This is a genomic window from Lactobacillus psittaci DSM 15354 (assembly GCF_000425905.1).
Classification (GTDB): domain Bacteria; phylum Bacillota; class Bacilli; order Lactobacillales; family Lactobacillaceae; genus Lactobacillus; species Lactobacillus psittaci.
The window spans coordinates 1-57,671 of record NZ_AUEI01000009.1; the positions used below are offsets into that span (position 1 = coordinate 1).

The 57,671-nt window shown below is 35.1% G+C and carries 48 protein-coding genes, 7 tRNA genes and 1 rRNA gene (1 of these 56 running past the window's edge); 47 read left to right on the plus strand and 9 right to left on the minus strand.

The window, feature by feature from the left end; genetic code table 11:
- The first annotated feature begins 91 nt into the window (after positions 1–91).
- From rrf to H628_RS0102870, 8 genes are all read left to right on the plus strand, one after another.
- A 5S ribosomal RNA gene (gene rrf, locus H628_RS0102835) occupies positions 92–208 on the plus strand.
- A 13-nt stretch (positions 209–221) separates the two neighbouring features.
- Positions 222–294: transfer RNA gene (locus H628_RS0102840), tRNA-Asn, on the plus strand.
- Positions 295–424: 130 nt separating this feature from the next.
- Positions 425–1,420: a PTS sugar transporter subunit IIB gene (locus tag H628_RS0102845; protein WP_027825109.1), complete on the plus strand. Its 996-nt coding sequence runs from the start codon at positions 425–427 to the stop codon at positions 1,418–1,420.
- 14 nt (positions 1,421–1,434) lie between these two features.
- Positions 1,435–2,238 (plus strand): PTS mannose/fructose/sorbose transporter subunit IIC, encoded by an 804-nt coding sequence (locus H628_RS0102850; RefSeq protein WP_027825110.1) that lies wholly within the window; start codon positions 1,435–1,437, stop codon positions 2,236–2,238.
- Between the two features lie 21 nt (positions 2,239–2,259).
- Positions 2,260–3,174, plus strand: coding sequence for a PTS system mannose/fructose/sorbose family transporter subunit IID (locus H628_RS0102855; protein ID WP_027825111.1), 915 nt, complete (start codon positions 2,260–2,262; stop codon positions 3,172–3,174).
- Position 3,175: 1 nt separating this feature from the next.
- A complete protein-coding gene (locus H628_RS0102860; RefSeq protein WP_027825112.1) occupies positions 3,176–3,541 on the plus strand; it encodes a DUF956 family protein in 366 nt (121 codons plus the stop codon).
- Positions 3,542–3,661: 120 nt separating this feature from the next.
- Positions 3,662–3,871 carry a hypothetical protein gene (locus tag H628_RS0102865; protein ID WP_027825113.1) on the plus strand — a complete coding sequence of 70 codons (210 nt, stop codon included), beginning with the start codon at positions 3,662–3,664 and terminating at the stop codon, positions 3,869–3,871.
- Between the two features lie 35 nt (positions 3,872–3,906).
- Positions 3,907–5,073, plus strand: coding sequence for a CPBP family intramembrane glutamic endopeptidase (locus H628_RS0102870; protein ID WP_162139503.1), 1,167 nt, complete (start codon positions 3,907–3,909; stop codon positions 5,071–5,073).
- A gap of 42 nt (positions 5,074–5,115) precedes the next feature.
- Here the strand turns inward: H628_RS0102870 and H628_RS0102875 are convergent, their stop codons facing one another.
- The 3 genes from H628_RS0102875 to H628_RS0102885 form a co-directional block, all read right to left on the minus strand.
- Positions 5,116–6,495, minus strand: a complete 1,380-nt coding sequence (locus tag H628_RS0102875; protein ID WP_027825115.1) for an amino acid permease — start codon at positions 6,493–6,495, stop codon at positions 5,116–5,118.
- 131 nt (positions 6,496–6,626) lie between these two features.
- Positions 6,627–6,700 (minus strand) — tRNA-Arg (locus tag H628_RS0102880).
- A 60-nt stretch (positions 6,701–6,760) separates the two neighbouring features.
- A tRNA-Thr gene (locus H628_RS0102885) sits at positions 6,761–6,833 on the minus strand.
- A 70-nt stretch (positions 6,834–6,903) separates the two neighbouring features.
- Between H628_RS0102885 and H628_RS0102890 the strand changes: the two genes are divergently transcribed.
- The 9 genes from H628_RS0102890 to H628_RS0102930 all read left to right on the plus strand — a co-directional run bounded on the left by H628_RS0102890 (position 6,904) and on the right by H628_RS0102930 (position 12,248).
- Positions 6,904–7,227, plus strand: coding sequence for a DMT family transporter (locus tag H628_RS0102890; protein ID WP_027825116.1), 324 nt, complete (start codon positions 6,904–6,906; stop codon positions 7,225–7,227).
- Positions 7,228–7,464: 237 nt separating this feature from the next.
- A complete protein-coding gene (gene apf, locus H628_RS0102895; RefSeq protein WP_027825117.1) occupies positions 7,465–8,193 on the plus strand; it encodes an aggregation-promoting factor in 729 nt (242 codons plus the stop codon).
- Positions 8,194–8,296: 103 nt separating this feature from the next.
- Positions 8,297–8,866, plus strand: a complete 570-nt coding sequence (locus H628_RS0102900; RefSeq protein WP_027825118.1) for a histidine phosphatase family protein — start codon at positions 8,297–8,299, stop codon at positions 8,864–8,866.
- Positions 8,867–8,949: 83 nt separating this feature from the next.
- Positions 8,950–9,021, plus strand: a tRNA-Gln gene (locus tag H628_RS0102905).
- 97 nt (positions 9,022–9,118) lie between these two features.
- Positions 9,119–9,991 carry a lactate/malate family dehydrogenase gene (locus tag H628_RS0102910; RefSeq protein WP_027825119.1) on the plus strand — a complete coding sequence of 291 codons (873 nt, stop codon included), beginning with the start codon at positions 9,119–9,121 and terminating at the stop codon, positions 9,989–9,991.
- An 85-nt stretch (positions 9,992–10,076) separates the two neighbouring features.
- A tRNA-Tyr gene (locus H628_RS0102915) sits at positions 10,077–10,158 on the plus strand.
- 6 nt (positions 10,159–10,164) lie between these two features.
- Positions 10,165–10,236: transfer RNA gene (locus tag H628_RS0102920), tRNA-Gln, on the plus strand.
- 120 nt (positions 10,237–10,356) lie between these two features.
- Positions 10,357–11,469, plus strand: coding sequence for a hypothetical protein (locus H628_RS0102925; RefSeq protein WP_027825120.1), 1,113 nt, complete (start codon positions 10,357–10,359; stop codon positions 11,467–11,469).
- Between the two features lie 77 nt (positions 11,470–11,546).
- On the plus strand, positions 11,547–12,248 hold the full coding sequence (locus tag H628_RS0102930) for a GntR family transcriptional regulator (RefSeq protein ID WP_027825121.1): 702 nt from the start codon (positions 11,547–11,549) through the stop codon (positions 12,246–12,248).
- Positions 12,249–12,278: 30 nt separating this feature from the next.
- Here the strand turns inward: H628_RS0102930 and tagD are convergent, their stop codons facing one another.
- Positions 12,279–12,665, minus strand: coding sequence for a glycerol-3-phosphate cytidylyltransferase (gene tagD, locus H628_RS0102935; RefSeq protein WP_027825122.1), 387 nt, complete (start codon positions 12,663–12,665; stop codon positions 12,279–12,281).
- Positions 12,666–12,794: 129 nt separating this feature from the next.
- On the opposite strand from tagD, the gene H628_RS0102940 reads away from it, so the two are divergent.
- The 21 genes from H628_RS0102940 to H628_RS0103040 all read left to right on the plus strand — a co-directional run bounded on the left by H628_RS0102940 (position 12,795) and on the right by H628_RS0103040 (position 38,423).
- Positions 12,795–13,931: a CDP-glycerol--glycerophosphate glycerophosphotransferase gene (locus H628_RS0102940; protein ID WP_027825123.1), complete on the plus strand. Its 1,137-nt coding sequence runs from the start codon at positions 12,795–12,797 to the stop codon at positions 13,929–13,931.
- 1 nt (position 13,932) lies between these two features.
- Positions 13,933–15,366, plus strand: coding sequence for an oligosaccharide flippase family protein (locus tag H628_RS0102945; RefSeq protein ID WP_027825124.1), 1,434 nt, complete (start codon positions 13,933–13,935; stop codon positions 15,364–15,366).
- Position 15,367: 1 nt separating this feature from the next.
- Positions 15,368–16,111: a WecB/TagA/CpsF family glycosyltransferase gene (locus tag H628_RS0102950; protein ID WP_155825152.1), complete on the plus strand. Its 744-nt coding sequence runs from the start codon at positions 15,368–15,370 to the stop codon at positions 16,109–16,111.
- Positions 16,108–17,208 (plus strand): glycosyltransferase, encoded by a 1,101-nt coding sequence (locus H628_RS0102955; RefSeq protein ID WP_027825126.1) that lies wholly within the window; start codon positions 16,108–16,110, stop codon positions 17,206–17,208. Before H628_RS0102950 ends, H628_RS0102955 begins: the two co-directional genes overlap by 4 nt.
- The gene (locus H628_RS0102960) at positions 17,198–19,150 is read left to right on the plus strand and encodes a glycosyltransferase family 2 protein (protein ID WP_027825127.1); all 1,953 of its coding nucleotides are present in this window, start codon (positions 17,198–17,200) and stop codon (positions 19,148–19,150) included. The genes H628_RS0102955 and H628_RS0102960 overlap by 11 nt, the downstream gene beginning before the upstream one ends.
- Complete coding sequence (locus H628_RS0102965; RefSeq protein WP_027825128.1) at positions 19,150–19,848, plus strand: glycosyltransferase family 32 protein; 699 nt, start codon at positions 19,150–19,152, stop codon at positions 19,846–19,848. Before H628_RS0102960 ends, H628_RS0102965 begins: the two co-directional genes overlap by 1 nt.
- 15 nt (positions 19,849–19,863) lie before the next feature.
- Positions 19,864–21,615 (plus strand): hypothetical protein, encoded by a 1,752-nt coding sequence (locus H628_RS0102970; protein WP_027825129.1) that lies wholly within the window; start codon positions 19,864–19,866, stop codon positions 21,613–21,615.
- A 30-nt stretch (positions 21,616–21,645) separates the two neighbouring features.
- Entirely contained in the window at positions 21,646–23,121 is a 1,476-nt protein-coding gene (locus tag H628_RS0102975; RefSeq protein ID WP_027825130.1) for a nicotinate phosphoribosyltransferase, read from the plus strand.
- Entirely contained in the window at positions 23,121–23,951 is an 831-nt protein-coding gene (gene nadE / locus H628_RS0102980; RefSeq protein WP_027825131.1) for an ammonia-dependent NAD(+) synthetase, read from the plus strand. Before H628_RS0102975 ends, nadE begins: the two co-directional genes overlap by 1 nt.
- 173 nt (positions 23,952–24,124) lie before the next feature.
- Positions 24,125–26,764: a calcium-translocating P-type ATPase, PMCA-type gene (locus H628_RS0102985; RefSeq protein ID WP_027825132.1), complete on the plus strand. Its 2,640-nt coding sequence runs from the start codon at positions 24,125–24,127 to the stop codon at positions 26,762–26,764.
- A 54-nt stretch (positions 26,765–26,818) separates the two neighbouring features.
- Positions 26,819–27,274 (plus strand): SprT family protein, encoded by a 456-nt coding sequence (locus H628_RS0102990; RefSeq protein ID WP_027825133.1) that lies wholly within the window; start codon positions 26,819–26,821, stop codon positions 27,272–27,274.
- A 32-nt stretch (positions 27,275–27,306) separates the two neighbouring features.
- Positions 27,307–27,392 (plus strand) — tRNA-Leu (locus H628_RS0102995).
- A gap of 104 nt (positions 27,393–27,496) precedes the next feature.
- On the plus strand, positions 27,497–28,084 hold the full coding sequence (locus H628_RS0103000) for a membrane protein (RefSeq protein WP_027825134.1): 588 nt from the start codon (positions 27,497–27,499) through the stop codon (positions 28,082–28,084).
- 9 nt (positions 28,085–28,093) lie between these two features.
- Positions 28,094–28,738: a glycoside hydrolase family 73 protein gene (locus H628_RS0103005; protein WP_027825135.1), complete on the plus strand. Its 645-nt coding sequence runs from the start codon at positions 28,094–28,096 to the stop codon at positions 28,736–28,738.
- A gap of 92 nt (positions 28,739–28,830) precedes the next feature.
- Positions 28,831–31,074, plus strand: coding sequence for a DNA helicase PcrA (pcrA, locus tag H628_RS0103010; protein WP_027825136.1), 2,244 nt, complete (start codon positions 28,831–28,833; stop codon positions 31,072–31,074).
- A 37-nt stretch (positions 31,075–31,111) separates the two neighbouring features.
- A complete protein-coding gene (gene ligA, locus H628_RS0103015) occupies positions 31,112–33,121 on the plus strand; it encodes an NAD-dependent DNA ligase LigA (RefSeq protein ID WP_027825137.1) in 2,010 nt (669 codons plus the stop codon).
- Positions 33,122–33,136: 15 nt separating this feature from the next.
- Positions 33,137–34,288, plus strand: coding sequence for a CamS family sex pheromone protein (locus H628_RS0103020; protein WP_027825138.1), 1,152 nt, complete (start codon positions 33,137–33,139; stop codon positions 34,286–34,288).
- A 13-nt stretch (positions 34,289–34,301) separates the two neighbouring features.
- The gene (gene gatC / locus H628_RS0103025; RefSeq protein ID WP_006585669.1) at positions 34,302–34,604 is read left to right on the plus strand and encodes an Asp-tRNA(Asn)/Glu-tRNA(Gln) amidotransferase subunit GatC; all 303 of its coding nucleotides are present in this window, start codon (positions 34,302–34,304) and stop codon (positions 34,602–34,604) included.
- Entirely contained in the window at positions 34,604–36,043 is a 1,440-nt protein-coding gene (gene gatA, locus H628_RS0103030) for an Asp-tRNA(Asn)/Glu-tRNA(Gln) amidotransferase subunit GatA (RefSeq protein WP_027825139.1), read from the plus strand. Before gatC ends, gatA begins: the two co-directional genes overlap by 1 nt.
- A gap of 3 nt (positions 36,044–36,046) precedes the next feature.
- Positions 36,047–37,477, plus strand: a complete 1,431-nt coding sequence (gatB, locus tag H628_RS0103035; RefSeq protein WP_027825140.1) for an Asp-tRNA(Asn)/Glu-tRNA(Gln) amidotransferase subunit GatB — start codon at positions 36,047–36,049, stop codon at positions 37,475–37,477.
- Positions 37,478–37,505: 28 nt separating this feature from the next.
- Positions 37,506–38,423 (plus strand): diacylglycerol kinase family lipid kinase, encoded by a 918-nt coding sequence (locus H628_RS0103040; protein ID WP_027825141.1) that lies wholly within the window; start codon positions 37,506–37,508, stop codon positions 38,421–38,423.
- Positions 38,424–38,480: 57 nt separating this feature from the next.
- On the opposite strand, the gene H628_RS0103045 is transcribed toward H628_RS0103040, so the two are convergent.
- A complete protein-coding gene (locus H628_RS0103045) occupies positions 38,481–39,746 on the minus strand; it encodes a methionine gamma-lyase family protein (RefSeq protein ID WP_027825142.1) in 1,266 nt (421 codons plus the stop codon).
- Positions 39,747–39,756: 10 nt separating this feature from the next.
- The gene (locus tag H628_RS0103050) at positions 39,757–41,847 is read right to left on the minus strand and encodes a putative ornithine decarboxylase (protein WP_027825143.1); all 2,091 of its coding nucleotides are present in this window, start codon (positions 41,845–41,847) and stop codon (positions 39,757–39,759) included.
- Between the two features lie 206 nt (positions 41,848–42,053).
- Between H628_RS0103050 and H628_RS0103055 the strand changes: the two genes are divergently transcribed.
- The 5 genes from H628_RS0103055 (at position 42,054) to H628_RS0103075 (ending at position 47,528) form a co-directional block, all read left to right on the plus strand.
- A complete protein-coding gene (locus tag H628_RS0103055) occupies positions 42,054–43,514 on the plus strand; it encodes an APC family permease (RefSeq protein WP_027825144.1) in 1,461 nt (486 codons plus the stop codon).
- A 147-nt stretch (positions 43,515–43,661) separates the two neighbouring features.
- Positions 43,662–44,633: an alpha/beta hydrolase gene (locus H628_RS0103060; RefSeq protein ID WP_034538178.1), complete on the plus strand. Its 972-nt coding sequence runs from the start codon at positions 43,662–43,664 to the stop codon at positions 44,631–44,633.
- Between the two features lie 15 nt (positions 44,634–44,648).
- Complete coding sequence (locus H628_RS0103065; protein ID WP_027825146.1) at positions 44,649–45,521, plus strand: DUF3737 family protein; 873 nt, start codon at positions 44,649–44,651, stop codon at positions 45,519–45,521.
- Positions 45,521–46,684: a MalY/PatB family protein gene (locus H628_RS0103070; RefSeq protein ID WP_027825147.1), complete on the plus strand. Its 1,164-nt coding sequence runs from the start codon at positions 45,521–45,523 to the stop codon at positions 46,682–46,684. Before H628_RS0103065 ends, H628_RS0103070 begins: the two co-directional genes overlap by 1 nt.
- Positions 46,671–47,528, plus strand: a complete 858-nt coding sequence (locus H628_RS0103075; RefSeq protein ID WP_051237957.1) for an alpha/beta hydrolase — start codon at positions 46,671–46,673, stop codon at positions 47,526–47,528. The genes H628_RS0103070 and H628_RS0103075 overlap by 14 nt, the downstream gene beginning before the upstream one ends.
- Before the next feature lie 65 nt (positions 47,529–47,593).
- Here H628_RS0103075 and H628_RS0103080 read toward each other — a convergent pair whose 3' ends face one another.
- Together H628_RS0103080 and nhaC are read right to left on the minus strand one after the other, a co-directional pair.
- Positions 47,594–48,301, minus strand: coding sequence for a Bax inhibitor-1/YccA family protein (locus H628_RS0103080; RefSeq protein WP_027825149.1), 708 nt, complete (start codon positions 48,299–48,301; stop codon positions 47,594–47,596).
- A gap of 157 nt (positions 48,302–48,458) precedes the next feature.
- Positions 48,459–49,826 carry a Na+/H+ antiporter NhaC gene (gene nhaC / locus H628_RS0103085; RefSeq protein ID WP_027825150.1) on the minus strand — a complete coding sequence of 456 codons (1,368 nt, stop codon included), beginning with the start codon at positions 49,824–49,826 and terminating at the stop codon, positions 48,459–48,461.
- A 351-nt stretch (positions 49,827–50,177) separates the two neighbouring features.
- On the opposite strand from nhaC, the gene rlmD reads away from it, so the two are divergent.
- The 3 genes from rlmD to H628_RS0103105 all read left to right on the plus strand — a co-directional run bounded on the left by rlmD (position 50,178) and on the right by H628_RS0103105 (position 53,535).
- Positions 50,178–51,521, plus strand: coding sequence for a 23S rRNA (uracil(1939)-C(5))-methyltransferase RlmD (rlmD, locus tag H628_RS0103090; protein WP_027825151.1), 1,344 nt, complete (start codon positions 50,178–50,180; stop codon positions 51,519–51,521).
- Positions 51,522–51,983: 462 nt separating this feature from the next.
- Complete coding sequence (locus tag H628_RS0103100; RefSeq protein WP_027825152.1) at positions 51,984–53,015, plus strand: S66 family peptidase; 1,032 nt, start codon at positions 51,984–51,986, stop codon at positions 53,013–53,015.
- Positions 53,016–53,028: 13 nt separating this feature from the next.
- A complete protein-coding gene (locus H628_RS0103105; RefSeq protein WP_027825153.1) occupies positions 53,029–53,535 on the plus strand; it encodes a GNAT family N-acetyltransferase in 507 nt (168 codons plus the stop codon).
- 253 nt (positions 53,536–53,788) lie between these two features.
- Here H628_RS0103105 and H628_RS0103115 read toward each other — a convergent pair whose 3' ends face one another.
- Positions 53,789–55,117: an APC family permease gene (locus tag H628_RS0103115; RefSeq protein WP_027825154.1), complete on the minus strand. Its 1,329-nt coding sequence runs from the start codon at positions 55,115–55,117 to the stop codon at positions 53,789–53,791.
- A 538-nt stretch (positions 55,118–55,655) separates the two neighbouring features.
- Between H628_RS0103115 and H628_RS07190 the strand changes: the two genes are divergently transcribed.
- Positions 55,656–57,671 carry part of the coding region annotated (locus tag H628_RS07190) for a Rib/alpha-like domain-containing protein (RefSeq protein ID WP_081662440.1) on the plus strand (this coding region is incomplete at its 3' end). The annotated region continues 4,732 nt past the right edge of the window, so 2,016 of the 6,748 annotated nt are shown.

A 57,671-nucleotide genomic window follows, 5' to 3' on the forward strand; every position in this document is an offset into this window, starting at 1 on the left:
GGACCAGTACTAATCAGTCGAGAACTTGACCAAAGCGCAAGGTTTTTAGTTGGTTGAAATTCAGTTTTGAGCGTAAAAGCTCAAAAAAGAGTGCGGTGGCGATAGCAAGAAGGATACACCTGTACCCATGCCGAACACAGAAGTTAAGCTTCTTCACGCCGAGAGTAGTTGGTGGGAAACTGCCTGCGAGGGTAGGTAGCTGCCACGCTCTTTTTTAATATTCCGGTTTAGCTCAGTTGGTAGAGCGCTTGACTGTTAATCAAGATGTCGTCAGTTCGAATCTGGCAACCGGAGCAAACGAAAGACAGACCCTACGGCCTGTCTTTTTTTGTTTACTTTTTTTATGTTATCGGTAACAGTTAACTTAAATGTGTAAATAGTGTAAAATGTAAGGGTATTCAATTTTTTGGAAGGAGGAAGCATGATGGTTGGAATAGTTCTAGCTAGTCATGGCGCCTTTGCTGAGGGGATTTCTCAGTCTGCTGAAATGATTTTTGGAAAGCAAACTAATTTCGGCTCAGCAATTCTTAAGCCCGATGAAGGACCTGATGATGTTCGTAAGAAAATGGAAGATGTAATTGCATCTTTTGATAATCAGGATGAAGTTTTGTTTTTAGTAGATTTATGGGGTGGTACGCCATTTAATCAAGCAAACAAGTTGTTAGAAGAACATGGTGGTAATTGGTCTATAGTAACAGGACTTAACTTGCCTATGGTAATTGAAGCTTTGACTCAACGCTTTAGTGTTGAATCTGCCAAGGAAATAGCTACTGCAATTATCAATCCTGCTAAAGAGGGAATTAAAACTAAGCCTGAATCATTAGCTCCTAAATCAACTGTAAAAGAAGAAGCTAAACCTGCAGAAGTTCAAGGTGATATTCCTGAAGGCACTGTTTTAGGTGATGGCCATATTAAGTATGTTTTGGCAAGAATAGATTCACGGCTATTGCATGGACAGGTTGCTACTGGTTGGTCAAAAGCCATGAATCCTGACCGTATTATTGTTGTTAGTGATAATGTAGCTAAAGACGATTTACGTAAGAATATGATTCGAGAAGCTGCGCCTACTGGTATCAAAGCACATATTGTGCCTATCAAGAAAATGGCTGAAGTTGACAAAGATCCTCGTTTTGGAGCAACTAAAGCATTACTTCTTTTTGAAAATCCTGAAGATGCACTTCAAGCAATTGAAGATGGTGTTCAAATTGATACTCTTAACGTTGGTTCAATGTCATATGCAGTTGGTAAAGTAAACGCCAATAGTGTTTTATCAATGAATCAAAAAGATGTTGATACTTTTAAGAAGTTAAAAGAAAAGGGAATTAAATTTGATGTTCGTAAAGTGCCAAGTGATAATCCAGAAAATATGGATGCAATTTTAAGTAAGGCACAGAAATTACTTGACGAACAAAATAAGTAGGAGGAAATAGATTTATGAATGCTATTCAAATGATTCTGGTTGTATTCATTGCTTTCCTAGCTGGTATGGAAGGTATTTTGGATGAGTGGCAATTCCATCAACCAATCGTTTCATGTACGTTGATTGGTTTAGTAACAGGTCATCTTACCTTAGGGATCATGTTAGGTGGTTCTTTACAATTTATTGCAATGGGTTGGGCTAACATTGGTGCCGCAGTTGCACCAGATGCTGCATTAGCTGGTGTTGCTTCAGCAATTATCATGGTTCAAGGCAACTTGGGTGAAAAGCAAATTGGTACCGCTATTGGTATTGCTGTTCCTTTAGCTGTTGCCGGACTAGGGTTAACTATGATTGTTCGTACCCTTGCCGTTGCAATTTCACATATTATGGATAAAGAAGCTGAAAAGGCAAACTTTAGAGCTATTGGTATGTGGCAATTGATTGCTACTGGATTACAAGGTTTAAGAATTGCAATTCCAGCAGCTTTATTGCTTGCAATTCCATCTTCTCTTGTTAAAGCTTGGCTTTCAGCTATGCCAGCATGGTTATCAGACGGTATGACCATTGGTGGTGGTATGGTTGTGGCTGTTGGTTATGCAATGGTTATTAACATGATGGCAAGTAAAGAAGTTTGGCCATTTTTCGCTATCGGTTTTGCCTTAGCAGCAATTAAAGACTTAACCTTAATTGCTCTCGGTGCAATTGGTGCAGCTCTTGCTTTAATGTACTTAGCTCTTGAAAGTAATGGCTCAAGCAAAAACAATTCAGGTTCTAATGGCACAGGTGATCCATTAGGAGATATTCTTGATAATTATTAAGGTCTAAGGAGGAATATTAAAATGGCAGAAAACAAAATCCATTTAACTAAATCGGACCGCTTGAAAGTTATGTGGCGTTCCATGTTGCTTCAAGGATCTTGGAATTATGAAAGAATGCAAAATGGTGGTTGGTGTTACTCATTAATTCCAGCTCTTCGTAAGCTTTATCCAAATAAAGAAGATCAAAAAGCAGCACTACAAAGACACTTGGTATTCTTTAATACCCACCCATATTTAGCTTCACCTATTCTCGGTGTTACATTGGCACTTGAAGAAGAAAAAGCAAATGGTAAGGAAATTGAAGACCAAGCTATTCAAGGTGTTAAGGTTGGTATGATGGGACCTCTAGCTGGTGTTGGTGACCCAGTATTTTGGTACACAGTTCGCCCAATTATTGGTTCTCTTGGTGCCAGCTTGGCTGCTCAAGGCAACATTTTAGGGCCAATCTTATTCTTCATTGTTTGGAACTTAATTAGAATTGCTTTCTTGTGGTATTCACAAGAATTTGGTTATCGCGTTGGTTCAGAAATTACCAAAGACTTATCTGGTGGTTTGATGGGGAAAGTTACCCGTGGAGCCTCAATGATGGGTATGTTTGTGTTAGGTGCCTTGATTGAGCGTTGGGTAACGATTAATTTCAAGCCTATAGTTTCTACTTCTCCACTTCAAAAGGGTGCTTACATTGATTGGAATGCTTTACCAAAGGGTGTAAAGGCAATCCAACAAGCATTGATCCAGCAAAGTCAAGGGTTATCACTAACTAGTAGCAAGGTAACTACTTTACAAGATAACCTTAATAGCTTAATTCCAGGTCTTGCAGCACTTCTACTTACATTCTTATGTATGTACTTATTAAAGAAGAAGGTTTCTCCAATTATTATTATCATCGGTATCTTTATTGTAGGTATTGCTGGTCACGTAATTGGTTTGCTATAAGATGGTACAAGCAATTAATAATCAAGTCGATTTAACGATGTCTGCTACTTGGCAGAGAGGTGTTCCTTGTTATGGTAAAGTAATGATTGGTAATAAAGGATTTGAATTCTATAATGAAAAAAACATTCAAGATTATATTCAAATTCCTTGGGAAGAAGTAACCTACGTTGTGGCTGCTGTTCATTTCAAAGGAAAATATATCCCTAGATTTGAAATTAGAACTAGAAAGAATGGTAATTTCATTTTTTCAGTTAAGGAACCACATCGCTGTTTAAAAGCAATGACAAAATATCTTCCTGCAGATCATTTAAGAAGAGCTTTGAGCTATTGGCAGAAAGTTAAACTTCGACTATTAGGTCATAAATAAAAGAAAGTCCATACCTTAGGGTGTGGACTTTTTTTGCACAAAAATTAAAAATAAATGTTGATAATTAATATTTTTGTATTATCATTAATATAAAATTAATAATTTGGGAGAAGAATAAAAATGAAAAAATTATTTTTAGTATTTACTGTATTTTTGTCATTTGTAGGTTTGGCTACTACTGCAAAACCTGTTCATGCATCTGAATTGAAGGTAAAAGTTAGTCTCTTTGATGACCATCGTTACAATCGGATTATTCCTGCAGGCGAAGGAACGAATGGTAGTGTAGGGTATTTTGACTCTGATAGCAAGTCTTATTGGTGGCGTAATTAATCAGTATTCCTTATTTAAAAAGTGGGTGAATGAAGATGAAAGTGAGAGTAGAGAAGGTATTTCAAGTTGAACTCCTGGTGAGTGCACTTCTAAGTTTAGTTAACTTAGGAATAGAATTTACCTGGTTTAGAGTTGGGATTTCAATTATTGCCTTTTTGAGTATTTTGATTAATTTTAAAAAGTTCATTTTTTATCATATTTGGAATGTTGTAGTGATTAATGTGCTTTTTAGCTTTACTTTTGAAAGCTTTCTTAAACTTATTGCACATTTTTTACCTGACTATCATTGGGAACTTTTTATATTAGATCTTTTACTACTACCCATAATTTTATTACCACTGATTTTTGTATCTTTCACTAAGATGAAAAATATGTGGTGGCGCTTTATCACCCTCGTTTGGTTAAATCCGTGGATACGCTCTGGATATATGGTTAATAATAATGAAGTTTCCATGTTGATTTACTATTTGTTTTTTGCAGGATTGTACACTGGAATAGTTTGGTACTTATTCAAAGAGTGGAGATATTATTTTGGCTTTCACTTCAAAGTGAAGAATTTAAATTTAACTTATTGGTTGGGAGCTTTTCTTCTGTTAGCAACTACTATAACGATTGTAATCTTTGAAGTCAGCATTCATCAGGCAAATTATTGGAATGAAATTTTTAATTTGAATCTAGATTATATTGATTTATCAATGCCAATGGCTAGTTATTCAAGTTATATAAAAGATACTTTTTCGGCTTTTGGCGGTGTTTTAATAGAAGAAGTAGTTCGATATTTGAGTTTGTTTACTTTCCTAATCTTTTTCAAAAACAACAAGCATAAATTACTATTTTCAATTATTGCAAGTATGATAATCTTTTCGCTTGCCCATTATAGCTGGATTTTTGATTCAGAAGTGAGATATCGCATTATTGTGATTGTCCTTAATACCATAGATTTCGGTTGTTATATGGCTTTAATTTATTTATATACTGGTAAGTTATGGCTAGTGTGGTTAATTCATATGGCTTTTGATTGGCTAGTGAGTTCAGGTACACCATTAGCTCAAGGGATGCTTTTAAGTGATAATAGTAATGGTTATATCTATCTGATGATCAAATGGCTAGTAGCATTAATTATTTTGATTATCTTCTTAAAAGTTCCTGCCTTTTCAAGTAGGTTAAACGATACAGCCAATCGAATGGTCAAGAGAAGATAAAAATAAAGACGCAAGTTTTAGAACATGCGTCTTTATTCTGTATTAATTATTATTCTTTTCTCGAACAAACTTTGTAATGCTGTATAAGATTACGAAAGTTACTAATGCAGCTATCATTGGAATCCTAAATTTATCTAAATATAGTAGTAAAGCAATCATTGCAATGAAGAATGCTAAAACTAAGTAATCTAGATATGGGAATAATGGCATTTGGAATGATTTCAAATCTTCATTGGCTGTTTCTTTACGGTAACGAATATGGGTTAAAATCATGATTGCCCAAATAATCAAGAACATACTAGTTGAAGTAGAAGAAATAAAAGTGAATGCCGAATCTCCAATAATCAAAGTAATTAATGGAGCACATGCAATAATCAATGATGAGAAAATCAAAGCGTTGCGTGGCACTTGAGTTTTGGATAGCTTACCAAATGTCTTTGACCATTTAGACTTTCCATCAAAGTTGACTGAGAATAACAATCTACCAGCACTGTATAAGAAACTGTTAGTAGATGAGATTGCAGCACTAATAACAACAAAGTTAATAATTGAACCAGCATTCTTAATCCCAGTTGCGCTTAATGCTTGAACAAATGGACTGCTAGTAGTAGAAATCTTAGGCCAAGGGATAGCAACTAAAATGGCAACGATAGCAATCACATAAAATAGAATAATTCTAATTGGTAATTGGTCAATTGCACGAGCAATGGTGTTCTTGGGATCTTGAGCTTCAGCAGCAGTTAAACCGATTAACTCAACTCCAATAAAACTAAAAATTACCATTTGAAAGCCAAGCAAGAAGCCATGACTTCCTTTAGCAAAGAAACCACCACCGGCATTTAAATTGGTTAATGAAATATCTCCGTATTTCGTTGACTCACCAACTAATAAGAAGTAGCCGATCATTACTACGAATGCTAAAATAGTGAGAATTTTGATAATTGCAAAACTAAACTCTAAATTACCAAAAACTTTAGCAGAAATTAGATTAATGATTAACAATACAACCATTGTTACTAACCCTGGCAGCCAAGTAGGTAAATGCGGGAACCAATATTCAAAATAAATCCCCAGAGCTGTCAACTCAGCCATAGCTAAAGTTAGCCAACTTATCCAATAAAGATAACCACTAATGAAGCCAACATTTTTTCCAAGGTATTTTTCAATAAATTCAATGTACGTATGCTTTTTTAAATCAGATAAAATTAATTCTCCGAGTGCACGCATAAGTAGGAAAAGAAAGAAACCTACTATAATAAAAATCAAGATTACAGAAGGGCCCGCTCGGTGAATGCTATCTCCAACACCCAAGAATAGACCAGTTCCAATTGTCCCTCCTAGAGCAATCAATTGGATATGTGAGTTGCTGAGTGTTCGACGATAACCAGTTTGCGTTGTATTCGTCTTTTCTTCTTTTTTCATCAAGTCTCCCTTTCTTAACAAAATATGGTAATTAAACCATATCTACCATTATACCTGAAACTATCAATGAATTTAATTAAAAAGAATATGAATATAACAAAAAAACCTAGAAAAATCTAGGTCTTGGGATGTGCACCCTGTAGGACTCGAACCTACAACCTTCTGATTCGTAGTCAGACACTCTATCCAGTTGCGCTAAGGGTGCATTTCATATACAGTTATATTATAAAGAATGTAATATTAATAAGTAATGAAGCATTACTTATGCTGATTGCCAGAATCGAACTGGCGACCTTCTCTTTACGAGGGAGATGCTCTACCGACTGAGCTAAATCAGCTTAACAAAAGAAGTATAGCAAAAAAACAATCTACTGGCAATTATATTGAAATAGAAAATGAGGAATAAAGATGGGGTATTTTTATTTAGCGGTTGCAATTATTGGAGAATTAATTGGGACCACTCTTTTAAAATTATCACAAGGTTTTAGTAAACTAGGTATAGGAGTTGCTGCATTAATAGCATATGCTATTTGTTTCTATTTCTTTAGCAAGTGTTTAGAAATGGTGGATTTAGGCGTGGCTTATGCAATTTGGTCTGGCGTAGGAATAATAGTAACGACCTTAATTGGATTGCTAATTTGGAAAGAAGAAGTAAAGCCGTTAACAGTGCTGGCTCTTGTTCTTATAATAGTAGGAATTATTATTTTAAACCTTACTACTAAAGTTAACTAATGTAATTGATTCTAAATTTTGTAATAGTGAAAAATTCAGCTTTTCCTTAGAGCTAGTAATATTACTAGCTTTTTTAGATATTACAAATATTTCAGAATGTAATATAAATGGATTTATTTTTAATATTATATCTACTGGTCCGTAACTTGACTGAAAAAATCTCCTGCTAATATATAACTTGTCAATTGAAAGACAATGATTTATTTAAAGGAGAGATTATTCTTGAAAACCAAGTCTATTAAATTGAATTCATTATTTACGAAATTTATGGCAGTTGCTGCAATTACAACTGCAGGCGTTTTTGCCGCTAACTTTAAGACAACTCATGCACAAGCTGCAACTTTAACTCAAAATGATACAGACGTAGTAACTATTAACTATGTTCCAGGTTACGGAATTGCCCTTTGGGATAACCCTGATAACCCTCAATTAAAGAATGATAAGAAACTTCAACACGCTACTAGTTGGAAAGTAATTCAAACTGCATATGATAAAAATGGTAATAAGTGGTATGACCTTGGTGGTGGTCAATGGATAGAAGCTAAATGGACTAAGCCTGGTTACCACACAGTTAATCCATATGTAGCATACAATGCACAACAAGTAGCTAGTTCACAAGCTGTTTCAGGCGGATACAGCCAAGCAGGCGCTAGTCAACAAACTACTAATAACTACAACTCATACTCAAATCAATCAACATCAACAACTACTTCAACTAGTTCATACACTTCAACTGCAACTGGTTCTGAAGCAGAAGCTAAAGCTTGGATTGCAAACAAGGAATCTGGTGGTTCATACACTGCTCAAAACGGTCAATACTATGGTAAATACCAATTATCACTTAGCTACTTAAATGGTGACTTATCAGCTTCAAACCAAGAAAAAGTTGCCGATAACTATGTTAAGACTCGTTATGGTTCATGGACTGCTGCTAAGGCATTCTGGCAAGCAAATGGTTGGTACTAGAATTAAATAATTTCATTGAAAAAGTTCTCTTCGGAGAACTTTTTTCTTTTAAAAATATGGTAGTATGAATAACTAGAAATATTGTAGTAAATGAGGATTTAGGATGACAAAAACAATTTATTTGGTTAGACATGGCCAAACTTTTTTTAATTATCATCACAAAGTTCAAGGCAGGGTGGATTCACCATTAACTCCATTGGGGCAGACTCAAGCTAAAGCAACAGGTGAATTCTTTAGGGCAAAAAATATTAAATTTGAAAAAGCATTTTGTTCAACCCAAGAACGTGCATCAGATACTTTAGAATTAATTACGCAAAAGCAACTAGAATATACTAGATTGAAGGATTTGCGTGAAAAATGGTATGGGATTTATGAAGGGCAAGATGAAATCACCTTACCTTGGAATCATGGTGCAAATCATGATCCAGTAATGGAAGAAGATTTTTTAGCAATTGATAGAATGAAGCGGGCGATGAATTACATATTATCTCAACTTAATGATGATGCAACTGCTTTAATCGTAGGACATGGTGCTATTTTGGGATTATATGTGAGAGATTTATTTCCAGAAAGTCAATTTCACTTTGAAAATTGTGCGATTGCAAAATTAGTTTTCAATGGAGAAAAGGCTGAATTAGCGGGAAAATATTGGCCTGCTAAAAAAGTTAAATAAAAATCCAATTTTTTCTTGACTTAAATTAAGAGATTGGGTAATATATTATTTGTTGAGCGACAAGTAAAAGCTCAGCAGATGGATGGGTTATAGCCAAGTGGTAAGGCAACGGTTTTTGGTACCGTCATGCACTGGTTCGAATCCAGTTAACCCAATATGTTAGCTCTGAATCTTGTGATTCAGAGCTTTTTTCTTTCTAATAAAATATAACTCAGAGTATAATAAATTATTATTAGCTAAAGGAGCATGACGATGAGAAGAGTTGGGATTATTGGATTAGGTAATGTAGGAGCTACTGCTGCATTTAACTTATTTACTCATGGCTATTGTGATGAAATTGTTTTGTTAGATGTTAATGAAGCAAAGATGCAAGCTGAAGCTATTGATTTACTTGATACCTTGCCAGTTAATGAACATGAAGTAAAGGTTTACTATGGTGATTGGGATAAGCTAGGCGAAGCAGACGTAATTATTGCTGGCTTTGGTGTTAAGGTTACAAGTAGTAGTGAAGAATTAGCAATTAATAGTCGAAATGCCCGTAGTGTTGGTGAAAAGATTAAAGCTAGTGGGTTTAATGGTGTAATTATTAATATTGCTAACCCATGTGATGTAATTACTACCGTTTTACAGCGAACTACAGAACTTCCAAAAAATAGAGTATTTGGTATTGGTACGATGCTAGATAGTGTTCGTTTGCGTCGCGTAATTAGTGAGAAGCTAAAACTTAATAGTAAGCAGATTGGTGGTTTCGTTTTAGGAGAGCACGGTTTGTGTGACTTTATTGCGTGGTCTACTGTCAATCACGACTTTTCAGAAAATGAGCAGGCTGAAATTGCTAAACAAGCAAAGGAAAATGCTGAAAAATTAATTGGTGGAAAAGGTTTTACTAATTGGGCAGTAACTAGTGCAGCTATGGAATTAGTGCGTTCGGTTTTAACTGATGAGCATTTTTATACAGTTTGTTCTGTATATGTTGAAGAATACGGAATTTATTTAGGTTTTCCTGCAGTAATAGGAAAGCATGGTGTTGAAAAGATTGCGCAGTTAAGCCTATCAAGTGATGAAGAATTACGCTTGCAAGAAGCTGTGGCGCTGATTAAAGAGCATTTAACTAAAATCGACTAGTCCACTCTATACAATGTTACAAAAAAATTTGATTTTCCCCTTGCATTTTTGGAGCAAATTAGATATCATAATTAAGTAACATTTCGGAGGAGTAGCGAAGTGGCTAAACGCGGCGGTCTGTAAAACCGCTCTCCCTGAGTTCGGTGGTTCGAATCCACTCTCCTCCACTTGATTGGGTTATAGCCAAGTGGTAAGGCAACGGTTTTTGGTACCGTCATGCACTGGTTCGAATCCAGTTAACCCAATAGTGTTTTATGAACACCCAACCCGAAAAAAATAGCTCGCCATTAGGTGAGCGTTTTTTTTTACTTATTTATGCTAATTTGATAAAGTTGTATGGTATTTGAATAAGGGATGTGAGATTTTTGCCTAGATATGTCAAGGTTGGAGCTGGTGGTGGTGAAATTGACTGGAAAGATGCGCTTAAGAATTTAAGAGCTGATGATATCTTGCTACTTGAGCCAGGATTTTATGAGTTAGGACAAGGACTTGATTTGTGTGATGTGACTATAAAAGGAATGGGTAGTAGTCCTGATGACACAAAGTTGACGGGACATATCAGTGTTTCTAGCGATAGTCGTTATGTTACTTTAGAAAATTTAGCACTTGAATCCAATACTGATCATAATGCCTTATTCATCCCACCTGATGCTGACACTTACTTAACTTTACGAGGTGTAATTGTTAAGACTTCTAACAGTGATACTGCAGCTTTAGCATTAAATGGTCGATGCACAGTTGAACTTTATTCTAGTCAAGTTATCAATGGTAGTATTTCTTTCTTTGAAAATAGCGATTTTCGCCTTGAAATGAATGATTCAATCATTGATTATCCTTCTAAAGAATTTTGTGCTTTAGCAATTGAGGGTAGAGGAACCGCAATTTTAAATAATTCAGAAGTTCGTGGTAGTTTAAATACTTTTTCTAACAGTAATATTGAACTTGTTGTTAATAATACGATCATGACCTACCTTTACTTAAATGGGCAAACTTGGATAAATATGTTAGATAGTGTTGTCACAAGTAAAGATGACAATGCTATGGGAGCTAGTGAGAAGGTCTGGCTTAATATTACTAATAGCAAGGTCTTGGGCGGTATGTATCTTGATCAAGAAGTTAAAGGGATGCTCCAAAATTGCCAGGCTGATCGTTTAATGGCTGTAGGGCAAACAAAAATCACAATGGCTAATTCAATCTTTAATAGTCATGTTGATATCCAAGATGAAGCTTGTATTGATGCTAATAAGTCTATTTTCAATGGTTCAGAAGAGTTTGAATTCTTCTTAGCTGTTAGTGGAAATGGTAACTTTATTGGCCATGATATTGTGATAAATCCTAATTCTGCCGTTCTAGCAGTTAAGGATAATGCAATTATGCGTGCAAATATTTTAGCAAGTAATCAAGTTCAAGTTGATGTGGAATGCAGTAATCGAAATAATGTCAGCATTTTGGGTTTAAGGTGGAATGCAAAGTCCTAATTAGCTTAGATGAAATCTAGACCAATTTGCTATATAATATATTCATGACTGTAAGGGTAACTAGCAGAGGTGTTTATATGCAAGAACCGATTTATATTAAAATCCATAATAAGATAAAACGTGATATCGAAAATCAAGTTTATCACGTTGGTGAAAAGATACCTTCAGAACGTCAATTGGCTGAGAATTTCAACGTTTCAAGAATGACCCTTCGACAAGCAATAAAAACACTAGAAGATGAAGGAATCCTTGAAAGAAGGCTTGGGAGTGGTACTTTTGTTGCTAGTCAAAAGGTCCAAGAAAAAATGTCTGGCGTTATGAGTTTCACTGAAATTATGAGAGCAAATGGCCAGAAACCTTCAAGTAAGTTACTATCTTATCGAGTTACCAAACCATCTCTGTCAGAAAAAGAGCGTTTAGATATTTCAGATCATGATAATGTCTTAAGAATGGAAAGAATTCGCTATGCTGATGATGTACCTATTTGCTTTGAAGTAGTGGCAATTCCAGAAGTATTGGTGAAGGACTTTTCAAAAAGCGATATATCTACTAGCTTATATAAGACCTTGGAAGAAAAAGGTGGATATAAGATTGATAGTGTAATGGAAAAAATTGGCGCTAGTGTTGCTAATGAAAATGATGCGCGCTACTTAAAGATTCATCGCGGAGATGCCTTAGTTACGCGGAGACAAGTAACTACTTTGACAGATGGAAGACCATTTGAATATACTAGAGCTTCTTATGTTGCTGAAAGATTTGAATTTACATTTTCAAGATAAATAAAAAAGCCGGTTTGATAACCGGCTTTTTTATTTGAGATCTTCTTTAATTTTAGTGGTTGAAATACCAGGAGTTCTAGGAAGATATACTACTTCACAATATGGCTTTAAAAAGTCAAATTTTCCCTTCCAATCGTCGCCCATGACGAAAGTATCGATATCATATTTTTGGACATCTTTAATCTTTTGGTCCCAATCTTTTTCTGGAATAACTTCGTCGACATATTTGATAGCTTCAAGGATATATTTACGTTCTTCATAGCTATTATATGCTTCTTTATGCTTTTTAAATTCATTAAATTCGTCAGTTGATAAGCCGACGATTAAGTAGTCACCTAATTGCTTGGCACGCTTTAATAGGCGAACATGGCCATAATGTAATAAATCAAAAGTTCCATATGTAATTACTTTTTTCATATTAATGCTCCTTTTGTACTTTGTTAATAGTATCATATTTAAAAGAAAGGTAAAGTTACTAAGCTACGAAAATTTTGTGAAACAATTTTTGATAAAATCTTAGTAGACTATAATCGCTGCGAGGATGTAATGAAAACACTAATATTTAAACTTTATATTGGAGTAATGAAGCTTTTTGCTAGATTAATTCCCAAAAAGCAAGGTGCTATCGTTATTTTAAATGGTGCAGGACGCTCAGGATCTAATGGCTATTTGTTTTACAAGTATTTAAGACAGCATCATCCTGAAGTGGAAGTTAATTTAATTGAACCATGGCCATCTTCACATTTACCGTTGAGTGCGTGGAAGCAAATTGGTCAGGCGCAGTTTATTATCACTACTCATCAACCTTTTAAGGTTAAAAAAAGTCAGGTAAGTCTGAGCTTTTGGCATGGAATTCCACTAAAGCGAATGGGTTTTATGGCGCATAATACTTCATTAAAACTGAATTTACATAATTTATCAGTTTGGAATAAAAATGCTGATATTGTCGCTTCATCATCTGATACTTATGAAAGTTTGTTAACTGCATGTATTGGGATTAGTGCAAATCGTTATCGAAGAATTGGCTTCCCTAGACTAGACTTTTTAAAAGCAACTTTCGACAAGCAAAAGTTGCTTCAAGATTTATTCAAAGTTGCAGATAAAGAAGCTAAAATTGGCATTTATATGCCTACTTTCCGTTTTGAATTAGAAGATGAATCAGTTATGAAACAAATCAAGAATGGTAACTTCTTTGCCTTTTCTGATTTTGATCTTACTAGTTTAAACCAAGAGTTACAAAAGCATCATCAATACTTAATTATTAAGCTCCATCCCTATGAGATGAACTTAGTTTCGTTAAAGACTAGTCAAGCTTCAAATATTGCTTTTCTAAGTAATGACTATTTGTTTAATAATGGAATTGATTTATATGAGCTTTTGCCGGCAACTGACTTTTTAATTACGGATTTTTCATCAATTTACTTTGACTATTTAGAATTAAACAGACCAATTATTTTTGTAACTAATTTCTTAGCTCAATATGAAAAAACTAGAGGGCTACTACTTACGCCATATGATAAAGTGGTGCCCGGTCCAACAGTGGGTAGTCAGTTAGAATTGCTGAATTTATTGAATGATTTTGATGACACGTATCAAGAACAAAGGCAATATTGGAAAAAGTTGGTCTTACAAACAAAAAATAGTTGCGAAAGTACTTATGAATTAATTCAAAGGATGAAGTAGTGTGAAAAAAACTTTACTAAATATCTTTTATAACGCTGTCTACCAAATATTTTTGGTTCTGGTTCCGTTAATAACTGTTCCTTATTTATCAAGAGTTTTGGGGCCAAAAACTTATGGAATCTATTCCAGTGTTAATAATACTATTCAATTTTTAATGGTATTTTGTTCTTTATCTGTTTCTTATATTGGGATGCGGACTATTTCCCGTATTAGAGCTACAAGTACTAATGAAGAACTAACCGAAGCTTTTTGGGGGTTATGGTATTTCCAAGCAATTGCAGGATTTATAACGACAGTCTTAACAGCTAGTTTCGTTGCAATTTTTAAAGTGCAATATTGGAATTACTTCTTATTAATGTTACCTTTTCTAATTTCAGCAGAATTTGATATAGCATGGTTTTTCCAAGGATTAGCTGACTTCGGTAAGGTGGTTTTAAGAAATACAATTGTTAAGTTAACTAGTGTTGGATTAATTTTATTATTAGTAAAAAGTCCAAATGATCTATATAAATATGTCTTGATAATGTCGTTATCAACTATGCTCGGATCATTTGTTTTCTGGCTAAATATTCGAAGTTATGTTGGGAAACCAGTTAAGGGATTTTATAAATTTAATCAAACTAAAGCTGCGATTATTACTTTATTAATTCCGCAAATAGCAACGCAAATTTATACATCATTAGATAAGCCAATCTTAAATTTCTTTCAAAATTCTACCCAGGTATCTTATTATGATAATTCTCAAAGAATTGCCAATATGATTTTAGGAGTAATTACAAGTATTACCTTGGTTATGATGCCTAAAATGGCCAGTGAAAGTAAGGAAAAACAAGCAGGTATTTTGAAAAAGTCACTTGAAGCTACAGTGATGCTAGGAACCATTTTTAGTGTGGTTGTTATGGCGAATACTAAGGAATTTGTTCCTTTTTTCTTTGGAAATAAATACATTCCGATGACGAATTTGATGTTCTTCTTTACTCTGACAATTATTTTGATTCCGGTTGGTGGGGTATTCGCTAATCAATTTGCACTTGCCAATCGCCGGGATAAAGATTATGCCATTCCAGTTTGTGTCGGTGCGGTTTTAGAAATTGTTTTAAGTGTGATTTTAGATAAGGCCTGGGGAGCTACTGGAGCGTTAATTTCAGTATTAACAACTGAATTTGTAGTATTAATTTTGAGAATTTGGATTGTTCGCGATGGCTATCAATTTAAGTATGTGTTTAAGGATATACCTAAATATTTCTTGATAGCTGCAATCAGCTTGGTAATTGGATTATTTTTACCCCAAATGTTGCCTAGTGCTTTCTTAAATATGACTATTAAATCAATTATTATTATGACAGTATATATTGGCTTAATGTTCATGTTTAAATTTGACTTTAATCAAGATATTATTAATTTAGTAAATAAAATGCTAAAAAGGAATGCATAAAATGACCACAAGAAAGATAGATATTTTAGGTGTTAAATTTGATAATTATGATTTTGATACCTTTTACAATAACTTGCTTACTAGATTAGATGCAGGAAGCTCGACTATGGTAGTTACTGCTAATCCTGAAATAGTTATGGCTGCTAATGAAAACCCATTATTTATGAAATTAATTAATGAGACTGCTGATTTTGTTTCACCAGATGGAATCGGGGTAGTTAAGGCTGCTAAGATTTTAAATACACCATTAAAAGAACGGGTTACTGGTTATGATTTGTTTTGTAATCTTTTAAAGGCTGCCAATCAACGTGCAAGTAAAGTTTACTTTGTTGGAGCTAAAGAAGAAGTTATTCAAGATTTAAGAAAAAAGGTTCAAGCAAAGTATCCTCAAATTCAAATAGTTGGCTGTGAAAATGGCTACTTTAAAGAAGACCTGGAAATAGTAGCAAGACGAATTAAAAAAGTTGAACCAGATATGGTGTTCTCAGCTTTAGGGTATCCACGGCAAGAACAGTTGTTAGCTATTTTGAGAAAACAAGATTTACCTGCCATAATGATGGGAGTAGGTGGCAGTTTCGACGTATTTTCTGGCCATACCAAGAGAGCACCAAAATTTTATCAAAATGCCCATTTAGAGTGGCTATATCGCTTGTTAAAAGAACCAAGCAGATTGGGACGGATGCTGGTTTTACCAAGATTTGTTGGTGAAGTTTATCGTGAAAAGAGAGGGCGCAGAAGGAAATGAAGGTTTTGCATATTAATGCTGGCCTAGAAAAAGGTGGAGGGCTATTTCATATTGTTAATTTGCTGACAGAAGCTAAACTAGAAAAACGTGATTTTGAGTTATTAACTTTAGCGGAAGGACCAGTTAGCTCTGCTGCAGTCTCTAAAGGAATTAAAACTACTGTTTTAAAAACAAAGAGTAGATATGATTTAACCAGTTTGAAAAAACTAATTGATTATATCAATGATAATAATTTTGATATTGTTCATACTCATGGCCCCAGGGCAAATTTGTACTTATCTTTAATTCACAAAAAAATCAAAGCTAAATGGGTTATTACAGTTCATTCAGATCCAACTAAGGATTTTGAAGGACGAGGATTAGTTGGCTTTATTTTTACACAATTAAATGTACATGCTTTGCGAAAGGCGGATGGTATTTTAGCAATTACCAAAAATTTTGCAAATTTGTTAACCCAAAAGCTTAAATTAAATCCTGAGAAAATCCATGTAATTTATAATGGAATTTTTTTCCATACTGGGGCGCAAATTCCGGCAAAGTATGAGCATCCTTATTTCAATATTATTAATGTGGCTCGTTGTGAGAAAATCAAGGGACAAGACTTGTTAATAAAGGCACTTAAAGATTTGCACGATTCACATATTCGATTGCATATTGCTGGAGATGGCAGTGAATTAGAGAATTTAAAACAATTAGCAAGTGATTTAAATGTAGCTAATCAGGTGACTTTTCATGGCTTTGTTTCCCACGATGAATTAGGTTCACTTTATCAAAAAATGGATTTGGCAGTTTTGACTTCATATTCTGAAAGCTTTCCGCTAGTATTACTTGAAGCAGCGGATAATTTAATTCCTTTGCTTTCAACAGATGTTGGTGATATTAAGAAGATGATACCTAGTCCTGATTATGGCTTTGTCTCTCCAATTGGAGATTTGGAAATGATTAAGGAACAAATCTTAAAAGCTAGCCTAATGTCTGCTAGCGAATTGAGAGAAATGGCTAAAAAAGAGAAAAAATATTTAGAACATAATTTTTCAGTTCGTGAACAATTAGCAACTGTCTTAGATGCATATGGGGAAATTGAAAATGCTAAATAAAAAAACTAATTTTATGGCTTTTTATATGGGGATGGGGCCTATATTTTTAACAGGAATGAATTTATTTTTACCCTCATATAATTTGATTTTTTTGTTTCAGTGCCTGATGGCTTTAATTTTGGCGCTCTTATTTGTAAACTTGAATTCTATCAATGAATTAAATCAGTGGTTTATTGAGCGATTAACTGCAATAACCTCTATTAGTTTACTTTTGGTCGTTCCATTTCAAATGATGCCATTTGTTAATGTGACGATACTATTTACACCATTAACTTTGGTTTTTAGCTTATATTTCTTAATGGTCCGGTTTAATGCTAAGAATCTATTAGTCTTAGCGTTAAATATACTGCTATTTTATCTGAATAATTTACCTTTTTCTGGATTGATTTTGATTGCAATTTTAGTCGGAGCAGGATTATTTTATTTATACAAATGCGTCTTTGCTAATGAATGGGAGTTTTACGGAAAGATATTCATCACCTTACTGATAGCTTTATTAGTAGGCATTATCATTTATATTGAACAAATTAGCTTGAACAATTATCAAGTGGTTCCACTAGCATTGTTAATTACGTTATTACCAGTTTTATTGGTAGTTGGTTTAGCTTATTGGGTTACTTATACTGAAATGAAGTTTCATCAGCAAAAGAACCTAATTATCTGGACTGTGCTTTTTGTCTTAGCCAATCAGTCGAGTTTAATTATTGCCCAGGAAATAATTAATCCATTGATGCTGGTGAGTTGGCTCGTAATTCTGTGTGCTATTTTAACTAGCTTTTCTAGTGAAATAACAACTAAGGACAAGATAAGTATTATAATTCCATCTTATAATGGTGGCGATACTATTTGTGAAACGCTTGACTCTTTGGCAAGTCAAACTTATAAGAATTGGGAGGCTATTATTGTTGATGATGGTTCAACTGATGATACTTATGAAGTTGTTGAGAATTATTTGACTTTGCACAAATTGCCAATTAAATATTTACATGAAAATAACCAAGATCAATTGAATGCAATTAAATTTGCTTTGCCTAAAGTAAGTGGCAAGATAGTTTATATTTTGCATTCTGATGATCAACTAGCTTCTATTTATGCCTTACAAAGAGGAGTAGCAGCTCTGGCAAATAATCGAGCTGATGGTGCTTTTATCAACTTGGAAGAAGTTGATAAATCAGGTAGCCATATCAAATTTGTAAACACGCAAACTTACTATCCATCTATGGTTAGTTTGGCCAAAGCAGCTTTACTTTTTGGGCGAAATCCATATGTTGATTTTGCCTTTTGGAAAAAAGACGTTTTCACCGAGAGTGTATATCAAACTTATCTAACTGATAATATGCCAGCTTGGTATAGTGAAAATGATAGAACGACTTTAAAGATGATAAATGGTAATTTTACTGGTATTAAGTATCGAGTCTTTGATGGAAATTATATCCATTCTAGCGATGGTGCAGTTAATGTTTTATCTGGTGAGTTGCGTTTCTTACATCACTTAGTAGCTCATATTAGTCTGATTAAGTTTAATTGGCAGTCAATTTTTTATCGTGCTTGCAAAAAGTTAAAGCTAGCAAGTTTATGTCCGATTTTCTTTAGCAAGAAGAAATATTCATTGAAAGACTTAACACCAGAAGTGATGTCGTTACGATTAAAGAAGTTTGATCATCCTTATATCAAGGCTATTTATGATTTTTCACAGAATTATGACCCTAATAAAAGTGTAAAAGTAGATTTGCAATTCAAAAAAATTTATCATGGCGCAGATATTCGTGTGTTTAACCGTGAGCTTACTAATCAAACCATTGAAGCTAGCTATCTGGAAATTATGAAAGTGATTGCTAGTGGTGCAGGTATTTGGCAGGTACCTATGGGAACAGCAACTATGTATCTTGAAATATTAGAATTTTTCACTATTAGAGATTATGTAAGAATTGAGGAAATATAATGATACCGAAAATTATTCATTACGTTTGGGTTGGTGGTAATCCTAAACCTGATAAAATTAATACCTGTATGAAAACATGGAAGAAACACTTAGGTGACTACAAAATTATTGAATGGAATGAGTCAAATTTTGACATTCATGAAAATAAGTATGTAGAACAAGCTTATAAGCAAAAAAAGTGGGCCTTTGTTTCTGACTATATTAGAGCTAAGGCTATTTATGAATATGGTGGTATTTACCTTGATACTGATGTTTTAGTACTTGATAATTTAGAAGAGTTATTGTCTAACAAGTGTTTTGTGGGATTTGAAAATAAAGATAATCCTTTCACAGCTGTTTTTGGGGCTGAAAAAGGGCATCCTTTAATTAAGGATATGCTTGATTATTACAATGATCGTGACTTTGAATTTGATAAACAGGATCAAATGGCGGGAGTTAATACAGTTTCTGTATCCGATATTTTGAAAGAAAAATATGGTGCCATACCTAATAATCAAGAACAAGTTTTGAAAGATGATATCCATGTTTACCCTGATGGTATCTTATGTAATCCATCTAAAGATTCTAAGACCATTCACGTGTTTACCGGTACTTGGATGGAGGGCGCTAAGCCATTTAAGCGTAAATTAGTGACTTTCTTGAAACTTAGAATTAAAACTAAGCGTCAAGCAGGTCTATATGCTCGGATTTTTAGATAATAGGGATTAGTAAATATGGATGAAATTACAGGGAAAATCAAATCATGGCTAAGTAAATATTATTTACTGGCGACTTTTATTATAATAACTTTAGTGACTGGCATTTCTTTGTTTATACAAATTAAGGCAAGGGCGAATTTTATATATGGAGATACAGCATTTCACTATAATCGTTTTTATGATTTATATCGTCAGATAAAAACTGGGAATTTTAATTATTTTCAAGCAATTTATGGCTTTAATGAGTCAGGGAGAATGATAAATGCAGTTTATGGCCCAGGCTTTGCATTTTTTAATGCCATGTTGTTGTTTATATGCCAGAGTTGGTTTAGTTACCAGATTTTGACTGACTTTTTAATCAATTTAATTGCTGGCTTTGGATTTATTCATTTGAGTCGAAAGTTAAATTTGAACATTTTTGTTTCATATATCATGATGATTATCTTTTTGAGTACTGGTTATATTCCGGTGTGGAATTTGGGTAATCAATTGATGTCTTGGGGAGCAGCTATTACACCCTGGATTTTTGCAGAGGCAATGAACTGGATTCAAAGGACTACTAAGCAAGTGAAAGCAGGAAAATTAGCTATTTTAATGGCAATTGTTGCTCAAATTCATAATTTGACGTTATTAATAGTTGCAGTGGCCTTAGTAATTTTCTTTTTAATAGGACTTTTGCATTCAAAAGAAAAAGTTGTTTTTCTTAGAAATATTGGATTAAGTATTCTAATCTTTCTTTGTCTCTCAGCTAACGTCATTGGTGGCTTATTAGTTTTAAAACAAAGTCAAATTACCATGCCCCAATCTGTTAGCTTATTAGTTAATGTTTTGAGTTTGCATAAGTTTTATTCAATTAGGACTGGATTATCTTTAGTTTTGCTTTTATTAGTCTTTGTCCAAGTTGTAGTTGCGCTTTTGGTTTTACGTAAAAAGTCTAAACTTAATTTGCTTTTTGCCATAATGGGAGCAGCTTTTTTGTTCTTGGGTACTAGACTTTTCCCTTGGCAAATTATGCAAAATATTTTTCCACAATTAAAAGATAGTTTTCAAGCACCGTTTAGATTTATTCTAATTGCATATCCTTTGATTTTTATTGGTTATGGATTAGCGACTTCTATACTTTTAAAAGAAAAGCATATCTTGGGGAAAATTATGTTAAGTCTAGCAACTATTGCTATGATTTTTTTCATGGTTGGTCATGTCAAGACTATTAGAGAAAATGTAGCTAATTATAATAATGATACAACTGTAATTGGGAACTCTTGGCCATATAAAGTGACGAAAAATAGGCCTAAAATCAGAGTGGCAATGCATAGTAAAGACAAAAGTGAATTTCTTAAATTATACGTTAATGCCGAATCTGATTATCTACCTGCAAGTTCAAGTCAAAATGCGGGCTTGCTTTATGGAAAAGAAGTTATTGATCGAGAGAAATTGTTCAAGCATCAAGTCCTCAAAAATGGTGCTATGCAACTTAGTTGGTACAGTAAGAAAAGCCAAAAAACTCAACTTCCTTTTGTAATGTATAGGCAATCGCAATTAATTTTGAATGGAAAAGAGACTAAGTACCAGTTGGGACAACTTCATGTACCAACTGTCACTGCTAAAAAAGGCAAAAATATTGCTGTCTTAAGCTTCAAGACTCCAGTTTGGTTTGTAATTGCCTTTTGGATAACAATTATTAGTTGGATTTTAATAATTGGATATTTGATTTATAAGTCTGTGCACAAGCGCAGGCTTTTTTTGTTAAAATTAACATGGCAATGAATTAGAAGTAGAACATAGGAGAAAATTATAATGTTTAATCGCCAAATTGATGAGGATGATTCTTTAATCCTCCATACGGATTTGTATGAAATCAATATGATGTATACCTATTTTAAGAAGGGAATAAGTGAAAAAAAGGCTGTGTTTGAAGTCTTTTATCGTCAAGAACCTTTTGGAAATGGTTTCGCCGTTTTTGCAGGATTAGAGCATATTGTCCAATATCTTCAGGACTTACGCTTTAGAAATAGTGATTTAGAATTCTTGAGGGAGACTCAAGATTATGATGACGATTTTATTGATTATCTAAAAAATCTTAAGTTGAAGTTAACTGTTCGTTCGATGGAAGAAGGTCAGTTAGTATTTGCTAATGAACCCATTGTTCAAATTGAAGGACCACTTGCTCAATGCCAACTGGTCGAAACTGCTGTTTTAAATATCGTTAACTTTCAGACTTTACTTGCAACTAAGGCGGCAAGAATTAAGTTGGCTGTAGGAAATGATGGCATAATGGAATTTGGTACCCGGCGCGCCCAAGAAACTGATGCAGCACTTTGGGGAACTCGTGCAGCTTATATTGGTGGCTTTGATGCGACAAGTAATGTGCGTGCTTCCAAATTATTCGGTATCCCTGCAAGTGGTACCCACGCTCACGCCTTAGTTCAAGCCTTTGGTAATGAATATGAAGCTTTTAAAGCATATGCAGAAACACATAAAGATTGTGTCTTTTTGGTAGATACATATGATACAGTTCGCTCAGGTGTGCCAACAGCGATTAAAGTAGCTAAAGAAATGGGCGATAAGATTAACTTCTTAGGGGTTAGAATTGATTCAGGAGACATGGCCTATATTTCTAAGCAAGTTCGTAAGCAATTAGATGATGCTGGCTTTAAAGATGCCAAAATCTTTGCTTCTAATGATTTAGATGAAAAAACAATTACCAATTTAAAGATGCAGGGCGCAAAAATTGATGTTTGGGGAATCGGGACAAAATTTATCACAGCTTTTGATCAACCAGCATTAGGTGCAGTATATAAATTAGTTGCAATTGAGAATGAAAATGGTGAATGGCAAGATAGTTTGAAGATTTCTTCTAATGCAATTAAAATCTCTACTCCTGGTAAAAAGCAGGTTTGGCGAATTTGTGCCAATCATGATCGTAAAAATGAAGGCGATTGGATTGCACGTGATACAGAAGATCCAACAAATTTCAAAGCTTTATTTATGTTCCATCAACAATATACTTATATCAACAAAGTCGTAACAGACTTTACGGCCATTCCATTACTAAAGCCAATTTTTGTTGAAGGTAAATATGTTGACCACCCTCGTTCTTTAGCTGAAACTAAGGAATTTTGTGCTAAGAACTTAGATGCTTTGTGGGATGAATATAAACGTAGTTTAAATCCACAAGAATATCCAGTTGATTTGTCACAAGATCTCTATGAAAGTAAAATAGATTTAATTAATGAGATAAGAACAAAAATCAGAAATAGAGGTTTACACTAATGAGAGAACTTCAAAAAGAAATTATTGCTTACGAACATGTTTTACCAGAAATTGATCCAGAAAAAGAAATTAGACGCTCGGTAGACTTTTTAAAAGACTATTTGAAGGCCCATCCATTTTTAAAGAGTTTGGTATTAGGAATTAGTGGTGGTCAAGATTCCACGCTTACTGGAAAACTTTGTCAAATGGCAATTGAAGAATTGCGTCAAGAAACTGGTAATAAAGATTATAAATTTATCGCAGTTCGTTTGCCTTATGGGGTGCAAAATGATGCTAGTGATGCTGCTGATGCAGTTGCCTTTCAAAAGCCAGATATTGATTTAATTGTTAATATCAAAGATGCAGTTGATAAAACTGTCGATAGTCTTGAACAAGCTGGGGTAAAAATCACTGATTTCAATAAAGGCAACATTAAAGCGCGTCAAAGAATGATTGTCCAATATGGTATTGCTGGGGCTTATAGCGGTGCTGTTGTCGGAACAGACCATGCTGCTGAAAACATTACTGGTTTTTATACTAAATATGGTGATGGTGCTAGCGACCTAGTTCCATTATTTAGATTAGATAAGCGTCAAGGCAAGGCGCTCCTTAAGTACTTAGGTTGCCCGGAACACTTATATTTGAAAGCACCAACAGCTGACTTAGAAGAAGATGCACCTGATTTACCTGATGAAGTTGCACTTGGTGTTACTTATAAAGATATTGATGATTATCTTGAAGGTAAAGAAGTTAAGGCTGAAGCTGCAGAAAAAATTGAAGCTTGGTGGAACAAGACTAAGCATAAGCGTGAATTACCAATTACCATTTTTGATGACTTTTATAAAAAGTAATTAGCTTGTAAATTTAACTTTTTTTCTCTATAATAAACTTATCATAAGGGAGTAACGGCAATGTAAGTTGCGACAAGTCCAACAACCGAAAGTTAAACTTTCTGGGCTTGTCTTAATGAGTGAGACTTATGTGCATTTGCACATAGGTCTCTTTTTGTTAGGAGGTTAATAAATTGCCACAAAAATTTTATACTCAAACAATTCAAGCTATTGAGCAAGAATTAGACACTAGCGAAAAGGTGGGGCTTGCTCAAGTTGAAGCTCAAAGACGCTTAGCAAAAAATGGTAAGAATGTTTTGGCGAGCCAAAAGAAAAAGAGTATGTTTAGCAAGTTCTTGGATCAGTTCAAAGATTTTATGATTTTGGTCCTAATTCTTGCTGCTATCGTAAGCGGAGTAGTTGCTGGTGAATGGACTGATGCAGGCATTATTATGTTTGTTGTCATTATGAATGCAGTCTTAGGAGTAGTTCAAGAATCACGTTCAGAAGCCGCAATTGAAGCTTTGAAGAATATGACAACACCGGAAGCCAGAGTTAAGCGTGATGGTAAGATTGTTCAAATTCCAAGTACTGAATTAGTAGTTGGTGATATTGTCTTACTTGAAGCTGGAGATGTTGTACCCGCCGATTTAAGATTAGTTACTAGTGAAAGCTTAAAAATTGAAGAAGCTGCTTTAACTGGCGAATCAGTCCCAGTTGAAAAAGACAAGGCTACTTTAGAAAATAACGATGTAGCCTTGGCAGATAGAGTCAATATGGCTTATTCTTCCACTAACGTTACGTATGGACGTGGAGAAGGTATTGTGGTCGCCACTGGTATGCAAACTGAAGTTGGTAAAATTGCTACGATGATTAATGAAGCAGATGAAACTGATACTCCACTTAAAGAAAGTTTGAATCAACTGGGGAAGACACTTACTTGGATGATTTTGGCAATTTGTGCGGTTGTCTTTATTGTGGGCGTTTTGCGTAATCCTGCTAATGAAGCTGGATCGAGCTTAATGATTGATATGTTCTTAATAGCAGTTTCTCTTGCCGTAGCCGCAATTCCAGAAGGGTTACCAGCTATCGTAACAATTATTCTAGCTTTAGGTACCCAAACCATGGCAAAGCATAAGGCAATTGTCAGAAAATTACCAGCTGTTGAAACATTGGGAGCAACTGATATTATCTGTTCAGATAAAACAGGAACGCTAACGCAAAATAAGATGACAGTTGAACAGGTTTATTATGACGGGAGTTTACACCAAGCTAATGAACCTATTGATGAAAATAGCAACTTAATGCAAGTTATGCTTTTAGCTAATGATACTAAGATTGAAGAAACTTTGTTAGGGGATCCTACTGAAACTGCTTTGACTCAGTTTGGATTAGATAAAGGCATAGATGTAGCTGAACTGTTAAAAGTTAAGAAAAGAATTCAAGAGGTTCCATTTGACTCTGAACGTAAGTTAATGAGTACTATTAATGAGTCTGATGGTAAATACTATGTTGCTGTTAAAGGTGCACCTGATGAATTACTTAAGCGCGTAAGTAATTTATCAGCAGTTGAAAAGGATAAAATTTTAGCAGCTAATAAGGAAATGGCTCAAAATGCTTTAAGAGTTTTGGGCCTAGCATACAAAGAAATAGATCAGCCTTATGAAAAAGCAACAACCGAAAATGTAGAAAATGATTTGAATTTTGCTGGCTTGGTAGGAATGATTGATCCTGAACGTCCAGAAGCCAAAGAAGCTGTTGCTGAAGCAAAATCAGCTGGTATTAAGACCGTTATGATTACGGGTGACCACCAAGTGACTGCCCAAGCTATTGCAGAAAGATTGGGTATCATTGAAGCAGGACAAGACAGCAGAGTTTTAACAGGTAGTGAACTTGATAAATTAGATGATGCATACTTTAAGGCGCATGTAGGTGACTATAGTGTATATGCCCGCGTAAGCCCTGAACATAAGGTGAGAATTGTTAAAGCTTGGCAAGCAAATGATAAGATTGTTGCTATGACTGGTGATGGTGTTAATGATGCTCCAAGTTTAAAGCAGGCAGATATCGGTATTGGTATGGGGATTACAGGGACTGAAGTTTCCAAAGGTGCTAGTGATATGATTTTAGCTGATGATAATTTTGCTACTATCGTTGAAGCTGTTAAACAAGGTCGAAAAGTCTTTTCAAATATTCAAAAAGCTATTCTTTACTTAATGAGTTGTAATGTTGGTGAAGTTTTAACTGTCTTTATCATGACTATTATGGGTTGGGACGTTTTACAACCAGTACAACTTCTTTGGATTAACTTGGTAACTGATTCATTGCCTGCAATTGCTTTAGGGGTTGAGCCAATTGAATCTGGAATAATGAAGCGCAAACCACGAGGAAAGAAGTCAAACTTCTTTAGCGGTGGTGTTGCAAGTAGTGTGATTTATCAAGGAGTATTAGAAGGAGTTTTAGTTTTAGTCGTATACATGCTAGGCTTACAGATAGGACCTCATGTTTCAAATCACACCTTACAACATGGAGATGCATTAACTATGGCATTTTTGACTTTAGGTTTGATTCAATTATTCCATGCCTTTAACTCTAAGTTTATTCACCAATCAATTTTTAGAAAACAAACTTTCAAAAATAAGTGGTTTAATTGGGGAATTATAATTTCAGCAATTATTATGGCTGCAGTTGAATTACCTTTTTTAACTAATGTCTTTAAAGTCACAGAATTAGATTTAGATCAATGGTTAGCAGTTTTAGGTACAGGCTGTTTGATGATTTTAATTGTTGAGTTAGTAAAATTAGTACAAAGAAAAACACAAAATTTGAATTAATAAAGAAATAAGTGGTATTTATGCCACTTATTTTTTTATGCTAAAATTTGCATTATGAATGAAAAAGAACTAACACAACTTGTTAAAGCAATTTCACTTAAATATTTTGACTATCCTTTTGATGGGCAAGTAATTATCAATTATCGCTTTAAAACTACAGGCGGAAGATATCATTTAAATGATCACCATATTGAAATTAATGCTCATTTTTTAAAGAAAAAATATTATCAAGACTTAGTTGGTATTATCAAACATGAACTTTGTCATTATTATTTACATGTTCATCATTTGGGCTATCGTCATCGAGATCAAGATTTTAAATATTTATTGAAAAAGGTTGGAGCTAGTCGCTATGCTCCTGATATCGGCTTACGTAAAAAGCCTAAATACCTTTATTGTTGCCATAATTGCGGACAGAGATATCCCAGGCAGAGACGTTTAAATACGAGACGATTTTTATGTGGTAAATGTCATGGAAAATTATTTCTTTTAAAAAAAGACTTGCATTAATATAAAATTTACGATATCATATTTAAGTGTTCGCGGGCGTGGCGGAATGGCAGACGCGCAAGACTAAGGATCTTGTGATCGCTTTTAGATCGTGGAAGTTCGAGTCTTCTCGCCCGCACTCATCGAGGAAGTTGCAACTAGCAACTTCCTTTTTTTGTTAAGCTTTGATAGTTGGCTATACAAAATGCTAACTTTTGTTTAAAATTGCAGATAGGTGAAAGAATGAGACAAAAACGTACGCAGAATATGGTTATTATCGCGATTTTTACGGCGCTTTTATTATTAGAAATTTTTATTCCTAATCTTGGAAATATCCATCTTTTTCCTGGCTTGCCGGCGATAACGACAATTCCATTAACAGTTGCAGTTTTTGCAAATTTACAGTCTTATCAATTCAGCTTTTGGTTTGGCGCTCTTTGGGGGCTTTTAAGCTTGTTAATGGCATATCTTGCACCTGGAGATTTGGTAACGGTGATTCTTTTTCAAAATCCACTAATTGCTGTCCTACCACGGGCCTTAGCAGGGTTAAGTGCAGGGATAATTGCTAAAAAGTCAGGATATATTTATCAATTTTTAAGTGGTGCTTTAGCTAGTTTAATGAATACTGGGCTTGTAATTTTACTAGCCAGTGTTTTTTATCAAAACAATTCAACTTTGTTAAATCATTTAAAAGCTGGTCCAAGTGCTAGTTTATTTATTATTTTAATTTCTAGCTTAGCATTGAATGGTATACTAGAATTGATTTTTAGTGCAGTTTTGACACCATTACTTGTTACACCACTCAAGCAAATTTTAATTAAGAAAAAATAGGGGAAGAATATGGCGCGCTCAAAGAGTCGAATTTCGAAGAATACATTAATTCTAATTAAAGTATTTGGAGTTTTATTAATTTTAGTTGTAGGATTTGTCTGTTTTAAATATTATCGTAGACAGGCTTTAAACAGTGAATTAATTCGTCAAGAGCAACTTGCTCGTGAGCAAGAAGCGGCTAAAGAACTCAAAATTAAGACAGATTTTATTAAGATGATTGGACCCATCGCACAAAAGGCTGATCAAGGCTTTGCGCTATTACCTAGCATTACAATTGCACAGGCCTGTCTAGAAAGTAACTATGGTCAAAGTGACTTATCGCAAAAGTATAACAACTTATTTGGAGTAAAAAGTAGTGATCCTAATACTTCAAAGGTGCTTTCAACTAAGGAATATGTAAATGGAAAATGGATTGTAGTTAAAGCACGTTTCCAAGTTTATGATTCTTATGAAGCTTCAATTCAGGCTCATGCAAGATTATTTCAAGAAGGAACAAGTTGGAATAAAGATCAGTATGCCCACGTTTTAGCAGCAAAAGACTACAAGAGTCAAGCTAAAGCATTAGTTACAGATGGCTATGCAACAGATCCTGACTATGCTACTAAGTTAATTAATTTGATTGAACAATTTAACCTAAATCGTTTTGATAATTAGTATATTTTTTAATGGTCTTCTTCATTAACGAAGAAGACTTTTTTAGTTATAATGGAAAGTACGTGTTAATTTTTTCGTGAAAGGATTAAGTTATGAGCCGGGAGACTATTTTAAAAGGATTAAATCCGCAACAACAAGAAGCAGTGGAGACCACTGAGGGTCCATTATTAGTTGTGGCTGGAGCTGGTAGTGGTAAGACTAGCGTATTAACCAGGAGAATCGCTTATTTAGTTGAAGAAAAAGGCGTTGCCCCTTGGAATATCTTGGCAATTACTTTTACTAATAAAGCTGCTAATGAAATGCGTGAACGTGTGCAACAACTTTTAGGACCAGCAGCTGAGAGTATTTGGATGTCAACTTTTCATGCTCTATGCGTACGAATTTTACGTCGTGATGCTGAAAAAATTGGTTATTCACGCAACTTTTCAATTGCTGATTCTAGTGAACAAGTAACTTTAGTTAAAAGAATCCAAAAAGATTTGAACATCAATCCTAAGATGTACAATCCTAAAGCTATCTTGTCAGCAATTTCTAATGCTAAAAACGATTTGTTAGATTATAAAGCTTATGAAGCTACTGCAAAAAGTCCTTTTGAAAAAGTCGTTAGTGAAGTTTATCAAGAATATCAAAAACGGTTATTAAAAGACCAAATTATGGACTTTGATGATTTAATCATGCAGACTTTGGTTCTATTTAAAAAAGATAATGAGACTTTAAGCTTTTACCAAAATAAGTTTCGCTATTTATTAGTTGACGAATACCAGGATACCAACGAAGCGCAATATCAATTGTGTCATTATTTAGCAGCAAAATCCCACAATATTTGTGTTGTTGGGGATGCTGATCAGTCAATTTATGGTTGGCGTGGGGCTAACATGGAAAATATCTTGAATTTTGAACAAGATTATAAAAAAGCTGGCGTTCAAACAGTTAAGCTAGAACAAAATTATCGTTCAACCGGCCATATTTTGAAAGCAGCTAATAGTGTTATCAAGAATAACCAAAACCGGAAAGTAAAGAATTTATGGACCGATAAGGGTGATGGCGCCAAGATTAGTTATTACCGTGCTGCTAGTGGTAATGATGAAGCTTTATATGTTATTTCTAAAATAACCGAAGCTGTAAAGACTGGAAAAAGAAAATATCAAGATTTTGCGGTTTTATATCGAACGAATGCCCAATCTCGTAACATGGAAGAAGCACTAGTAAAGTCAAATATTCCATATCAAATTGTTGGTGGGCACAAGTTCTATGACCGTAAAGAAATTAAGGATATTATTGCGTACTTAAAACTAGTCGCTAATACTTCTGATACCATGAGTTTTAACCGAATCGTTAATGTACCAAAACGAGGAATTGGAGCTACTACAGTTGAGAAGCTAACTAGTTTTGCAGCCAGTAATAATTTAGGAATTGGAGATGCTTTAGCAAATTTAGCTTTAGCCCCAATTTCAAGTGCAGCAAGTAAAAAATTGGCTGATTTCAATACTAAGTTAATGGATTGTGTGGCTTATAGTAAAAGTCATGGCGTTACCGGCTTAACTGAAAAGATTTTAGAAGATTTTGGGTATACTGATGCTTTAAGGAAAGAAAAAACTATTGAAGCTGACAGCCGCTTAGATAACTTAGATGAATTCTTGACCGTAACTAAGAGATTTGATGATAATTATGAAGCTGAAGATGATGAAAGCTTACCAGTTAATGATTTCTTGAGTGAAGTTACTTTGTTAAGTGACCAAGATGATATTGAAGACAAAGAAAATCAGTTAACCTTAATGACTTTACATGCTGCTAAAGGACTTGAATTTCCGGTAGTCTTTTTAGTAGGGATGGAAGAAGGGTTGTTCCCACTTTCACGTGCAAGTCTAGATGATGAACAACTAGAAGAAGAACGGCGTTTAGCTTATGTAGGGATTACTCGAGCAAGAGAGAAATTGTACATTACCAATGCCTTTTCAAGAATGATGTATGGTAAAACTAATGCAAATCCACCTTCTCGCTTTATTGATGAAATTGATAGTAGCGATATCGAGCCTGAGTATAGTCAATCACCAGCAAATAATACATATAAACGGGCAAATGTACAAAATGTTCCATTTGCTAAAGCGAATGAAAGTCGGCGTAGCGCGGTTTATACGCCTAAAAAGGCCAGTGGTGCAGTTGGAGCTGAAAAAGAAGGTTGGGTTGTTGGTCAACAAGTTATGCATAAGGCTTGGGGACGCGGTGTAGTTGTGAAAGTCAACGGTTCAGGCGAAGATATGGAATTAGATATCGCTTTTGAAGGTAAAGGAATTAAACGTCTTTTAGCAGCTTTTGCGCCGATTAAAAAGGTATAATAAAGCTATCTAAGCGTATTTATTATAAGGAGGCAGTATGGCTACATTATCTAAAGAAGCTGCCCAAGAGCAGATTTTAGCTCTAAGAGCAAAATTAAATAAATGGGCTGATGCATATTATGCTCAAGATGCACCAGTAGTTGAAGATGCAGTATATGATCAAAATTATCAACAGTTATTAAATTTAGAAGCCGAATTTCCAGATTTGGTAACACCCGATTCAATTACCCAAAGAGTTGGCGGCGAAATAAAGTCTGATTTGAGTAAAGTAGAACATCCTGTTCCCATGCTTTCAATGGGAGATGTTTTTTCAAAAGCTGAGTTAGAGGAATTTGATCAACGTATTCAAAAACTAGTTGGCCATAGCGTGTCATATAATGTTGAATTGAAAATTGATGGTTTATCCTTATCACTTGAATATACAGATGGAAAACTAGTAAGAGCCTCTACTCGTGGTAATGGTCGAATTGGTGAAGATGTTACTAAGAATGTTCAATTTATTAGTGATATTCCTAAGACGCTACCTGAAAAGTTGACTACCGAAGTTCGTGGCGAATGTTATATGGGAAAAGAAGCATTCTTAAAGCTTAATGAGGAACGCGATGAAAAAGGTGAACAAGTCTTTGCCAATCCACGTAATGCAGCTGCTGGTTCATTACGTCAGCTTGACCCTCAAGTTACTAAGAAGCGTAATTTGAGTACTTTCATCTATACTTGGGTCAATCCACCTGAAGATATTACTAGTCAGCACCAAGCTATTCAAAAAATGAAAGACTTAGGTTTTCATACTAATGAAACTGGTAAAAAATTAGCCAATATGGCTGAAGTAATGGACTTTATTGATGAATATACTGAAAAACGTGATAGTTTGACTTATGGAATTGATGGTATTGTATTAAAAGTTGATGATTTATCTCTTCAACAAAAGTTAGGCAATACTGTTAAAGTTCCACGTTGGGAAATTGCTTATAAATTCCCTCCAGAAGAACAAGAGACTGTTGTTCATGAAATTGTCTGGACTGTAGGTAGAACTGGTGTTGTTACGCCAACAGCTGTAATGGATCCAGTAGAACTTGCTGGTACTACAGTTGCTAGAGCTGTTTTGCACAATCCTGACTTATTGAAACAAAAAGATGTCAGAATTGGTGATACTGTTAAGCTTCATAAAGCTGGTGATATTATTCCTGAAATTTCACAGGTTGTTTTAAAGAAACGCCCTAAGGATAGTCAAGTTTATCAAATCCCAACTACTTGTCCATCTTGTGGGCAAAAACTAGTACATTTACAAGGTGAAGTAGCTTTGCGTTGTATTAATCCGGCTTGTCCAGCGCAAGTAGAAGAAGGTATTATTCACTTTGCTTCACGGCCGGCAATGAATATTATGGGATTAGGACCAAAAATCGTTAAGCAATTAATCGCTAAAGACTTGGTTCATGATATTGCTGATTTATATCATTTAACTAGCGATGATTTGGCCCAGCTTGATCATTTTGGGGATAAGTCGATTAATAATTTATTAACAGCAATTGATCAATCAAGACAAAATTCGGTTGAATTATTACTATACGGATTAGGAATTGACCATGTTGGGGCTAAAGCAGCTCAATTAATTGCAAAAAGATTTAAAAACTTATCAAAGATTATGGTTGCGAGCGTGCAAGAACTCACAGCAATCGATACAATAGGAGAGACGATAGCAGAATCATTAACAACTTATTTTGCTAATCCTGCAGCTGAAAAATTAGTGCAAGAACTAGTGGATTGTCATTTAAATATGGAATATCTAGGAAATGATGTACCAGCTGCAGATATCGAGGATAATTTCTTCAAGGGTAAAACCGTAGTCTTAACTGGTAAGCTTGCACATTATAGTAGAAGTGAATTTACTACTAAGTTGCAAGCTTTAGGTGCCAAAGTGACCAGTTCTGTTTCTAAAAAGACTGATTATGTCATTCATGGAACGGATGCTGGCTCTAAGTTGACTAAGGCACAGAAACTGGGGGTTGCTCTTTTAACGGAAGAAGAAGCCGTCGCCAAAATTAAATAAAAGGGATCAGTAATTGTGAAAAAGATTTTACGCATTGCATTAATTTCTGCTTCCGCGGTCCTGCTAGCAGGGTGTGGGCGTTTGAAAGATTCAAATTTAGCAAATAACGCAACAACGACCTCAACGTCGAACAATAAAAAAAGTTATCAAACTACTTCAACTAGTAAAAATGGGTACACTGTTTTATTAAAAAATGGTCAATATGTAACTAGTCCTACTTCAGGGATGACAGCAACTGATAATGACAACAGTGTTGATGAAGATGCACTTGAACGCGGGCTGGTTAAAATTTCTAAAAATAAATTTTCAACCGGTAACTATGTTTTTGAAGAAGGCCAACAAATCAGTGCTGCTACAATGACTGACTGGTTGAAGCGTAAGTCTAAGTCGAATCCAGATGGTTTAAATCCAGTAAATAACGGTAAAAAAGCTGCAGATAAGCGGAATCCTGTTATGTTAGAACAAGTATTAGAGCAAGATTATTTAACAGGCTCTGGCTCGAATTATAAATTATCTGGAATCTCACTTGGATTAGCAATGAACAGTGTTGATTATTATCAAAAGACTACTGATGGGCCGGAATATTCAACTACTATTTCTAGGGAAAAGCAAGAAGCTTACGGTAAAGAAGTAGCGGAAAAGATTATTTCTCGTTTACGTAAGAAAAAGAATATGAAAAATATTCCAATTGTTGTAGGGCTCTTTTCTAAGACTTCGAAGGATTCCTTAGTTGGTGGTTCTTACTTTAGTTATGGAATTAGCGAGGGTAATAGTAGTAAAATAACTACATGGAAGAATATTTCCGAGAAAACTCAGGTTTTACCAACCGTTAATAATGCTAGTCCAATCAACAGTGATGATGCTAGTGCATTTAACAGTTTTAAAACTGCTATTCAGAACTACTTCCCTAATGTAAGTGGGGTTATTGCAACAACCAGATATGAAGATGGTAAGTTGAGCCAAGAAAATATCTCAATTACTACTCAATTTTATGGTTATATGCAAATTCAGAGTTTTACGCGTTTGGTCTTAGCACAAGCTAAGAAGTATTTGGCAAAAGATGTACCAATTGAAATAAAGATTGGTTCAGTTAATGATACACAAGCCGTAATTTATAAAAATAGTAGTGATGATAACTACAATACCCATATTTATGGTGGAGAATAAGGAGGTAATATTGGTGGAAATTACAAAAGAAGAAATTAAGCACGTGGCAGCTTTGTCACGACTTGAATTCAAAGATGAAGAGTTAGATCAATTCACTTCTCAAATGGATAAGATCATTGAAATGGCAGAACAATTGGGAGAAGTTGATACTGAAGGTGTTCCTGAAACAACCCAAGTTGTTGATCGCGATACTGTTTATCGTGAAGATAAGCCAGAACACTGGCAAGACCGCAAGGAAATGCTTAAAAACGTTCCCGAAACTACTGATGGCTTCATTAAGGTGCCAGTAATTATTGATAAGGACGATAACGATTAATGAAATACTTAAACGAAACTATTGACTCTTTAAACCAAAAATTAGCTAGCGGTGAAGTTGATGCTCAAAAGTTAGCTGATGAAACAATTGAAAATATTAAGGCTACTGATAAAGATATCAATGCTTTTATTACTGTTGATGAAGATGCAAAAGCCAGTGAAAATTTGGACTTTGCTAATAAATTGGCAGGTATCCCTGTTGCAATCAAAGATAACATTGTAACTAATGGCTTAAAAACTACTGCAGCAAGTCATATCTTGGATAACTTTATCCCGGTATATGATGCTACTGTAGTATCTAAGCTTAAAGATGCTGGAGCAACTATTATTGGTAAGACCAACTTGGATGAATTTGCAATGGGTTCAAGTAATGAAAACTCATACTTTGGTGCAGTTCATAACCCTTGGAATTTGGATAAAGTTCCTGGTGGTTCATCAGGTGGGTCTGCAGCAGCTGTTGCTAGTGGTGAAGTTGTGGCAGCTCTTGGTTCAGATACTGGTGGTTCAATTCGTCAACCAGCAGCTTTCAACGGTATTTTTGGTATTAAGCCAACTTACGGCCGAGTATCACGTTGGGGCTTGATTGCTTTTGCTTCATCACTTGACCAAATTGGTGTTTTAACTAAGCGTGTTAAGGATGCAGCTGAAGTCTTGAATGTTATTAGTGGTGCAGATGAACATGATTCAACTGTTTCTGAAAAAGCTGTACCTGACTTTACTAAGGCATTAGGTCAAGATGTTAAAGGGTTACGTGTTGCTGTTCCTAAGGAATACATGAGTGATGCTGTCGATGAAGGTGTTCGTAAAGCAATTCAAGCTCAAATTGATTACCTTAAGGAAAATGGTGCGATTATTAATGAAGTTTCACTTCCTCATACCAAGTATGTAGTGCCAACTTACTACATCATTGCTTCCAGTGAAGCTAGCTCAAACCTTCAAAGATATGATGGTATTCGTTATGGTTACCGCGCTAAGGATACCAAGAACTTGCTTGATGTATATGTTAAGTCTCGTTCTGAAGGCTTTGGTGAAGAAGTTAAGCGCCGTATTATGTTAGGTTCATTTGCTTTATCAGCTGGTTCATATGACAAGTTCTTTAGACAAGCAAGTAAGGTTAGAACTTTAATCTGCCGCGACTTTGATAAGATTTTTGAAGATAATGATGTAATTGTTGGTCCAACAACTACTGAACCTGCATTTGAAATTGGTTCAGAAGTTAAGGACCCAATTAAGATGTACAATAACGATATTTTGACTATTTCTGCAAATATGTCTGGTGTTCCAGCTGCTAGTGTTCCTGCAGGTTTAGTTGATGGTATGCCTGTTGGTTTACAAATTATGGCTAAGAGATTCGATGAAGAATCTGTTTTCCGTGTTGCTGACTTTATTGAACGTAACAACAAGTTTTATGAAAAGAAACCAGCTGGATTGGAGGATTAATTAATGAATTTTAAATCAACTATCGGTCTTGAAGTTCACTTTGAGTTAAAAACAAAGAGTAAGATTTTCTCTCCATCACCAGTAACTTATGGTGCAGAACCTAACTCAGAAGCTAATGTTATTGATTGGGGTTACCCAGGTGTATTGCCTAAGCTTAACAAGGAAGTTTACCGTCTTGGGTTGATGGTTGCCTTAGCTACTCACTCAGAAATTACGCCAGTTACTCACTTTGACCGTAAGAACTACTACTACCCAGATAACCCAAAGGCTTACCAAATCACTCAATTCTTTGAACCACTTGCTAGAAATGGTTATGTTGAAGTAGAAGTACGTGGTAAGAAGAAGCGTATCGGTATTCACGAAATGCACATCGAAGAAGATGCTGGTAAGAACACTCACGGAACTAACGGTTTTTCATATGTTGACTTAAACCGTCAGGGTGTGCCACTTCTTGAAGTTGTTTCTGAACCTGATATGGAAGACCCAGAAGAAGCATATGCATACCTTGAAAAGCTACGTAAGATTGTTCAATTTACTGGTGCTTCTGACGTTAAGATGGAAGAAGGATCAATGCGTGTTGACACTAACATCTCAATTCGCCCAGCTGGTCAAAAAGAATTAGGTACTAAGGTCGAAATGAAGAACCTTAACTCATTTGAACACGTACGTTTATCACTTGCTTATGAAGAAAAGCGTCAACAAGAAGTACTTTTGTCAGGTGGTAAGGTTCAACTTTCAACACGTCGTTTTGACGAAAATAGTGGTAAGACTGTGCTTGAACGTGTTAAGGAAGGTGACGCAGATTACCGTTACTTCCCAGAACCAGATATTGCACCATACCACATTAAGCAAGACTGGATTGATGAAATTAAGACCCAACTTCCTAAGAGTGCTGATGAACGGCGTGAAGACTACATTAATAAGTTAGGACTCAAGCCATATGATGCAGATGTTATTTTACAAACCAAGGAAGCCAGTGACTTCTTCGACAAGGCTATGGCAGCTGGTGCAGATCCACAAATGACTGCTAACTGGATGAATACCCAAGTTAATGGTTACCTTAACGAACACCGAGTAGAACTTAAGGACATTAAACTTACACCAGAAAACTTAGCCAAGATGGTAACTTTAATTAAAGATGGTGTCATTTCATCTAAGATTGCCAAGAAGGTCTTCGCCGAAACTGTTGCCAACGGTACTGATCCTAAGAAGTACGTTGAAGAAAACGGTATGGCACAACTTTCAGACCTTTCAGTTCTTGAACCAATGGTTAAGGAAATTGTGGATAACAACCCACAATCTGTTGAAGACTTTAAGAATGGTAAGGATAGAGCAATTGGGTTCTTAGTTGGTCAAATTATGAAGCAAACTCATGGTAAGGCTAACCCTAAGATTATTAACCAATTATTGAATAAAGAATTACAAAGTCGTTAATTTACTAACAAGAAAAAGGGTGTTTTAAATGATTAAGAAAGCAAGATTGATATATAATCCTGTTTCGGGTCACGAACAGATGCCTAAAAATGTTGCAGATATTTTAAATATTGCTGAGCAAGCTGGATATGAAGCCAGTGCTTATCGCACTACTCCAGAACCATTTTCTGCTCAAAATGAAGCTACTCGCGTTGCCAAAGCTGGTTTTGATTTAATCATTGCTGCTGGTGGTGATGGAACGATCAATGAAGTTGTTAATGGTGTTGCTGGTTTAAGTCAGCGACCAAAATTAGCAATTATTCCAGCAGGAACGACTAATGACTTTGCGCGGGCTTTGAGAATTCCGCGCGATAACTTAGTCGAAGCGGCCAAGACAATTTTGCAAGGTAAAACTCGAAAAATGGATGTTGGTCAAGCGAGTTGTGAAGATGGCGAAAAATATTTCGTTAATATTGCTGGATCTGGTTCACTGACTGAATTAACTTATGGTGTTCCTTCTGAACTAAAGAGTGCAATTGGGTATGGGGCTTACTTAATTAAAGGAGCAGAAATGCTACCAAGTATTAGTAAGCGTCATATGAAATTAAGCTACGATAATGGTGTCTATGATGGCGATTTATCCATGTTTTTGCTTGGAATGACCAATTCAATTGGTGGTTTTGAACAAATTATGCCAGATGCAGAATTAAGTGATGGTTTGTTTCAATTAATTGTAATTAAGACTGCAGATCCTTTAGCCCTGTTGTCATTAATGGTAATGGCTCTGAATGGTAAGCATGTAAATGATCCTAATATTATTTACACTAAAACCCGATCTTTAAAAGTAGAAATGCTTGATGATAAGGGGAAGCAGATACCATTCAATTTGGATGGTGAAATTGGAGGCTACTTGCCAGTTACATTTAAGAATTTACAGCAACATCTTGAATTTTATGTTGGTAAATAAAGTTAATAAAAATGACCTAGCTCAATCTGAGCTAGGTCATTTTTTTAGTTATCAAGATTAGTCTTGATAGAAAGTTTCTGCAACCGCATGAGCAATCGCAATCTTAACATGTTCATATGAAAGTCCACCTTGGATATAAAGGCGATATGGTGGACGAAGGGGACCGTCTGAAGATAGTTCAATTGTGGATCCTTCAGTAAAGCTACCAGAAGCCATAACCACATCATCTTCATAACCATCTTGGTGATATGGAATTGGATCAACAAAGGAGTTAAGTGGAGAGTAGTGTTGAATTGCACCACAGAACTTGATCATTGGGTCAGGTTCACCAAAGGTTACAGTTTGAACGATATCAGTTCTTGGGTCATTCCACTTAGGAGCGACATTCATTCCCATTTCTTCACATAAGGCAGCTGTAAAAATCATACCCTTAATTGCTTGCCCGGTAGTGTGAGCTGCCATGAAAAATCCTTGGTACATATCACGCAAGTATCCCCAAGTAGCACCTTCACCTTTACCAGCTCCAGGAACATTAAGACGTGATCCAGCTCCTTCAATTAAATCTTTACGTCCAACTAAGAAGGCACCACCTTTGACAATACCAGCCCCAGCATTTTTGAAAAGTGAACCAGCAATTAAGTCAGCACCATAAAAAGTAGGTTCTTCACATTCAGAAAATTCACCATAGCAGTTATCAACAAAGATATTTACATCTGGCCGAACTTCCTTGATAAACTTAAGCATTTTCTTGATCTTTTCCATGGTAAAGCTTGCGCGAACGGCATAACCAAGTGAACGTTGAATCGCAATTACTTTAATCTTAGGGTCTTGCAAGTCCTTCTTAGCTTGTTCAAAATCAACCTCACCATTTTCAAGTAATTCAGTTGCTTTAAAGTTAATCCCCCATTCTTTCATGTTGCCAGGTTTGTTTCCTGCTAAACCAATAACTTCTTGAATAGTATCATATGGAGTACCAGTCAAGTAGTATAAAGTATCACCAGGACGAAGCATACTGAATAAACCAACAGCGATAGCTTGAGTAGCTGAAGAAAATTGTGAACGAACAAGAGCGTCATCAGCTTTAAAGTAATCAGCATAAATAGCTTCTAATTTATCACGGCCGATGTCGTCGTAACCATAACCAGTAGATGGTACCAAATCTTCTTCACCAACGCGATGCTTTCTAAAAATTTCCAAAACTCGTTGTTGGTTGTGAAGAATTTGTTCATCAATTTCAGCAAGGCGTGGAGCAATCATTTTATCCACTTTATCAATCTTTGCTTGTAATTCTTCGGGTAAATTTGCTTTCCAAGATAAAACCATATCTATCTCCTTATTTTAAAACTTCAACTTCAACATTAATTTTACCATTTGATGCTTGTTTCCAATAGACACCTTGAATTTCTGGAACAAAACCTGGGAAGTTTTCCATTGCTCCAACTAAAACTTCAAAATAATTTTGATCAACTTTTTGCCATTTTTCACCAGGAGCAACAATGAAGACACCTGGTGGATAAGGTAAGGCGCCTTCAGCAGCCACTTCGCCAACAACTTCTTTTAAGTTAACTAATTTGCTTTCATTGTGCATAAAGAGACTGTCAGCATCAGCTGGAATCATAGTGTAATTTTGCATGTTTTCTTTTTCAAATAGTGCTTTTTGTATTTTAAAAGTTTGATGACTAGCATAATACTCATGCATTTCATGGCAGAGCTTTTGTAAGGTGTAGCCTTGATAACGTTTAGGATATTGAGTAGTTAATTTTGGTACAACTTTTTCTAGGGGAGCATCTTCTAAGTAGAGCTTTTCAAACTCTAAAAAGGCATTTAAAAGAGTATCTAAATCTTCTTGGCGATCTCCAGGAGTTAATAAGAAGAGCAGAGAATTCAAGTCATTTTTTGCTCGAATAATTCTTTGCTCCATTAAAAATTCGGCAACAACTGGACCGGGAATTCCATCTGCTTGGTATTTGCTATTAGGAATATCGATTCCGGGAGTCATTACAGTAATTTTCATTGGATCAAGCATCGCTTCGTTAGCAGCAATACGGTTAAAGCCATGCCAAGAAGCATTAGGTGAAAGATTCCAATATTTACTGTTAGTCATTAATTCTTCTGTTGGAATCTTAGCAAACTCATCACAAACTAAAGGCTTAAATAACTTAGATTTAGCTAATAACTGCTTGCGCCATTCAATTCCCATGCGTAAAGTGTCATTCCACCATTTTTTATTTCCAGGGCCACTGACTAAATAAGTATTGGCAACTAGGGAAGCATAGATAGGATAAGAATAACTTGAAGTGACAAATTTTAAGTAGGCATGGTTGAAGTGCTTGTGATCAACATAGCGCGCTTGGCCCTTAATATGACTGTCTTTTTTCAAGATTTGGGAAGTTTGCGCCATACCAGCTTGTTGCTTATGAAGTGACTGGGTAACTAAAATTCCGGGATCTTCTGGCCCTAAGTCTAAAAGTAATGGTGATAAATGCTCCATAATAGGTAGAAATTCTTCAAAACCGCCCCAAGCACAATCAAAGAGAATATAATCACAAAGGTTACCAATCTTATCTACAATCCACTTTGCATCATAAAAAACGCCATCATAAGTTTCTGCTTGGACAACCGCCATTCTAAATGGGCGCTTTTGCTTAGCTTTTTCTGGATCGATTTTAGCAGCTTCTTTGCGTAAATAGTCTTCACTTAAGCATTCAGGGTCCATTTCGCCAATTAAGCCAAGCGGGTTACGATCTGTCTTGATGTATACTGGCTTAGCTCCGCTCATCACTAAGGCACTATTATAAAGAGACTTGTGATTATTACGGTCAAACAGAACTAGGTCATCTTTTCTTAAAACAGCACTTGCACAAATTGAGTTAGCACTCGTTGTACCATTAGTACAAAAGTATACTTTGTCAGCGTGATAAGTTTCGGCGGCCTTTTGTTCAGCTGTTAGTGGTGAGCCGTCATGAGTCATCATGTCGCCCAGTTCAGGAACTGTGTCACTCGTATCAGCGTACATTAAGTTCTTACCGAAGAATTTATTCATGATTACGCCAGCGGGATGCTTGTCATAATATAAACCGTTGTGGTGCCCAGGAGTAGTGAAGCTAACTGGCTTATCTTCAGCAAACTTGACTAAGTCCTGAAGGTAAGTTGGAACTGTTTCAGTCATGTATTTATTTGCGGCTGAAAGAATTTGTTTGCGCTCGCTATCAGTAATGTCATTTTCAACTTTAATAACTGGAATTGGTAAGCCAGATTCGGTCTTTAATTTTTCTATCGTGGTAATTGCTGCTGTATTATTTTGCTTTACTACAAAGGCTGCGATACTGGCTGGATTAGAAACTTCAGTTAGTGAAATTGATTGCCAATTGGGTAGAGACTCAAGTGTAATGCTTGGATCAACAGCGATATTTAAAAAATCCATATTTTCTCCTTACCAAAAAAAGCTTTGAACTATTGCATTTTTATAAAAAAGCATATAACCTAATGAACGTATATTATTATCTATAATGTGATTATATAAGTAGAGTGAGGGTAGAACAAGTGGGAGCTATATTTTCTTTCATTGTCTTAAAGCCCCCGAATAATTCTTCTAGGTTGTAAAAAGGAGAGTTATTTAGGAGAGAAAAATTGAAAGAAGACGTAATAAATTTAGATTTAAATAAAAAACATTATCTTACTTGGCCAGTTATCGCTTTAATTGACTTCGTAACGATTATCAGTTTTGAAAATATTTTTTATCCATTCCAAAACCAAGGATTATCAGTTGTAATTTCTTGGATTTTCTTACTATTTTCTTATGTTATTCCTTATGCTTTGATTTCAAGTCAAATGAGTTTAACCTTTGATAATCAAGAAGGTGGGCTTGCATCCTGGGTTAGAAGAAGTAGTAATGATACTTTAGGATATTGGACTTCATGGATGTACTGGGTTCAAAGCGTTCCTTATATTGTTGACGTATCAAACTCAGTAATTGTTTCATTCAGCTGGATTATTTTTGGTGATAATTCACTTGATAAGAAAATGTCGACTTTTTGGTTTGGAATGTTAACTTTTGTCATTATTTTGGCATTTATCTTATTAGAAAACCGTTTGAGAAATTCTTTGGAAATTCTTTCATTACTTGGTGGTGGGGCAATGTTCATTATGTCAATGCTCTTTGTAGCACTTGCTGCTTGGGCTGTTATGCATGGTGGACACAAGATTGCAACTCAACCATTTAACTGGGGTGCATTTAAGCCAAGCTTTAGTTTGAATTACTTCTCAACAACTGGTTTGCTTATTTTTGCTATGTCAGGGGCAGAACTTGCTGCACCATATGTATCACAAATGAAGAATCCAAAACGCGACTTTCCTAAGGCAATGTGGATGTTGGCAATTATGACAGGATTCTTAACTATCTTTGGTACCTTAGCTTTAGCAATGTTCTTCAATGCGCATCACATTCCACATGATTTTAAGATGAACGGTCCTTACTATGCTTTCCGTTTATTAGGTGAAAGTTTAGGTATGGGTAAAGTTCTGATGTACATCTTTGCTGTTGTGCAAGCAATCTTCATGATGGCTCAATTAGCGGTCTTGCTTGATGCTTCAAGTAGAGTCTTTGCCGGGGATGTTGCTGATAAGTTCATGCCTAAATGGTTAACTAAGAAGAATAAGAATGGTCGACCAATTCACAGTTACACTTTTACTGTTGGTTTGAGTTTATTCTTATTACTTTTAACCGGTACTTTGCCTAACATTAACACTATTTATAACTGGCTTTTGAACATTAATGGTATCATTTCACCATATAAGACTTGTTGGGTATTCTTCGCCTTCGTTGCAATGAGAATGCATCAAGAAAAGTACAAGTCAGATTATGTCTTTATTAAGAATAGAACTGGTGCTTTAGCAGTAGGTTTTTGGTGCTTAATCTTCACCTTTATCTGTGCTTCTTTAGGCTTTGTTCCTCAAAATGTTGACTTTGGTACAGCTGAATTTAACCACCAATTAGTATTGAATATAATTACTGTAATTGTCTTATTTGGTCTTGGTTACATCTTGCCATGGATGCGTAAGCGTGAAAAGATGCGCGAAGAAGCCAAATAATCGCAATTAGTAAAATTGAAACAAGCTTTCCCATGTAAGGAAGCTTGTTTTTTTATGGAAATTTTCTTCTTTTTGCTTGACCTAAAGTTAGCTTTAGGTATTAGGATATTAATAATAAAAAAATAGAAAGTAAACAGGAGGAAAATTATGCAAGTCTTAAATATTGAAACTAAATGGGACAAAGTCTTTAAGAAAAGCGACAAAGTTGATCACAAGAAGGTAACCTTTCCTACAAGATTCGGCACGATTTTGGTAGCTGATATGTATATTCCTAAAAACGCTAATGAAAAATTACCAGCACTAGCAGTTAGTGGCCCATTTGGTGCAGTTAAGGAACAATCATCTGGCCTTTACGCTCAAAAGATGGCCGAAAACGGCTTTTTAACCATTGCCTTTGATCCGTCCTTTACCGGTGAAAGCACTGGGACTCCTCGTTACATGGCCTCGCCTGATATTAATACTGAAGATTTTCAAGCAGCAGTCGATTTTTTATCAAACTATGATCTAGTTGATCCTGAAAAAATCGGTATCATTGGTATCTGCGGCTGGGGAGGTTTAGCTTTGAACGCGGCTGCAATCGACACTCGGATTAAGGCGACAGTAGCTTCTACTATGTATGATATGACACGGGTAATTGCTAATGGTTATTTTGATAAAGATGATAATGAATCTGCTCGCAATCAAGCAAGAAAAGCTATGAATAAACAAAGAACGATTGACTTTAGAGAGGGTCAATATAAGTTAGCTGGAGGAGTAGTCGATCCACTGCCAGATGATGCTCCAGATTTTGTTAAAGATTATTACGCATACTACAAGACTAAGCGTGGTTATCATAAACGTTCACTAAATTCGAACAATGGCTGGGCCGTATCTAGTGCGCTTTCATTCTTAAACAGTAAATTATTAGCTTATGCTGGTGAAATTGACAACGCGGTAATGATTACTCATGGTACTAAAGCTCACTCTTTTTATATGGGCAAGGATGCCTTTGGTAAATTAAAAGGTGACAATAAGGTATTTTTACCAATTGAAGGTGCAACCCACACAGATTTATACGATCAAATTGACAAAATTCCATTCAAGGAAATGATTGATTTCTTCAACAAATATTTGAATTAGAAAAGATGATAGTAAGTGAAATTAATTAAAGAAGCATATTATGAAGGGGAACGTCCACTTTTTCAACAAAAAGATACTCAAATAATTGATACCAGCTTTGGAAAAGGCGAATCTCCATTAAAAGAAAGCAGAAATATTTCATTAACTAATAGTTTGTTTACTTGGAAATATCCGCTCTGGTACAGCAAAAATATTGAAGTAGAAGATACGACTTTTGAAACAATGGCACGTTCAGGTATTTGGTATACTCACAATATCAAAATTACTAATTCATCTTTGCAAGCGCCAAAATTATTTAGAAGATCTAGTAAGATTATTTTAAATCAGGTCCACTTTGCTAATGCTCAAGAGACGATGTGGTCTTGCCAAGATATTAAAATCACTAACACAACAGTTAATGGAGATTATTTTGGTAAAGATAGTAAAAATATTTATTTAGATAATGTTGATTTGGTTGGAAATTATTGCTTTGACGGCGCTAAAAATGTTGAGGTTCATAATAGTAGATTCATTAGTAAAGATGCTTTTTGGAATTGTGAGAACGTTACTATTTATGATTCAAAAATTTCGGGCGAATACCTGGCTTGGAATAGCAAACATATTAAGTTTATAAATTGTACAATCGAAAGTGAACAAGGTCTGTGCTATATTGATGATTTAGTTCTTGAACATTGTAAACTTTTAAGGACCAATTTAGCTTTTGAATATTGTAAAAATATTGATGCAGATATTATTAGTGATGTGATGAGTATTAAAAATCCAATTAGTGGTAAAATTATTGCAAATTCAATCGGTAAAATTATTAGAGATGATTATGAAATAGATCATAAGCAGACAAATATCATGATTAAACAAGGAAATTTAAAATTATTAAAAGAGGCAAAATAATGTATAACTTTGACCAAATGCCCGATAGACGTGACACTAATTCAATTAAATGGGATGTAGAAAAACAAGAATTACCAATGTGGATTGCTGATATGGATTTTAGTGTTGCACCAGAGATCATGCAAGCAATGCAAGATAAAATAAAACTTGGTGCGTTTGGCTATGAAAATGTACCCGCAAGCTATTATGATGCAATTGTTAATTGGCAAGAAAAGCAACATAATTGCCAAGTTAAAAAAGATTGGATTTTATTCGTAAATGGGGTAATTCCAGCCTTATCGAGTGCTGTTAGAAGAGTAACGCATCCTGGTGAACAGATTTTAACCTTGACGCCTGTATATGATATTTTCTTTCATTCAATCGAAAATAATGGAAGAAAAAGTTTGGAAGAAGAGCTAGAATATAATGCCAAAACTCATAAATATAGCATTAACTGGTCAAGTTTAGAACAGAAATTAGCTGATCCCCTAACTAAGATGATGATTTTATGTAATCCTCATAATCCGATTGGCAAATCATGGACTTATAAGGAAATAGAAAAAATTGCCCAATTATGTCATGAATACCATGTGTATTTATTTAGTGATGAAATTCATGGTGATTTAGTTTTAGATAATAGTTTTAGTTCAACTTTAAAATTACCAGATAACTTAAAACAAAATTTGATTGTTGCTTTTTCACCAAGTAAGACCTTTAATTTAGCGGCTTTACATAGTGCTAGCATGGTAGTTCCGAACCCTGAACTTAGATTCCAAATTTACCGTGCAATTAATAATGATGAAATTGCTGAACCAAATCTTTTAGCGATTCCTGCAACTATTGCTGCTTACACTCAAGGGAATGCTTGGCTTAAGGAGCTAAAAAAATATTTATTGAAAAATCGCCAATATATTGCTAACTTTTTAGAAACTGAACTTAATGAATTAAATTTAGCTAGTGAGTTTGCAACTTATTTAGCCTGGATTGATATCTCAAGTTTAAATATTAATAGTCAACAACTAGCAGACTTCTTGAAAGAAAATACCGGTTTAATAATTTCATCTGGTAACGTATATCGAGGCAATGGAACTAACTTCATTAGATTAAATTTTGCTTGTCCTAAGTCTGTGTTAATAGATGGATTAGAGCGCTTAAAGAAAGGAATAGATATTGAAAAATCATAAAAAATTGGCTTGGATTTTATCTGGTTTGATTCTGCTAATAATTATTGGCCTAGGAACATTTATGGGATTAGGAAGGAATCAACCAACTAAAGCAGCTATGCCTAAAGCCACTGCTACTGTCTTTTTCCATGGTTGGGGATCAAGTAGACGTGCAGAAGAGCAGATGGCGAATTATCTAGTTAAGAAAAAATACGCTTCTTCAATTGTAGTAGCTGATGTCGACTATCAGGGGCATGTTAAGTTTTCTGGAATTTTACCGGCTAAAACTAAGCATTTTATTGTAGAAGTTAATTTGCAAAATAACAAAAGTGTCTCACCAAATGGTGGGATGACTTATAGTCAGTCTAGCAATTATGTAGCAGATGTTTTAGCTAGTTTAAAGAAAAAATGGAAGATTAATAACGTTAATTTAGTCGCACATTCAATGGGAAATTTGCAGGTGATTTATTTTATTAAAAATCATGCTAGAAGTAAAAAGTATCCAAAAATTAATAAGTTAGTTGCAATTGCTGGCCACTATAATGGAATCATTGGGATGGATGAGCCAAAAGACACTAGTCTAGAGGCTAATGGTAAACCAAAGATGATGAATGATACTTATCGTGATTTATTATCGGTGAGAAATACTTTCCCTAAAAACATCAAGGTCATGAATATTTATGGCAATTATAAAAATCATGGTGATGGATCCGTAAATAATAATTCGTCTAAGTCATTACGATATTTAGTTCAAAAACGTGCTAAGTCCTATGAAGAGCAAGAAATTCGGGGTTATGGTGCACAACACAGCCGACTTCATGAAAATAAAGAAGTCGATCAAGTACTTCTGAAATTTTTAAAGTAGTTATATAAACAGAAAAAATCCGCTAGAACAGTTAGTTCTAACGGATTTTGTTTTATTGATAATTATTAGCGACGATCGTTAACACCAAAGATTTCTAGTAAGAGCATGAATAAGTTGATGAAATCAAGATACATATTTAATGCACCCATAATGGCTAAGCCACTATCAGAAACTTGATCGCCATATTCAATAAAAATTCTTTTAGCACTGTTAGCATCATATGCAGTCCAGCCAGTGAAGATAAGTACACCAATGTAAGAAAAGATATAAGCGCCCGCACCACTCTTAACGAAGAAGATGTTAACTAAGGTTGCTACAATGAACCCAATCATGGCAGCTCTTAAGTATGAGCCCCAGCTACTTAAATCTTTTTTAGTAAAAGTACCAAATAAAGCCATCGCTGCAAATACCCCTGCAGCTGAAAGAAATGCTGATGTAATTGTCGTACTAGTATAATAACTAGCAATAATAGTAAATTCGACACCATATACTATCGACAAAAACATTAGTAAGGTAAAACCTAATGCTGGATTCTTAGCTGCTTTAAAGCTAATTCCTAAGCAAAGAGCAAGTGGTAAAAAAACAATGACCCAAAACATAGCTTGTGGCATGTTCATAATGGCTGAGCGAAAAACAGTCATTGTTAAGTATGAACTAGCAGCTGATACTAGAACAGCTATTAACATAAAACTATACATCTTAGATAAGAAACGATTAACAGCGGTAACATCTTGGATTTTACGCCGTCCAGAATCTTGTGAGAAGTAATCCATATAAAAGTTCCTTTCTATAGTTAATTACTATATTCACCACTAATTGTATCCAAAAAAGTGATTTTAGACAAAGAATTGGCACAAATTAGTAAAGTTATAATAATCAAAAAAAGCCTAACATTAATGAAGTGTCTCATAATGTTAGACTTTTAAATATTTATTTCTTACTCCACTTAAGTCCAATTCCAGTGAATCCACTCAAGATTGAGAAGACTGGAGATAAAAGACTGAAGAAGGTAAAAGGTAAGAAGGCTAAAACTGGTACTCCTAATGTTGCAGCCGCAAACGAACCAGCAACGCCCCAAGGAATCAAGTAGTTAATTACACTACCACCATCTTCAAGTACCCGGCTTAGGGCAAGTGGGTGTAGGCCTACTTTATCAAAGGCATCTTTAAAAGCACGACCTGGTAAAATTACTGATAAGTATTGTTCACCAACGAATAAGTTAATACCAATTCCAGAGAGAATAGTGACTAAAATTAAGCTTCCTGCCTTTGGTAGTCGTTTAACAAGAGGTTGCATTGCCTTTTGGATAATTCCAAACTTCATTAATAATCCACCTAAAGATAAAGTTGAAATAATTAAAGCAACTGTTGCCATCATTGAACTAATTCCGCCTCGACTTAAGAGAGTGTTAACTTGAGGATTAGCGGTTTTTGCTATAAAACCATTAGTTAAAAGATCGGTTAACTTCGGAATAGTCATTTTACTATCTTGAATAAAAATCATGATTGTAGTCAAAATGATATTTGCAAATAAAGTTGGAATTGCGGGAATTTTTTTCCAAGCGCAGATAAACATTAATAAAATTGGAAGAAGTGCCCACCAAGAGACTGAGAAGTTATGATTTAAGCTGATAACAGTTCTATCAATTTTAGTTAAGTCGATGTGGCCACCATTACCTAAAATTGTAAATAAAATTAATGAGCCAAGGAATGCTGGGATTGTTGACCACATCATGTTTTTGATGTGAGCAAATAATTCACTTTCAGCAACAGCACTAGATAGGTTAGTTGAGTCAGAAAGTGGAGACATTTTATCGCCAAAAACTGCTCCAGAGATAATGGCTCCAGCAACTAAGGCTAAGTTTTGATTCATTGATGCGCCAATTCCTAAAAAGGCAATTCCAACAGTTGAAATAGTAGTAAAACCAGAGCCAATTGCCAGTCCGACAATTGAACAAACGATAAAGACTGATGGAACAAAGAATTGCCCACTAATTAAATGAAAACCTAAAACCATGATTGATGGAATAATACCACCTTTAATCCAAACAGCAATTAAGGCTCCGATTAAAATAAAGATAAAGATTGGAATAATAGCAATATTGATTCCTTCTTTGATGCCATCGTGAATTTCATCCCAAGAAAACCCACGTAATTTTGCCCAAAAAACGATAAGGGATGTTACGAATAAAACGGGCACTTCAGGATTGATGCCAAAGTTAATAACACTAACTCCTAAAATCGCTAGTAATAAAATTAAAATCGCAGTTGATTCTCCAAAGCTAATCTTCTTTTTCATAGATATTTCCTCCGAATAAAAAAGCCCCTGTTGCTATTAAAGCAACAGGGACGACGCTTGCCGTGGTACCACCCAACTTCTCCGCTATTTGCGGACTCAAAGAGCAAGTGATAAAGGACCTGCAAGACCTAATAGATATCTGGTATTTCGTTAAGCTTAGCCTGTCCGGCTTGCACCAACCGCCGGTTCTCTGAACGCTGAACTAAGTAACTACTTAATTTATTCAACATTCTACCTGGCAGATAATTATATGTCAACTAAAAAGTGAAAAAAAGATTATATTTCTCATGCAAGCAATAGTAAGCAATCTTTAGTATGATAGTAGTAGCGATTTTAGAAAAGGTAGATATCATGCAAAAAAATCAACTTGTTAAACTTGAAATAACTGATCTCTCTTATGAAGCGATGGGAGTTGCCCATTTAGATGGAATGACGATTTTTGTTAATAATGCTTTGCCAGGCGAAGTAGTTGAAGCTAAAATCTTGAAAGTAAAAAAGAGTTTTGCTTTTGCTAAGATTGAAAAACTTATCAAGCAAAGTCCAGATCGAGTGACAATAAAATTGAATCAATGGGTGCAGACAGGACTTGCTAGTTTGGCGCACATTAAATATGCCAAGCAACTCGACTTTAAGCGTCAGCAAGTTATCAACTTACTGGAAAAAGCGCACTTGAATAAAAAAGTTAATGCTACATTAGCTAGTCCAGAAGAAACAGGCTACCGTAATAAGGCTCAAGTGCCTGTGCGGAAAATAAAGGGACAACTTGAGATTGGTTTTTTCCGGAAGCATTCTCACGACTTAGTTCCGATGGAAAACTTCTTTACTACTGACCCTGAAATTGACCGGGTGTTGGTAGCAACACGCGATATTTTACGTGAAAATCATGTGCCGGCTTATGATGAAGTTAAAAATAAGGGTGAAGTTCGCTATCTTGAAGTGCGCAGAAGTAAGGCTAATGGTGAAATGATGGTCATCCTAGTATGTTTACACAAGGACTTTCCACAACTTGCCAAAGTAGCTGATGAAATTAGTCAAATTTCAGGCGTTGTTAGTGTGATTTTAAACCATAATCCGAAGAAAACGAACGTTATCTTGGGTAAGCATGACTACTTACTCGCAGGTAATCCACAAATTGAGGATAAAATTGGGGATGTACGCTTTAAGATTTCGGCTCAAAGTTTCTTCCAAATTAATTCTATGCAAACGCCACGCCTTTATAATTTAGCAATTGAAAAAGCTGGTCTAACTAGCGATGATACAGTGATTGATGCTTATTCTGGTATCGGGACTATTGGCTTAAGTGTCGCTAAACATGTTAAGAGCGTTCGCGGGGTTGAAATTGTTAAACCTGCAGTGCAAGATGCTAAAGAAAATGCACTGCTCAATAGAATTGAGAATGCTGATTATGTGTGCGGTAAAGCAGAAGAATTGATGCCAGCTTGGGTAAGTGAAGGGATGAAGGCGGACGTGATCTTTGTTGATCCACCAAGAAAAGGATTAACACCTGAATTTATCGAAGCTAGTGTTAAGACTAATCCGCAAAAGATTGTGTATATCTCATGTAACCCTGCAACAATGGTGCGTGACTTAACAATATATCAAGACTTAGGTTACGACTTTGAAGAAATTACACCAGTTGATATGTTCCCACAAACGCCGCATGTAGAATGTGTGACGGTACTTGAGAAGAAATAAAAAAGCGAGTCCAGCTGGACTCGCTTTTGCTTAGTTAGGGAGGGAAGGTTTAATCATCTATCTTTTAGACGCAGCATTAAGTTTTGATTTTCAGAAAAAGTAAAGTATAAGCCATTGAAGATTGGAATAAATACAAATGTATACTAAGACAAAACAAAAGCAAGTTGAAGATGTTCTCTTAACTCAAATTGTAGTTACATCAGAAGTAAATAATATTTTTAAATATAATGGCAAAATATATTCAAGTCAATCATATGAATCAGGCCTCGATCCTGATATGTCGGATTTCGCTCGATGGAACTGTATCTGATGAGCTAATTACTAAGTTATTATCGACTAATTTTAAGTCAACAAAAAATTAGTTATAGTTAGTTTTCCCCCCCCATCTCCCCGTTTTTTAGATTGACGTTATATTTTCATAATGATTTAATTGCTATAAAAGTGAATCGTGAGGTGTCAACTATGAAAGTCAATAAAATAGCAATCGTTAGCCTATCAAGTGGTATTTTAGGCGAAGATGCAGTAGCTCATGAGCGAGAATTAGGCATAAAAAGACTCAAAGATTGGGGCCTAGAAGTAGAGTTTATGCCTAATAGTTTGAAAGGATTAACTTATATTAAGGATCATCCTGAAAAACGTGCTGAGGATTTGCTGGCTGCTTTTGAAGATGACTCAGTTGACATGATTTTATGTGCAATTGGTGGGGATGATACTTATAGACTTTTGCCATATTTATTTGAGCATGATGAATTAAAGCAAGTTGCTAAGTCAAAAATATTTTTAGGCTTCTCTGATACTACTAAGAATCACTTCATGCTCAATAAGTTAGGAATCAAGACTTTTTATGGCCAGGCATTTTTAACCGATATCTGTGAATTAGACAAAAAGATGTTGCCATATAGTCAGGCGTATTTTGAAGAGTTAATTGAGACTGGAACGATTAAGGAAATTCATCCAAGTGATGTCTGGTATGAAGAAAGAAAAAACTTTAGCAAGCAAGCTGTTGGAACTTCAAGAGTTAGTCATAAGAATAATGGTTTTGAGTTATTAAGAGGGCCCCAGCAATTTAGTGGTGAAATATTAGGTGGTTGCATTGAGTCAATCTATGACTTCTTTGATAATTCACGTTATGAAGATACTGTTTCTTTGACACAAAAGTATCATTTATTCCCTAGTCTTGATGAATGGCGAGGAAAAATTTTACTTTTAGAGTCTAGTGAAGCAAAGTCTACTCCAGAAAAATACCGGAGAATGGTTAAAGCGTTAGTAAATTATGGTATTTTTGATGTAGTAAGTGGAGTTCTGGTAGGACAGGCACAGGATAAAGTATATTATGAAGAATATAAACAAATTTTGCTTGAAGAAATTAAGAATGCTGACTTACCGATTGTTTATAATCTAAATGTTGGTCATAGTACACCACACTGCATTGTTCCTTTTGGCACCAAAGCAGAAGTAGATGTAAATCAGCAGATAATTAAATTCTTTAACTAGAAATGGAATAAATATGGCTTTTAAAGCTAGTTTGCCCCAAGGACTTAGTGCAACCCTATTATCAGAACGGGATTTATCCTTAATATATAAACTTTGTCAGACTCAGCCACAATATTTTAAGCAAATGGGGCAAACATTGAGTTATCAACATTTAAAACATCAGTTAACGGCCTTGCCGGATAGTGGCTTGTCACAGGACTCAAAGCAGTTTTGGGGCTTTTGGAAGGGAAAAGAATTGATAGCCTTTTGTGAATTGATTTTAAAATTTCCAGAAGAAGATTCTGCAATAATTGGATGGTTTATGGTTAAAAAATCTGCTACTGGTCATGGATTAGGAGGTGAATTAATTCAATCTATAAAAAAACACTTAGTAAACTTCAAGATTAAAGAAATAATTTTAAGTCGTTCTGATAAAAATTATTCAGGTAAAAGTTTTTGGATGGCACAAGGTTTTGAGCCAACTGGTGAAGTGGAGAAGTATCCTGAAGTAACTATGATAACGATGTCTTGCAAGTTATAAACATTTTTTAGATTATTTAATTGCGCCATCTTCTTCAAAAAGTGGTACATTTAAATTAACCTAGTTTTAGGTTTTACTACAATCGAAAAGAGGAAATTACTATGAGTAAGTATGTTGTAGAATTAAACGCAGAAGATTTGCAAATGTTGAAGGACTGCCACTCAAAGAACCCTTCAATCATGAAATCATTAAATGAAGCTAAAGAAGAAAATTAGTAAAACAAAAAGCACCGTTAGGTGCTTTTTTCTTTTACTTAAATTTTTGACTTGTAGTATTTTTTGACTAGATAAAAAATCGGTATGCCTAGCGCAATAAAGCTAATAAATAAAATTACTCCATGAAAATCATTGATAATTTCACAAATGGCAACAAAAGCTCCACCAGCAATGGCCACAATTGGAACTAAAGGGTAAAGCGGAGTTGAGAAAGGACGTTTTTCATTTTGTTTTCTCAAAATAAAAATACCAAAGAACGCTAGAATATAGAAACAATAAACTGAAAAAACGCATAAGTCGGATAGGCGATTAGGATCAAAAAATAGCATCATAATAAAAGCTAAAACTGAAACAAAAATTGTGGCCACAATTGGTGTTTTCCCTTTAGGACTCAAGTAAGCTAAGCTTTTTGAAAATGGAATATCTTTACGTTCCGCCATCGCAAAGACAATTCGAGGAAAAGTTAACATTTTCCCATTGAGTGTCCCCAGCATTGAAATGATAATACCAGCTGCCATGATTTTCCCACCAATAGGGCCGAATGCCTTAGCAGTCATATATGCTGGGGCGTTTTCACCTAAGCGATGAATTAGATTAGCAGGCAAGAAGCGAAAAATCCCAATTGTAATTAAACTATAAATTACTAAAACAGTACTAATTCCCAAGATTATTGCCTTTGGTAATAATTTTTGGGGATTTTTCATTTCGCCACCTAAGTTAGCAATTAAAATCCAGCCGTCATATGCAAATAAAGTAGCTAAGATGGCAACACCGAAATTGCTAGTTGATTGGCTGATTTCACTTACTGTTTGGCCTAATGCATTTTGATTTCCCCAGAAAAGGCCAAAAATTATAATAGCTGCTATTGGAATCAATTTTCCTAATGTTGTTACGACTGAGAAAGTAGCACTAATTTTATTTTCGAATAGATTCATAAATGCAATTAAAATAATACTACAAATTGCTAGAGGAATTCGCCAATTAGAGCTGAGACCGAAAAAGTTAGCCATTAAAATACTCATAAAACCAGAAACGGAGGCAATTATTGCTGGTCCATAAATTATAATCTGCATCCAGCCAGCTAAAAATCCAGCCATTCTACCATATATGTTTTCAATATAAATATAAAGCCCACCGGTGTAAGGCATTTGTGCTCCTATTTCGGCGATTGTCAATCCACTAGTTAAAGTAATGATTCCACCTAAAATCCAAGCTAAAATTGCTAAAGCAGATGAACCGGCACTATCTAAAACAGCTGCTTGCTTGAAGAAAATTCCTGAACCAATGATGGTTCCAATAACAATTGAGATAGCCGAGGTAAAACCTAATGATCGTTTTAAGTTTTCTTGCGGTTGTTTTTGATTCATTGATACTTGCTCCATTCTTATTGGCGATAAAAGAACCCCACCAAACATTAAGTCTGTTCACTTAGTGGTTGGTAGGGTCAGCAAAAACAAGAAAATATGTATACCAAATTACTCAACCACTATTGTAAAGAAGGTTGAGGAAAGGGAATTATTTGATTGAAGGATTTCTAAAAGAAACATACAATAACCTCCCTAGGTATAATTTAAATAAAGATTACCACAGCTCTAGAGTTAGATGCAAGTAATAACTAAGTTATTAGTCCCAGCCTTTGAAGTAATTCAATTATCTGATGTCTAGTTTTATTTCTAAATAAATAACGCTAGACAATATTACTATTATGAAAAAATTATTTTATCTATAATTGACCGTTTTGCTCTTTAAAAGAAAAGCAAGTTAAAAATAACATCAAAGCGGAAAGTGCTTAAAACGCTGGGGGGGGAAGGGACGAACCTATCTACCATATTGTAATAATGATGTTAAAGTATTAGTATAAACTTAGATGAAATATGTATGTATAAACCTATTGGAGGAATTAAAATGCTTTCTAAGAATAATAAAAAGATGCGTGCGATGAAAATGGCCGCTGACGAGCAACAACATTTTTCTTTGAGAAAGTTAAGTGTGGGATTAGTCTCTGTTTTAATGGGGACCACATTTTTTTTAACGAGTCAATCAACTACAGCCAAAGCTGATACCTTACCGGTTACTACTTCTTCAACGAGTTCTTCATCTGATAACCAAGCTGAAGATACTGAATCAAGTCAAGAAGCTAAAGGCAATGCAACTAATGAAAACGAATTAGTATTATCCTCTTCACAAGCAAAAGAAAGTGAAGCAAATGCTACTCAAGCAACTTCTTCAGTTGAAAGTAATAACACTGATAGTCAAGCAACCAACAATAATACAACTGAATTGACTATTAGTGATTCAAATAGAACAGTAAATACCAACGCTTTAACTGAAAGTAAAGCTCAAGTTAATGACGCTTCAGTTAAGGAAGTTTCAACTTGGAATGACTTTGATAGTGCTTTAAGAAATTCAAACATTCATACTATTGATATTAATGCAGACTTTGGTAGTAATAACTACAATAACAATGTTAGTCGTTACAGCATTGCCTCACGTCAATTAACTATTAATGGTAATGGTCACAAGGTTGATTTCGGTTCAATCGGCTACTATATGAATCCGGCAGCTGATAGAACTGCTGATATTACACTTGAAAATGGTACTTTTACTTCTAAGAGTGCCACTGGTCCATTTGCCTTCCTTAGTGGCTATGATCGAAACTCTAAGATTGGCCAACCAGGTAGAGCTACGCATAAGATTACTTTAAAGGATGTAAATATTGACGCAGGTCAAGGTGCATATGCTAACAACGCTGAAATTGACCTTGAAGGTACTGTCAATATTAATGCTGGTAACTACTACCTTTCACCAATTACTAACAAGAAAGTTTATACCGAAACTGGTGGTAACCGTGCAGGTATTGAAGCTGCTTGGATTATTATTAAGCCAAGTGCCAACGTAACAATTAACACTGACCACGGAGCAGCTTTAGCTAACGATAATTCTGACAGTAACCACAAGATTGAAGTTGGTGCTAATGCGACATTAAACGCAACATACAACCACTCCACTTGGGGTACTCCTGATGCCGGGATGAAGACAGCTGTTCTTTCAAACGGTGCTAATGGTGGTACTGTAATTTTCCGTGCAGGATCAAAAGCCACTTTCAATATGGCTCACAACAACGTTACTAACTTAAATGGTAATGGTAACTCTGGTTGGGGTGACGGTTCTGTTCTTTACTTAGGTGCTGCAACTACTACGATTGAAAAGGGTGCAACTGTTACTATTAACAACCCTAAAGAGTCTCACACTGATAACTCAATCTTCCTTCGTAATGATGGTACTTCATTAAATGTTTACGGTAATTTAATCATTAACGATGGTGCACGTAACTACACCTTCAGAATGGATAACAAGGTAACATTGAACGTTGGTCAAAAGTTGGGCGACAATGACTTCTCAAATGATAATGGTAAGTTGATTGTTAACCGTGATGGCGACTTCTACTTGAACAACGATGGTGGTTCACTTTCACTTTGGGGACCAATTACTGTTAATGTTAACTCAGGTGCCCGTCTTGAAATTAACTCTAATGGTATTACTAATGGCAGAGGTACTGGTCAAGGCCAATCACTTCTTAGAGTGGGTAACAGTAGTAAGTTAAATGTATTTAAGCGTGGTACTTTTATCTTAAAAGATAGCAGTAACGGTGCTGTTTCACTTGTTAACCAATATGGTGCAAATGGTAACTTCTATTTTGATAATACTGCTCAAGTGATTTTTGACATTAGTCAAAATGGTAGTCAAAAGAGTCGTATCTTCTCATTACCAGGTCAATTAGTGGCTACTAATGACTCAGTACGTGCAATGCTTAATCCAACTTCAAGCATTACTAACATGGGTACCTTTAAGCGAGTTCAATTACCATTAAATGGCTCAGGAACAATTATTGGAACTACTTTACACTCAGACTACCAACAA

Bases quoted from the DNA above. Each gene is read 5' to 3' on its own strand.
- H628_RS0103070 (WP_027825147.1), top strand. From the start codon at position 45,521: ATGTATAACTTTGACCAAATGCCCGATAGACGTGACACTAATTCAATT.
- H628_RS0103105 (WP_027825153.1), top strand. From the start codon at position 53,029: ATGGCTTTTAAAGCTAGTTTGCCCCAAGGACTTAGTGCAACCCTATTA.
- H628_RS0102890 (WP_027825116.1), top strand. From the start codon at position 6,904: ATGGGGTATTTTTATTTAGCGGTTGCAATTATTGGAGAATTAATTGGG.
- H628_RS0102845 (WP_027825109.1), top strand. From the start codon at position 425: ATGGTTGGAATAGTTCTAGCTAGTCATGGCGCCTTTGCTGAGGGGATT.
- H628_RS0103000 (WP_027825134.1), top strand. From the start codon at position 27,497: ATGAGACAAAAACGTACGCAGAATATGGTTATTATCGCGATTTTTACG.
- H628_RS0102965 (WP_027825128.1), top strand. From the start codon at position 19,150: ATGATACCGAAAATTATTCATTACGTTTGGGTTGGTGGTAATCCTAAA.
- H628_RS0102990 (WP_027825133.1), top strand. From the start codon at position 26,819: ATGAATGAAAAAGAACTAACACAACTTGTTAAAGCAATTTCACTTAAA.
- nhaC (WP_027825150.1), bottom strand. From the start codon at position 49,826: ATGAAAAAGAAGATTAGCTTTGGAGAATCAACTGCGATTTTAATTTTA.
- H628_RS0103060 (WP_034538178.1), top strand. From the start codon at position 43,662: ATGCAAGTCTTAAATATTGAAACTAAATGGGACAAAGTCTTTAAGAAA.
- H628_RS0102865 (WP_027825113.1), top strand. From the start codon at position 3,662: ATGAAAAAATTATTTTTAGTATTTACTGTATTTTTGTCATTTGTAGGT.
- H628_RS0103050 (WP_027825143.1), bottom strand. From the start codon at position 41,847: ATGGATTTTTTAAATATCGCTGTTGATCCAAGCATTACACTTGAGTCT.
- H628_RS0103045 (WP_027825142.1), bottom strand. From the start codon at position 39,746: ATGGTTTTATCTTGGAAAGCAAATTTACCCGAAGAATTACAAGCAAAG.
- H628_RS0103080 (WP_027825149.1), bottom strand. From the start codon at position 48,301: ATGGATTACTTCTCACAAGATTCTGGACGGCGTAAAATCCAAGATGTT.
- H628_RS0103040 (WP_027825141.1), top strand. From the start codon at position 37,506: ATGATTAAGAAAGCAAGATTGATATATAATCCTGTTTCGGGTCACGAA.
- H628_RS0102950 (WP_155825152.1), top strand. From the start codon at position 15,368: ATGACCACAAGAAAGATAGATATTTTAGGTGTTAAATTTGATAATTAT.
- H628_RS0102855 (WP_027825111.1), top strand. From the start codon at position 2,260: ATGGCAGAAAACAAAATCCATTTAACTAAATCGGACCGCTTGAAAGTT.
- H628_RS0102870 (WP_162139503.1), top strand. From the start codon at position 3,907: ATGAAAGTGAGAGTAGAGAAGGTATTTCAAGTTGAACTCCTGGTGAGT.
- tagD (WP_027825122.1), bottom strand. From the start codon at position 12,665: ATGAAAAAAGTAATTACATATGGAACTTTTGATTTATTACATTATGGC.
- H628_RS0102860 (WP_027825112.1), top strand. From the start codon at position 3,176: ATGGTACAAGCAATTAATAATCAAGTCGATTTAACGATGTCTGCTACT.
- H628_RS0102900 (WP_027825118.1), top strand. From the start codon at position 8,297: ATGACAAAAACAATTTATTTGGTTAGACATGGCCAAACTTTTTTTAAT.
- gatB (WP_027825140.1), top strand. From the start codon at position 36,047: ATGAATTTTAAATCAACTATCGGTCTTGAAGTTCACTTTGAGTTAAAA.
- H628_RS0102975 (WP_027825130.1), top strand. From the start codon at position 21,646: ATGTTTAATCGCCAAATTGATGAGGATGATTCTTTAATCCTCCATACG.
- H628_RS0102875 (WP_027825115.1), bottom strand. From the start codon at position 6,495: ATGAAAAAAGAAGAAAAGACGAATACAACGCAAACTGGTTATCGTCGA.
- H628_RS0102940 (WP_027825123.1), top strand. From the start codon at position 12,795: ATGAAAACACTAATATTTAAACTTTATATTGGAGTAATGAAGCTTTTT.
- H628_RS0102930 (WP_027825121.1), top strand. From the start codon at position 11,547: ATGCAAGAACCGATTTATATTAAAATCCATAATAAGATAAAACGTGAT.
- gatA (WP_027825139.1), top strand. From the start codon at position 34,604: ATGAAATACTTAAACGAAACTATTGACTCTTTAAACCAAAAATTAGCT.
- nadE (WP_027825131.1), top strand. From the start codon at position 23,121: ATGAGAGAACTTCAAAAAGAAATTATTGCTTACGAACATGTTTTACCA.
- H628_RS0102955 (WP_027825126.1), top strand. From the start codon at position 16,108: ATGAAGGTTTTGCATATTAATGCTGGCCTAGAAAAAGGTGGAGGGCTA.
- H628_RS0102850 (WP_027825110.1), top strand. From the start codon at position 1,435: ATGAATGCTATTCAAATGATTCTGGTTGTATTCATTGCTTTCCTAGCT.
- rlmD (WP_027825151.1), top strand. From the start codon at position 50,178: ATGCAAAAAAATCAACTTGTTAAACTTGAAATAACTGATCTCTCTTAT.
- H628_RS0102960 (WP_027825127.1), top strand. From the start codon at position 17,198: ATGCTAAATAAAAAAACTAATTTTATGGCTTTTTATATGGGGATGGGG.
- H628_RS0102970 (WP_027825129.1), top strand. From the start codon at position 19,864: ATGGATGAAATTACAGGGAAAATCAAATCATGGCTAAGTAAATATTAT.
- H628_RS0103115 (WP_027825154.1), bottom strand. From the start codon at position 55,117: ATGAATCAAAAACAACCGCAAGAAAACTTAAAACGATCATTAGGTTTT.
- pcrA (WP_027825136.1), top strand. From the start codon at position 28,831: ATGAGCCGGGAGACTATTTTAAAAGGATTAAATCCGCAACAACAAGAA.
- H628_RS0103100 (WP_027825152.1), top strand. From the start codon at position 51,984: ATGAAAGTCAATAAAATAGCAATCGTTAGCCTATCAAGTGGTATTTTA.
- H628_RS0103005 (WP_027825135.1), top strand. From the start codon at position 28,094: ATGGCGCGCTCAAAGAGTCGAATTTCGAAGAATACATTAATTCTAATT.
- H628_RS0102910 (WP_027825119.1), top strand. From the start codon at position 9,119: ATGAGAAGAGTTGGGATTATTGGATTAGGTAATGTAGGAGCTACTGCT.
- ligA (WP_027825137.1), top strand. From the start codon at position 31,112: ATGGCTACATTATCTAAAGAAGCTGCCCAAGAGCAGATTTTAGCTCTA.